The sequence below is a fragment of the Streptomyces sp. NPDC054834 genome (assembly GCF_053611185.1).
Genome location: NZ_JBSGZV010000029.1, coordinates 56,578 through 111,916, shown reverse-complemented (window position 1 = coordinate 111,916; position 55,339 = coordinate 56,578). Strand labels below are relative to the sequence as shown.

57 protein-coding genes and 2 riboswitches (2 of these 59 running past the window's edge) are annotated in these 55,339 nt (G+C 71.3%); of the genes, 20 read left to right on the top strand and 37 right to left on the bottom strand.

The window, feature by feature from the left end; translation table 11 throughout:
* Together ACWGJM_RS31965 and ACWGJM_RS31960 are read right to left on the bottom strand one after the other, a co-directional pair.
* Positions 1–47, bottom strand: the start of a protein-coding gene (locus tag ACWGJM_RS31965) for a methyltransferase (RefSeq protein WP_453415221.1). The gene continues 781 nt to the left of window position 1, outside the view; only the first 47 of its 828 coding nucleotides appear in the window; it begins with the start codon at positions 45–47; its stop codon lies beyond the left edge, outside the window.
* Positions 48–136: 89 nt separating this feature from the next.
* Positions 137–700, bottom strand: a complete 564-nt coding sequence (locus ACWGJM_RS31960) for an SAV_6107 family HEPN domain-containing protein (RefSeq protein WP_453415220.1) — start codon at positions 698–700, stop codon at positions 137–139.
* Between the two features lie 180 nt (positions 701–880).
* Here ACWGJM_RS31960 and ACWGJM_RS31955 point away from each other — a divergent pair, with 180 nt between their 5' ends.
* The 4 genes from ACWGJM_RS31955 (at position 881) to ACWGJM_RS31940 (ending at position 6,408) form a co-directional block, all read left to right on the top strand.
* The gene (locus ACWGJM_RS31955) at positions 881–1,759 is read left to right on the top strand and encodes an ATP-binding cassette domain-containing protein (RefSeq protein ID WP_453415219.1); all 879 of its coding nucleotides are present in this window, start codon (positions 881–883) and stop codon (positions 1,757–1,759) included.
* On the top strand, positions 1,731–3,815 hold the full coding sequence (locus ACWGJM_RS31950) for a YhgE/Pip family protein (protein ID WP_453415218.1): 2,085 nt from the start codon (positions 1,731–1,733) through the stop codon (positions 3,813–3,815). Before ACWGJM_RS31955 ends, ACWGJM_RS31950 begins: the two co-directional genes overlap by 29 nt.
* Before the next feature lie 50 nt (positions 3,816–3,865).
* On the top strand, positions 3,866–4,495 hold the full coding sequence (locus ACWGJM_RS31945; RefSeq protein WP_361437429.1) for a TetR/AcrR family transcriptional regulator: 630 nt from the start codon (positions 3,866–3,868) through the stop codon (positions 4,493–4,495).
* 401 nt (positions 4,496–4,896) lie between these two features.
* Positions 4,897–6,408: a phytoene desaturase family protein gene (locus ACWGJM_RS31940; protein ID WP_453415217.1), complete on the top strand. Its 1,512-nt coding sequence runs from the start codon at positions 4,897–4,899 to the stop codon at positions 6,406–6,408.
* 16 nt (positions 6,409–6,424) lie between these two features.
* Here ACWGJM_RS31940 and ACWGJM_RS31935 read toward each other — a convergent pair whose 3' ends face one another.
* The 6 genes from ACWGJM_RS31935 to ACWGJM_RS31910 all read right to left on the bottom strand — a co-directional run bounded on the left by ACWGJM_RS31935 (position 6,425) and on the right by ACWGJM_RS31910 (position 11,319).
* Positions 6,425–7,345 carry an SCO2102 family sporulation regulator gene (locus ACWGJM_RS31935; protein WP_453415216.1) on the bottom strand — a complete coding sequence of 307 codons (921 nt, stop codon included), beginning with the start codon at positions 7,343–7,345 and terminating at the stop codon, positions 6,425–6,427.
* A 56-nt stretch (positions 7,346–7,401) separates the two neighbouring features.
* Positions 7,402–8,325: a methylenetetrahydrofolate reductase [NAD(P)H] gene (gene metF / locus ACWGJM_RS31930; protein WP_453415215.1), complete on the bottom strand. Its 924-nt coding sequence runs from the start codon at positions 8,323–8,325 to the stop codon at positions 7,402–7,404.
* Between the two features lie 113 nt (positions 8,326–8,438).
* The gene (gene thiE / locus ACWGJM_RS31925) at positions 8,439–9,092 is read right to left on the bottom strand and encodes a thiamine phosphate synthase (protein WP_453415214.1); all 654 of its coding nucleotides are present in this window, start codon (positions 9,090–9,092) and stop codon (positions 8,439–8,441) included.
* 170 nt (positions 9,093–9,262) lie between these two features.
* On the bottom strand, positions 9,263–9,628 hold the full coding sequence (locus ACWGJM_RS31920) for an Rv2175c family DNA-binding protein (RefSeq protein WP_453415213.1): 366 nt from the start codon (positions 9,626–9,628) through the stop codon (positions 9,263–9,265).
* A 78-nt stretch (positions 9,629–9,706) separates the two neighbouring features.
* Positions 9,707–10,936, bottom strand: coding sequence for an NAD(P)/FAD-dependent oxidoreductase (locus ACWGJM_RS31915; protein ID WP_453415212.1), 1,230 nt, complete (start codon positions 10,934–10,936; stop codon positions 9,707–9,709).
* Positions 10,937–10,968: 32 nt separating this feature from the next.
* Positions 10,969–11,319: a hypothetical protein gene (locus ACWGJM_RS31910; protein WP_453415211.1), complete on the bottom strand. Its 351-nt coding sequence runs from the start codon at positions 11,317–11,319 to the stop codon at positions 10,969–10,971.
* A gap of 53 nt (positions 11,320–11,372) precedes the next feature.
* A riboswitch (TPP riboswitch) is annotated at positions 11,373–11,484 on the top strand.
* On the opposite strand from ACWGJM_RS31910, the gene thiO reads away from it, so the two are divergent.
* The 5 genes from thiO (at position 11,482) to ACWGJM_RS31885 (ending at position 16,726) form a co-directional block, all read left to right on the top strand.
* Complete coding sequence (gene thiO / locus ACWGJM_RS31905; RefSeq protein WP_453415210.1) at positions 11,482–12,642, top strand: glycine oxidase ThiO; 1,161 nt, start codon at positions 11,482–11,484, stop codon at positions 12,640–12,642. (Overlaps the previous riboswitch by 3 nt.)
* Positions 12,639–12,839, top strand: coding sequence for a sulfur carrier protein ThiS (gene thiS, locus ACWGJM_RS31900; RefSeq protein WP_453415209.1), 201 nt, complete (start codon positions 12,639–12,641; stop codon positions 12,837–12,839). Before thiO ends, thiS begins: the two co-directional genes overlap by 4 nt.
* 2 nt (positions 12,840–12,841) lie before the next feature.
* Entirely contained in the window at positions 12,842–13,636 is a 795-nt protein-coding gene (locus tag ACWGJM_RS31895; protein ID WP_453415208.1) for a thiazole synthase, read from the top strand.
* A 218-nt stretch (positions 13,637–13,854) separates the two neighbouring features.
* Complete coding sequence (pknB, locus tag ACWGJM_RS31890) at positions 13,855–15,786, top strand: Stk1 family PASTA domain-containing Ser/Thr kinase (protein ID WP_453415207.1); 1,932 nt, start codon at positions 13,855–13,857, stop codon at positions 15,784–15,786.
* A gap of 34 nt (positions 15,787–15,820) precedes the next feature.
* Positions 15,821–16,726 (top strand): deoxyribonuclease IV, encoded by a 906-nt coding sequence (locus ACWGJM_RS31885; protein ID WP_453415206.1) that lies wholly within the window; start codon positions 15,821–15,823, stop codon positions 16,724–16,726.
* 15 nt (positions 16,727–16,741) lie between these two features.
* On the opposite strand, the gene ACWGJM_RS31880 is transcribed toward ACWGJM_RS31885, so the two are convergent.
* Positions 16,742–17,383, bottom strand: a complete 642-nt coding sequence (locus ACWGJM_RS31880; RefSeq protein WP_453415205.1) for a sulfite oxidase-like oxidoreductase — start codon at positions 17,381–17,383, stop codon at positions 16,742–16,744.
* A gap of 175 nt (positions 17,384–17,558) precedes the next feature.
* Between ACWGJM_RS31880 and bfr the strand changes: the two genes are divergently transcribed.
* Positions 17,559–18,038: a bacterioferritin gene (gene bfr, locus ACWGJM_RS31875; protein ID WP_453415204.1), complete on the top strand. Its 480-nt coding sequence runs from the start codon at positions 17,559–17,561 to the stop codon at positions 18,036–18,038.
* Here the strand turns inward: bfr and ACWGJM_RS31870 are convergent.
* Positions 18,035–18,259: a (2Fe-2S)-binding protein gene (locus ACWGJM_RS31870; protein ID WP_453415203.1), complete on the bottom strand. Its 225-nt coding sequence runs from the start codon at positions 18,257–18,259 to the stop codon at positions 18,035–18,037. The genes bfr and ACWGJM_RS31870 overlap by 4 nt on opposite strands.
* Before the next feature lie 140 nt (positions 18,260–18,399).
* Positions 18,400–19,752, bottom strand: a complete 1,353-nt coding sequence (locus tag ACWGJM_RS31865; RefSeq protein WP_453415202.1) for a class II 3-deoxy-7-phosphoheptulonate synthase — start codon at positions 19,750–19,752, stop codon at positions 18,400–18,402.
* Between the two features lie 105 nt (positions 19,753–19,857).
* On the opposite strand from ACWGJM_RS31865, the gene ACWGJM_RS31860 reads away from it, so the two are divergent.
* Entirely contained in the window at positions 19,858–19,914 is a 57-nt protein-coding gene (locus ACWGJM_RS31860) for a trp operon leader peptide (RefSeq protein WP_078912442.1), read from the top strand.
* A gap of 90 nt (positions 19,915–20,004) precedes the next feature.
* Positions 20,005–21,867: an anthranilate synthase family protein gene (locus ACWGJM_RS31855; RefSeq protein ID WP_453415201.1), complete on the top strand. Its 1,863-nt coding sequence runs from the start codon at positions 20,005–20,007 to the stop codon at positions 21,865–21,867.
* A 108-nt stretch (positions 21,868–21,975) separates the two neighbouring features.
* On the opposite strand, the gene ACWGJM_RS31850 is transcribed toward ACWGJM_RS31855, so the two are convergent.
* From ACWGJM_RS31850 to ACWGJM_RS31835, 4 genes are all read right to left on the bottom strand, one after another.
* Entirely contained in the window at positions 21,976–23,004 is a 1,029-nt protein-coding gene (locus tag ACWGJM_RS31850; protein ID WP_453415200.1) for a 6-phosphofructokinase, read from the bottom strand.
* A 110-nt stretch (positions 23,005–23,114) separates the two neighbouring features.
* Entirely contained in the window at positions 23,115–23,792 is a 678-nt protein-coding gene (locus tag ACWGJM_RS31845; protein WP_453415199.1) for a response regulator, read from the bottom strand.
* Positions 23,789–25,024, bottom strand: a complete 1,236-nt coding sequence (macS, locus tag ACWGJM_RS31840; RefSeq protein WP_453415198.1) for a MacS family sensor histidine kinase — start codon at positions 25,022–25,024, stop codon at positions 23,789–23,791. The genes ACWGJM_RS31845 and macS overlap by 4 nt, the downstream gene beginning before the upstream one ends.
* A gap of 32 nt (positions 25,025–25,056) precedes the next feature.
* Positions 25,057–25,797, bottom strand: coding sequence for a lysophospholipid acyltransferase family protein (locus tag ACWGJM_RS31835; protein WP_453415197.1), 741 nt, complete (start codon positions 25,795–25,797; stop codon positions 25,057–25,059).
* A gap of 148 nt (positions 25,798–25,945) precedes the next feature.
* Between ACWGJM_RS31835 and ACWGJM_RS31830 the strand changes: the two genes are divergently transcribed.
* A complete protein-coding gene (locus tag ACWGJM_RS31830) occupies positions 25,946–26,725 on the top strand; it encodes an alpha/beta hydrolase (RefSeq protein ID WP_453415196.1) in 780 nt (259 codons plus the stop codon).
* Positions 26,718–27,308: a hypothetical protein gene (locus tag ACWGJM_RS31825; protein WP_453415195.1), complete on the top strand. Its 591-nt coding sequence runs from the start codon at positions 26,718–26,720 to the stop codon at positions 27,306–27,308. The genes ACWGJM_RS31830 and ACWGJM_RS31825 overlap by 8 nt, the downstream gene beginning before the upstream one ends.
* Before the next feature lie 8 nt (positions 27,309–27,316).
* Here ACWGJM_RS31825 and ACWGJM_RS31820 read toward each other — a convergent pair whose 3' ends face one another.
* The 6 genes from ACWGJM_RS31820 to ACWGJM_RS31795 all read right to left on the bottom strand — a co-directional run bounded on the left by ACWGJM_RS31820 (position 27,317) and on the right by ACWGJM_RS31795 (position 32,419).
* Positions 27,317–28,099, bottom strand: a complete 783-nt coding sequence (locus tag ACWGJM_RS31820; RefSeq protein ID WP_453415194.1) for an endonuclease/exonuclease/phosphatase family protein — start codon at positions 28,097–28,099, stop codon at positions 27,317–27,319.
* Positions 28,100–28,171: 72 nt separating this feature from the next.
* Entirely contained in the window at positions 28,172–29,125 is a 954-nt protein-coding gene (locus ACWGJM_RS31815) for an ROK family glucokinase (protein ID WP_453415193.1), read from the bottom strand.
* 120 nt (positions 29,126–29,245) lie between these two features.
* Positions 29,246–29,755 carry a DUF5304 domain-containing protein gene (locus tag ACWGJM_RS31810; protein ID WP_453415192.1) on the bottom strand — a complete coding sequence of 170 codons (510 nt, stop codon included), beginning with the start codon at positions 29,753–29,755 and terminating at the stop codon, positions 29,246–29,248.
* 67 nt (positions 29,756–29,822) lie between these two features.
* Positions 29,823–30,992, bottom strand: a complete 1,170-nt coding sequence (locus ACWGJM_RS31805; protein ID WP_453415191.1) for an ArsA family ATPase — start codon at positions 30,990–30,992, stop codon at positions 29,823–29,825.
* 43 nt (positions 30,993–31,035) lie between these two features.
* A complete protein-coding gene (locus tag ACWGJM_RS31800; RefSeq protein ID WP_453415190.1) occupies positions 31,036–31,479 on the bottom strand; it encodes an SRPBCC family protein in 444 nt (147 codons plus the stop codon).
* Positions 31,480–31,621: 142 nt separating this feature from the next.
* On the bottom strand, positions 31,622–32,419 hold the full coding sequence (locus ACWGJM_RS31795; protein WP_453415189.1) for a metallophosphoesterase family protein: 798 nt from the start codon (positions 32,417–32,419) through the stop codon (positions 31,622–31,624).
* A gap of 298 nt (positions 32,420–32,717) precedes the next feature.
* On the opposite strand from ACWGJM_RS31795, the gene ACWGJM_RS31790 reads away from it, so the two are divergent.
* Positions 32,718–34,514 (top strand): AMP-dependent synthetase/ligase, encoded by a 1,797-nt coding sequence (locus ACWGJM_RS31790; protein ID WP_453415188.1) that lies wholly within the window; start codon positions 32,718–32,720, stop codon positions 34,512–34,514.
* A gap of 26 nt (positions 34,515–34,540) precedes the next feature.
* On the opposite strand, the gene ACWGJM_RS31785 is transcribed toward ACWGJM_RS31790, so the two are convergent.
* Both ACWGJM_RS31785 and ACWGJM_RS31780 read right to left on the bottom strand, forming a co-directional pair.
* Complete coding sequence (locus ACWGJM_RS31785; RefSeq protein ID WP_453415187.1) at positions 34,541–36,178, bottom strand: GMC oxidoreductase; 1,638 nt, start codon at positions 36,176–36,178, stop codon at positions 34,541–34,543.
* Positions 36,179–36,210: 32 nt separating this feature from the next.
* Positions 36,211–37,353: a glycosyltransferase family 4 protein gene (locus tag ACWGJM_RS31780; protein ID WP_453415186.1), complete on the bottom strand. Its 1,143-nt coding sequence runs from the start codon at positions 37,351–37,353 to the stop codon at positions 36,211–36,213.
* 272 nt (positions 37,354–37,625) lie between these two features.
* Here ACWGJM_RS31780 and ACWGJM_RS31775 point away from each other — a divergent pair, with 272 nt between their 5' ends.
* Positions 37,626–38,861: a glycosyltransferase 87 family protein gene (locus ACWGJM_RS31775; protein ID WP_453415185.1), complete on the top strand. Its 1,236-nt coding sequence runs from the start codon at positions 37,626–37,628 to the stop codon at positions 38,859–38,861.
* Here the strand turns inward: ACWGJM_RS31775 and ACWGJM_RS31770 are convergent.
* Positions 38,791–40,149, bottom strand: a complete 1,359-nt coding sequence (locus tag ACWGJM_RS31770; protein WP_453415184.1) for an MATE family efflux transporter — start codon at positions 40,147–40,149, stop codon at positions 38,791–38,793. The two genes, ACWGJM_RS31775 and ACWGJM_RS31770, sit on opposite strands and share 71 nt — an antisense overlap.
* A 109-nt stretch (positions 40,150–40,258) precedes the next feature.
* Between ACWGJM_RS31770 and ACWGJM_RS31765 the strand changes: the two genes are divergently transcribed.
* Entirely contained in the window at positions 40,259–40,789 is a 531-nt protein-coding gene (locus tag ACWGJM_RS31765) for a PadR family transcriptional regulator (RefSeq protein WP_453415183.1), read from the top strand.
* Here ACWGJM_RS31765 and ACWGJM_RS31760 read toward each other — a convergent pair.
* The 5 genes from ACWGJM_RS31760 to ACWGJM_RS31740 form a co-directional block, all read right to left on the bottom strand.
* On the bottom strand, positions 40,777–42,006 hold the full coding sequence (locus tag ACWGJM_RS31760; protein WP_453415182.1) for a hypothetical protein: 1,230 nt from the start codon (positions 42,004–42,006) through the stop codon (positions 40,777–40,779). The genes ACWGJM_RS31765 and ACWGJM_RS31760 overlap by 13 nt on opposite strands.
* A gap of 30 nt (positions 42,007–42,036) precedes the next feature.
* Positions 42,037–43,050 carry an NlpC/P60 family protein gene (locus ACWGJM_RS31755; RefSeq protein ID WP_453415181.1) on the bottom strand — a complete coding sequence of 338 codons (1,014 nt, stop codon included), beginning with the start codon at positions 43,048–43,050 and terminating at the stop codon, positions 42,037–42,039.
* Between the two features lie 200 nt (positions 43,051–43,250).
* Entirely contained in the window at positions 43,251–44,285 is a 1,035-nt protein-coding gene (locus ACWGJM_RS31750) for an NlpC/P60 family protein (RefSeq protein ID WP_453415180.1), read from the bottom strand.
* 213 nt (positions 44,286–44,498) lie between these two features.
* On the bottom strand, positions 44,499–45,842 hold the full coding sequence (locus ACWGJM_RS31745; protein WP_453415179.1) for an NYN domain-containing protein: 1,344 nt from the start codon (positions 45,840–45,842) through the stop codon (positions 44,499–44,501).
* A 34-nt stretch (positions 45,843–45,876) separates the two neighbouring features.
* Complete coding sequence (locus ACWGJM_RS31740; protein ID WP_453415178.1) at positions 45,877–46,116, bottom strand: hypothetical protein; 240 nt, start codon at positions 46,114–46,116, stop codon at positions 45,877–45,879.
* 155 nt (positions 46,117–46,271) lie between these two features.
* Here ACWGJM_RS31740 and ACWGJM_RS31735 point away from each other — a divergent pair, with 155 nt between their 5' ends.
* Both ACWGJM_RS31735 and ACWGJM_RS31730 read left to right on the top strand, forming a co-directional pair.
* Positions 46,272–47,027 carry a rhomboid family intramembrane serine protease gene (locus ACWGJM_RS31735; protein ID WP_453415177.1) on the top strand — a complete coding sequence of 252 codons (756 nt, stop codon included), beginning with the start codon at positions 46,272–46,274 and terminating at the stop codon, positions 47,025–47,027.
* Positions 47,024–47,305: an Lrp/AsnC family transcriptional regulator gene (locus ACWGJM_RS31730; protein WP_361437510.1), complete on the top strand. Its 282-nt coding sequence runs from the start codon at positions 47,024–47,026 to the stop codon at positions 47,303–47,305. The genes ACWGJM_RS31735 and ACWGJM_RS31730 overlap by 4 nt, the downstream gene beginning before the upstream one ends.
* On the opposite strand, the gene ACWGJM_RS31725 is transcribed toward ACWGJM_RS31730, so the two are convergent.
* The 8 genes from ACWGJM_RS31725 to ctaE form a co-directional block, all read right to left on the bottom strand.
* Positions 47,302–48,678: an aminotransferase class V-fold PLP-dependent enzyme gene (locus ACWGJM_RS31725; protein ID WP_453415176.1), complete on the bottom strand. Its 1,377-nt coding sequence runs from the start codon at positions 48,676–48,678 to the stop codon at positions 47,302–47,304. The two genes, ACWGJM_RS31730 and ACWGJM_RS31725, sit on opposite strands and share 4 nt — an antisense overlap.
* Before the next feature lie 179 nt (positions 48,679–48,857).
* Positions 48,858–48,974, bottom strand: a riboswitch (SAM riboswitch).
* Positions 48,975–49,051: 77 nt separating this feature from the next.
* Positions 49,052–49,225, bottom strand: coding sequence for a hypothetical protein (locus ACWGJM_RS31720; protein WP_453415175.1), 174 nt, complete (start codon positions 49,223–49,225; stop codon positions 49,052–49,054).
* Between the two features lie 28 nt (positions 49,226–49,253).
* Positions 49,254–49,610, bottom strand: coding sequence for a PRC-barrel domain-containing protein (locus ACWGJM_RS31715; RefSeq protein WP_453415174.1), 357 nt, complete (start codon positions 49,608–49,610; stop codon positions 49,254–49,256).
* Positions 49,611–49,711: 101 nt separating this feature from the next.
* Positions 49,712–50,776 (bottom strand): anthranilate phosphoribosyltransferase, encoded by a 1,065-nt coding sequence (gene trpD, locus ACWGJM_RS31710; protein WP_453415173.1) that lies wholly within the window; start codon positions 50,774–50,776, stop codon positions 49,712–49,714.
* A gap of 141 nt (positions 50,777–50,917) precedes the next feature.
* Positions 50,918–52,555, bottom strand: coding sequence for a cytochrome bc1 complex cytochrome b subunit (gene qcrB / locus ACWGJM_RS31705; protein WP_453415172.1), 1,638 nt, complete (start codon positions 52,553–52,555; stop codon positions 50,918–50,920).
* Entirely contained in the window at positions 52,552–53,610 is a 1,059-nt protein-coding gene (gene qcrA, locus ACWGJM_RS31700; RefSeq protein WP_453415171.1) for a cytochrome bc1 complex Rieske iron-sulfur subunit, read from the bottom strand. Before qcrA ends, qcrB begins: the two co-directional genes overlap by 4 nt.
* Positions 53,607–54,419 carry a cytochrome bc1 complex diheme cytochrome c subunit gene (gene qcrC / locus ACWGJM_RS31695; protein ID WP_453415170.1) on the bottom strand — a complete coding sequence of 271 codons (813 nt, stop codon included), beginning with the start codon at positions 54,417–54,419 and terminating at the stop codon, positions 53,607–53,609. Before qcrC ends, qcrA begins: the two co-directional genes overlap by 4 nt.
* A gap of 62 nt (positions 54,420–54,481) precedes the next feature.
* The gene (gene ctaE, locus ACWGJM_RS31690; RefSeq protein WP_132850863.1) at positions 54,482–55,102 is read right to left on the bottom strand and encodes an aa3-type cytochrome oxidase subunit III; all 621 of its coding nucleotides are present in this window, start codon (positions 55,100–55,102) and stop codon (positions 54,482–54,484) included.
* Positions 55,103–55,300: 198 nt separating this feature from the next.
* Between ctaE and ACWGJM_RS31685 the strand changes: the two genes are divergently transcribed.
* Positions 55,301–55,339, top strand: partial view of a hypothetical protein gene (locus ACWGJM_RS31685; protein ID WP_453415169.1) — the beginning only. Its footprint extends 363 nt past the window's final position; 39 of the gene's 402 nt are visible here — the first part of the coding sequence; it begins with the start codon at positions 55,301–55,303; its stop codon lies off the right edge, out of view.

Below are 55,339 nucleotides of genomic sequence, written 5' to 3'. Positions count from 1 at the left end.
GTTTGAGGGTGCTGGTGGGAGACGGGCGGGCGCATCGGGTCCGACACGGCGGTTGACTCCTCGGGGACGCAAGGCTCGGCGAAGGCTTCAGGCGCCTTCCACCCTATTGCCTCCCGTACCGCTCGCGGTCATCGCATCAGCCCGCGTCCGGCATCTCGCGCGGGGCGGCCGGGCTCTCCGGCTCGTCGGTGTCCTGGCGGGGCTGGGGCAGGACCGGCTGGAGCACCAGCATCCGCTCGACGATGCGGACGAACATCGCCACGTCCCGTATCAGGTCGTCGGCGTCGCGGCTGCCCACGGCACCCTGGATACCGGCCTCGGCCCGGGCACGGCGGGCGGCGCCGGAGGCGAACAGGGCGCTCCACTCGGTGAGTTCGGGCGCTATCTCGGGGAGCACTTCCCAGGCGCTGCGGATGCGGGCGCGGCGCCTGGGTGAGGGCTCGGGGCGGCCGCGTGCGGCGAGCACGGCGGCGGCGGTGCGCAGGGCGGCGAGGTGGGCCGTCGCATAGCGCTCGTTGGGGGTTTCGAGGACGGCGGCTTCTTCGAGTCCGGCGCGGGCCTGGGCGAGCAGGTCGAGGGCGGCGGGCGGGGCCGTGGACCGGCGCAGCACGGGGTGCACGTCGCTCGCCGGTCCGTTCAGTGAGGGGGCAGGGCCGGTGGCGCGGCGCCGGCGGGCGGCGGCTGCGGACGGGTTGGCCATGACGAACCTCCTGTCGTCTGGGTGACGGCACGCCCTGCTACGAGGTGCCGTATGTGCCCATCGTGAGGTATGGCACTGACAATCCGTTCTGACCTGGCCTTTTGCTTCGATCGAAGGTTCGGGCTAGTTTTTGCACTGACCAGTCAGTTCAAAAACATTCTCAGGGGGAAGGCGGGAGCCATGGACCCGTCACAGGACAGCCCGGCACCGGACCCGACAGCGGACTCGACGCCGGACCGCGCCCACGGCCTCGGCGTCACCGCCCGCGACTTCGGGCTGCGCGGGCCCCGAGGCTGGGTCTTCCGAGGCGTCTTTCTGGACGCGGAGCCCGGGTCGCTGATCGCGGTCGAGGGGCCCTCCGGTTCCGGCCGTACGTGTCTGCTGCTCGCGCTCACGGGACGCATGAAGCCCACGGAGGGAGTGGCCACCGTCGGCGGGCTCAAACTTCCCCAGCAGATGTCCGCCCTGCGCCGGGTCAGCGCCCTGGCCAACGTCGCCGGGGTCACCGACCTCGACCCGGCCCTCACCGTCGGCGAGCACCTGCGCGAACGGGCGCTGCTGCAAAGGCGTTTCGGGGGTTCCCTGCGCGGGCTGCTGCGGCCCCGGGCGGAACGTGCCGGCGAGGCCCGGCGGCGGACCGAGAGCGCGCTGGCCGCCGCGGGGCTCGACCCGGACACCCTGCCCAAGGGCGCCCGGACGGCCGTACGGGATCTGGAGCGGCTGGAGGCGCTGCGCCTGTCCGTCGCCCTGGCCCTCGTCGGCGACCCGCGGCTGCTCGCCGTGGACGACACCGACCTCAAGCTCTCCGACGCGGAGCGGGCCGAGGCGCACGCGCTCCTGGCCTCCGTCGCGGCGGCCGGGACGACGGTCGTGGCGGTGTACGCCGAGGCCCCCGAGGGCGCCGTGACCGTCTCCACCCGGCCCGAGAAGTCCACCGAGACCCGGGACGGCGAAGCGACCGACGACGAAGCCTCCGAAGAGGAAGCCGCCGCCGACGAAACCACCGACGACGAAGCGAAGGAGGCGGCCGATGCGCTCGCCGAAACTGGCCGCGCTTGAGCTCAGGCGCTTCGGCCGGGGCAAGCTCCCCCGCGCCGCCCTGGTCGCGCTCCTCGTGCTGCCCCTGCTGTACGGCGCCCTGTACCTGTGGTCCTTCTGGGACCCGTACGGCCGCCTCGACCGCATCCCCGTGGCCCTGGTGAACGACGACAAGGGGGCCACCGCGAGCGGGAAGAAGATCGCGGCGGGCGACGACATCGTCGACGGACTGCTCGACAGCCGGACCTTCGCATGGCACGAGGTGAGCGCCGCCGAGGCCCGCAGGGGCGTCGAGGACGGCACCTACTACCTGTCGCTGACCATGCCGGCCGACTTCAGCCGGCGCATCGCCTCCAGCTCGGGCCACTCCCCCGAGACGAGCGCGCTCCAGGTACGGACGAACGACGCGAACAACTACATCGTCGGGCAGATATCCCGGACGGTGTTCAGCGAGGTACGGACGGCCGCGTCCACCAAGGCCTCCCGGCAGTTCCTGGACCGGATCTTCGTCTCCTTCTCCGACATCCACGGCAAGACGGAGACGGCCGCCAAGGGCGCCGACAAGCTCGAAGGGGGCATCGGGAAGGCGGAGAAGGGCTCCAAGGACCTCGCCGACGGGCTGAAGGACGCCAAGAGCGGCAGCGGCAAGCTGGCCAAGGGCCTGAACAAGCTCGACAAGGGCGCGGGCGACCTTCAGGACGGCTCGCAGCAGGTCGCCGACGGCACCCAGACCCTCGCCGACAAGGTCAACGGGGTCTATGAGAAGGCCGGCCCCTTCGTGAAAGCCAACGAGAAGACCATCGGGGACACCGCCCAGCTCGTCGCCGACTCGGCGAAGACGGTCCGCGACAACCTCGACGTCCTGGTGAAGACGGCACCGGCCGCCGCCAAGGCCGCCCACGCGGCCTCCACCACGCTGGACGAGGTCTACAAGACGCACTGCGGGACGGCGCTGCTGCCCGACGACGTCTGCCCCGACCTGAAGAAGGCGAAGACGGCCGCCTCCGACGTGGCCGCGGTCGCCGACGACCTCAACACGCTGGTCGCCGACCAGGACGGCGACCTGAAGACGCTGCGCACGAACCTCGGCACACTCCAGAAGCAGGCCCAGGCGCTCGCCGATCGCGCCCCGCACCTCTCCGAGGACCTCGACGACGCCGTGTCCCGCGTCAACAAGCTGAACGAGGGCGCGGGCAAAGTCGCCGCGGGCGCGAGGAAGCTGCACACCGGGCTCGGCACCGCCAGGACCGGCGCGACCAGGCTCGACACGGGCATCGGTACCGCCGAGTCCGGCGCCGAGACCCTCAGCGGCGGCATGTACAAGCTCGTCGACGGCTCCGGGAAGCTCGCCGGCGGCCTGCACGACGGGGCCAAGAAGATCCCCGACTACGACAAGCGGGACCGCGACCAGCGCACCGGGGTCATGGCCGACCCGGTCCAGCTCGCCTCCGGGGACCTGCACCACGCGCCGAACTACGGCACCGGGTTCGCCCCGTACTTCATCCCGCTGTCCCTGTGGGTCGGCGCGATGGTGGCGTACATGCTGATCCCGCCGCTCAACCGGCGTGCCCTCGGGGCCGGCTCGTCCGCCTGGCGGACCGCGCTGGCGGGCTGGCTGCCGGTGGCCGCGATCGGGGTGCTCCAGACGGCCGCCCTGATGTCCGTCCTGCACTGGGCGATCGGCCTGGAGATGACCCGGGCGGCCGGGACGGTGGGCTTCCTGTTCCTGGTGGCGGCCTGCTTCGCGGCGATCGTGCAGTGGCTGAACGCGCGCTTCGGCGCGGCCGGCCGGATCCTGGTGCTCGCCCTGCTCATGCTCCAGCTGACCTCCGCGGGCGGTACCTACCCGGTGCAGACCAGTCCCCGCTTCTTCAACGCGATCCACCCCTTCCTGCCGATGAGCTACGTCGTGCAGGCTCTGCGCAGGCTCATCACGGGCGGTGGCCTCGGCCCGGTGTGGCTGGCCTGCGGCGTGCTGACGGCGTTCACCGCGGGCGCCCTCGCCCTCACCGCCCTGTCGGCCCGCCGCCACCAGGTGTGGACCCTGGACCGGCTGCATCCCGAGCTGAGCCTGTGACCTCGCCTTTCGTGTCCCCTTCGGACGCCGTTCCTGTGAGAATCGACGTCATGGAAAGCAGCAGCGCCACGTCGGGTGGCAGCACGCGCCGCGAGGCCACCCGGCAGAAGCTCTACGAGGCTGCCGTCACGCTCATCGCCGAACAGGGCTTCTCCGCCACCACGGTGGACGAGATCGCCGAGCGTGCCGGGGTCGCGAAGGGCACGGTCTACTACAACTTCGCGAGCAAGTCGGTTCTCTTCGAGGAACTGCTGCGGCACGGCGTCGGCCTCCTCACCGCGTCCCTGCGCGAGGCGGCCGAGCGGACGGCACGCGAGGGCGGCAGCAGGGTCGACGCCCTGGACGCCATGGTCCGGGCCGGGCTGGTCTTCATCGACCGCTATCCGGCCTTCACCCAGCTGTACGTGGCCGAGCTGTGGCGCACCAACCGGGCCTGGCAGTCCACGCTGATGGTGGTCCGGCAGGAGGCCGTCGCCGTCGTGGAGGGCGTGCTGCGCGAGGGCGTGGCGAACGGCGAGTTCAGCGAGGAGATCGACGTGCAGCTGACGGCGGCAGCGCTGGTCGGCATGGTGCTGGTGGCCGCGCTGGACTGGAAGTCGTTCCAGCCGGAGCGGTCCCTGGACGACGTCCACGCGGCGCTGTCCCGGCTGCTCCAGGGGCGGGTCAGCGGGAAGGGCTGAGCCAGTGCCCCGGCAGTAGCCGCACGCGCGCGTGCACGGAAAAGCGCCGGTCCGTCGTGGCCGCGTCCCCCGCGGGCCACCTCGAACCGGCGCTTCCCTCTTGCTCCCCCGTACGCCCCCGTCGGACCCCCCGTTCGGTCGTCCCCCGGGTAGCCCCCGTGCCTCGCTTCCGCCGACGGATCGGCGGAAGGAGCGGATCCGAGGGCCGCTCCGTTCCGGCGCCCCGTGTCGCCGGTGCCGGAGCCGTGCCCCTTCTCCGTGTCTCCACTCTCTCGTTCGCGCAGGTGGCAGCCCATCCGTGCGCGTACTCATCTCATGCACTAGGTACGGATACTCAGCCCTGCGCGCTCATCCCCAGCCCGTGGCCGGGATCGCCGGTGGGGGTCGATAAAGTCGCAGGCATGGCACGGATTGCGGTGATCGGCGCCGGGATGGGCGCGATGGCGGCCGCCGCCCGGCTGGCCGTCGCGGGCCACCGGGTGGCGGTGTACGAGCGTACGGAGACGTACGGCGGTGCGGTGCGCCGGTTCGAGCGGGACGGGTTCCGCTTCGACACCGGCCCCGGGCTGCTCCACCTGCCCGCGGTCTACCGCGACCTGTTCGTCAAGACCGGCAAGGAGCCGCTGGAGGCCTGCGTCGAGCTGGTGCAGGTCGACCCTTCGTCCCGGCACGTCTTCGCGGACGGCACCGAGGTGTCGTTGCCGAACGCCTCGCGCGCGGGTGTCGTCGCCGCCCTGGACGAAGCACTGGGCGCGGGCGCGGGCGGGCGCTGGGGGGACTTCCTGGTGCGGGCGCGCGAGGCCTGGGACCGCACCCGGCGTCCCTTGCTGGAGGAGCCCCTGTGGCCGAACTGGCGTGTGCTGGCGGAGCGGGACCCCTATCCCTCGGTCCCGCACAAGCGGCTGCTGCGCACCCGGCGGGCGTCCACGCTCACCGAGGTCGGGGAGTGGGAGCTGCGCGACCCGCGTCTCGCGGCGCTCCTGGAGAGCCACGCGCTCGCGTACGGCCTCGAACCCCGCACCGCTCCGGCGAGCGCGGCCGTACTGCCGTACATGGAGCACGCCTTCGGCACCTGGTATGTGCGGGGCGGCATCCGGGAGTTGGCGTGCGCGGTGTACGAGCGGTGCGTGGCGCGCCGGGTGGAGTTCATCTTCGGCGCGGAGGTCACCGGCATCCTGGAGAAGGAAGGCCGGGCGGCGGGGGTGGAGCTGGTGGACGGCACGGTGGTCGAGGCCGACCACGTGGTGGCGGACGTGGACCCGGTGCGGCTGCGGAGTCTGACGGAGCATCCGCTCGACGCGGACGGGGATGTACGAACCGAGACCCTGAGGTCCCGTCCGGGCCGGTTCACCATGCTGCTGGCACTGCGCGGCGAGCGCGAGGCCGGTGCCGCGCACCGTACCGTCGTGCACGCGCCGGACGCCGAGATCGAGCAGGACTTCCTGGCCTCCCCCGGCGGCGACGAGCCGGTGCGCCCCACGGTGACCGTGCTGCGGCCCGACGACCCCGCCATGCGTCCGGCGGGTGCCTACGAGTCGGTGGTCGTCTCGGCGGTGGTGCCGACGGATGCGGGCTGGGAACAGGAGAGCCTGGTCGCGCGCTTCGCCGACCTCGTCCTGGACGCCACCGAGGCCGCAATTCCCGGCCTGCGCGAGCGGCTGATCTGGCACGAGGTGCGGACGCCCGGCGCCGTGGAGGCCGAGACGGGCGCCGTTTTCGGGGCCGTTCCCGCTCCCGCGCTCGCCGCCGCGGACGGCCGCTTCCTGCATCCGGCGAACACCACACGCCTGCCGGGCCTGTACCGGGTGGGCGGCTGGTCACACCCCGGCGGTGGACTCCCCCACGCCGGCATGTCCGGCGCGCTGGTGGCGGGGCTGATCGTGGAGGGGCCGGACTTCCGCGGCTCCCAGTGAGGCCCGCTCCGGGGCCTCAGAAACGGTACTGCTCGTCGAACCCGTTCCCCTGCTGCTGACCGCCCGTCTGGTAGGGGTACGGCTGCTCGGCGGGGAGTTCACCGCCATAGGAACCGTCGGTGCGCTGCTGCGGGACCCAGACGCCGTCCGCGGGAGTCTCGCCGTAGCCGCCGGTGCCGTACTGGCCCTGGCCGTAATCCTGCTGGTCGTAGTGCTGGCCGCCGTACGTCTGGTCGTAGCCGGGTGCGCCGTAGGGGTCGGAGTAGCCGCTGTACTGCTGCTGGCCGCCGGCGTCGTAGCCGTACTGCTGCTGGCCGTAGCCGGAGTAGTCGTACGCGTACGACTGGTCGGTGCCCTGGGCGGCTGTCGCGTAGGTGTCCTGGTACTGGGCTGCGGACGGTTGGGCGGAACCCGAGAAGGAGTCGCCGTATATGCCGTACGTACCGGTGTCGTCGGGCAGGGGCTGCGGCTCGTAGACCGCGGTGGTCTCCGCGGCGGTGGGCCCGGCGGAGCGGGCGGCGGGGGCGAAGACGTCGTCGCGGTCGTAGTCGTCGCCGTAGCCGGCGCTGTCGTCGCCGTAGCCGGCCGCCCGCGTCCCCTGGAGGTCGGAGACCTCGAGGGCCGGGTCCTGGCGCTCGGGTTCGCCGCGGCGGCGCTTGCTCTTGCCGGTGGCGCCGGGCTCCGGACGGCTGACCGCCCAGCCGGCGGCGAAGCCGCGGCGGAACGACAGCGTGACGTAGGTCTGCCCGACCGCGAAGGCGGCCGCGCCCAGGCCGATGACCGGCACGGACGGGATCAGCACACCGACCACGACACCGAGGAAGCCGACGAAGGCGAGCAGCCGCCAGCGCAGCCGCGCCTTGTACTGAAGCAGCACCTCACCGAGCAACCACAGCGCGACGATGCCGAACGCGATGTAGAGGACCGTCCAGCCCATGTACGCCCCTCTCCCAGTGGCCGCTACGCAGTGTGTCGTATCGCGGTGCGGCCGGTCTAGGCCTGCGGGGGATGGTGCAGGCCCAGGTTCTCGTAGATTTCCAGCGTCGCCGTGGAGTTGTTGAGCGTGATGAAGTGCAGTCCGGGCACTCCCTCGGACAGCAGCCGTGCGCAGAACTCCGTGGCGAATTCGATACCGATGGAGCGTACCGCCGCCGGATCGTCTTTCGCTGTGAGGATCCGCTCTTTGAGGGCGGGCGGGAAGACGGCGTTGCTGAGCTTCGGCAACCGTTGCAGCATCTTCACGCTGGTCACCGGCAGTACCTCGGGGATGACCGGGGTCTCGCAGCCCGCGGCGGCCACCCGGTCGCGCAGGCGCAGATAGGACTCCGGCTGGAAGAACATCTGCGTGATCGCGTAGTCGGCGCCGGCCCGGCACTTGTCCACGAAGTGCGCGACGTCGGCGTCCCATTCGGAGGAGCGCGGGTGCATCTCCGGGAACGCGGCGACACCCACGCAGAAGTCGCCGGACTCCTTGATGAGCCGGACCAGCTCGGCCGCGTAGGTCAGGCCCTGGGGATGCGGCACCCAGTCGCCCATCGGGTCGCCGGGCGGGTCGCCGCGCACGGCCAGCATGTTGCGGATCCCGGCGTCCGCGTACTGGCCGATGATGTTGCGCAGTTCGGCGATGGAGTGGTTGACCGCGGTGAGGTGGGCGACCGGCGTCAGCGTGGTGTCGACGACGATCTGCTGGGTCTCCTTGACCGTGGTGGCGCGGGTGGAACCGCCGGCGCCGTACGTCACGGAGACGAAGTCGGGCGCCACCGCCTCGACCCGGCGCAGCGCGTTCCACAGGTTCCGCTCGCCCTGGGGGGTCTTGGGCGCGTAGAACTCGAAGGAGTACGTCGTTTTGCCGGTGCCGAGGATGTCACGCACCGTACGCGCGCGATCGGACCTGGTTGATGCGGTTCCGAGGGCCATACCGGCAGGTTAGCCAGGGGCGGCCGGTCCCCCAACCGAGAGCCGGACATTTGCCCGAATTGTCGGCCTGTTGTCCACCCATTGGACACACGTGGACACCTGCGGGTACGGCGTCACGCCTGCCGGAGCCGCTTGGCGAACTCCGCCGCCGCCGCTCCCGGGTCCGAGGCCTCCGTGATCGCCCGTACGACGACCACCCTGCGGGCCCCCGCGTCCAGGACCTCGTCGAGATTGCCCAGGTCGATGCCGCCGATGGCGAACCAGGGGCGGTCGGTGCCCAGTGCGGCGGTGTGCCGGACCAGGTCGAGGCCGGGTGCGTGCCGGCCGGGCTTGGTGGGGGTGGGCCAGCACGGGCCGGTGCAGAAGTAGTCGACGCCCTCCTGGACGGCGGCGGCCTCCGCCTCGGCCTCGGCGTGCGTGGACCGGCCTATGAGGACGTCCGCGCCGAGGATCGCGCGGGCCGCGGGCACCGGGAGGTCGCCCTGGCCGAGGTGGAGCACGTCCGAGGCGGCGGCGTGGGCGACGTCCGCGCGGTCGTTGACCGCGAGCAGCTTGCCGTGCCGGGCGCAGGCGTCGGCGAGGACCGCGAGGTGCTCCAGCTCCTCGGCGGCCTCCATGCCCTTGTCCCGCAGCTGCACGATGTCCACACCGCCGGCCAGCACCGCGTCCAGGAACTCGGCGAGGTCGCCCTGCCGCTTCCGAGCGTCCGTGCACAGGTAGAGCCGGGCGTCGGCGAGGCGGTCGCGGGCGGTGGCGGTGTCAGACATGCGTGGGTCCCCCGTTGTCGGTGCGCTGTCGGCGGCGTACGGGCCGATGGCCGGGGCCGGTCACCGGCCGCCCGCTCCCTGACGGGTGCGAGAGGCCGTGGCCCACCGTGGCCGGGTTCCCGGGGGCCGCGGCCCGTACGCCGGACGGTGTTCGGTTCGGATGGTCCGGGTCAGACGGCGAGCGCCTGGGCGCGGCGCTTCACCTCCGTGCCGCGATTCTCGCTCAGGGCCTGCGCGGGGGTGCCGGGGAGGCTCGGGTCCGGGGTGAAGAGCCATTCCAGCATTTCTTCGTCCGTGAAGCCGTCGTCCCTGAGGAGCGTCAAGGTCCCGGACAGTCCCTTGACGACCTTGTCCCCGTCGATGAAGGCGGCGGGGACGTGCAGCGCCCGGTTCTCACCACGGCGTACGGCGATGAGCTGGCCCTCCTTGACCAGGTGCCGAACACGTGTCACCTCCACGCCGAGCTTTTCGGCGATGTCGGGCAGGTTGAGCCAGGCGGGGACGAGAGCATCGATCTTCGCGTCAATCTCGGTCACGGGAACAAGCCTGCCATCTGCCACCGACACTCGGAAGTCAGGCCGGTCCACATGGGGCGACATGCCAGGTCCCGGGCCCTATGCCGTGGCGTCCTTCAGGGGTCTCGCCGGGTCGGCCAGCATCTCCGGCCGCATCGGTGTACCCGCCTCGATCAGCCGTCGCCCCTGGGCCAGGTCCCTCGGGCGTCCCACGGCGAGCAGGGCCACCAGCCGGTCCTCCTTCAGCCAGCAGACCGTCCACGCGGGGCCGGCCGGATCGCCGCGCCACAGGGTGCGGTCGGCCGCCCCGTGGTGACCGGCGTACTGGACGAAGCGGCCGAACTGCTCGGACCAGAAGTACGGCACGGGATCGTAGACCGCGGGGGTCTCGCCCATGATGTTGGCGGCGACCGTGCGCGGGCCCTGGAGGGCGTTGTCCCAGTGGTGGACGAGCAGCCGCTCCCCGTACCGCCGGGAGGGGAAGGAGGCGCAGTCGCCGACCGCGTACACGTCCGGGGCGGAGGTCCGCAGGTGCTCGTCGGCCACCACCTCGCCGTGCGTGCCGAGTTCGATGCCGGAGCCGGCCAGCCACGCCGTGGCGGGGCGGGCACCGATGCCGACGACGACGGCGCCAGCGGGCACCCGCGAGCCGTCGTCGAGCACCACCGCGCTCGGCTCGACGCGCTCCACGCGCGCGTGGGTGCGCAACACGGCGCCGCTGTCGGCGTACCAGGACACCATCGGCGCGGCCACCTCGGCCGGGAGCGCGCCGGCGAGGGGGCGGTCCGCCGCTTCCACGACCGTCACCGCACAGCCCGACTCGCGGGCCGCCGTGGCGAACTCGGCGCCGATCCAGCCCGCGCCGACGACCACGATGTCGTGCTGCCGGGCGAGTACCGGCCGCAGCCGTTCGGCGTCGTCGAGGGTGCGCAGCAGGTGCACGCCGGGGACGCCCTCCGCGCCGGGCAGCCGGATCGGTTCGGCGCCGGTGGCCAGGACCAGGACGTCGTACGGCACGGGCCCGGCCTCGGTGTCGGCCTCGTGGTCGCCCGGGCGCACGCCCAGCGCCTCGCGGCCGAGCAGGAGTTCGATGTCGAGCGCCTCGAAGTCGACGTCGAAGGCGGAGCCCTCGGCCTTGCCGAGCAGCACAGCCTTGGACAGCGGGGGCCGGTCGTACGGCTGGTGGGGTTCGGCGCCGATCAGCGTCACGGTGCCCCGGAAGCCCTGTTCGCGCAGCGCGACCGCGGTCTGCACCCCGGCCATGCCCGCGCCGACGACGACCACGCGCCGCGCCTGTGACGTGCCCTGTTCCCGCGTCTGCTCGCTCACTCGATCACCATAGTCAACTGACTCTTCGTCAGTCAGGGGGCGTGCTCAGTGACCTGTTCCACAACGCTCGTACCCGCTCCGGGCTGGGATTCCCACTCCCAGGTCTCCTCCAGCCGCACCCGGCCGTCGGGCAGCTCGACGACCGTGGACGCGCAGTGTCCGCCGGAGGTGGTGCCGTCCCGCTTCAGCTGCACGTACCGGAAGTCCAGCCGGTCCCCCTCCCGAGTGCCCACCAGATACCCGCGTACGACATCGCCGCCCGCGTACTCGGCCCAGATATCGCCGTCCTTCTCGTGGTAGGCGAACCGGGTGCGCGTACCCACCTGTCCCGGTGCCTGGTCCGTGACGGGGGCGAGGATCAGACCGTCGAGCGAGCGGGCCATCGGCGGAGGCCTCCTTACACGTCAGATGCTCTGCGGGCTAGGGTGGCCACCGTACAAGCACTCGCGGGAGCCCGGACGTACCGGGCTGAGAGGGAGGCTGGCGGCCTCCGACCGTACGAACCTGATCCGGGTCATGCCGGCGAAGGGAGGGGCTGGACGCCCATGTCGTCACGTACGTCCGACGTCCTCGTCATCGGGGGCGGGATCATCGGCCTGGTCACCGCCTGGCGGGCCGCGCAGCGCGGCCTGGCCACGGCCGTGGTGGACCCGGAGCCGGGCGGCGGCGCCGCCCAGGTGGCGGCCGGGATGCTGGCCGCCGTCACGGAACTGCACCACGGCGAGCAGACGCTGCTCGGCCTGAACCTGGCGTCGGCCCGCCGCTATCCGGACTTCGCGGCCGAGCTGACCGAGCTCACCGGCCTGGACCTCGGCTACCGCAGATGCGGCACGCTCGCCGTCGCACTGGACGCCGACGACCGCGCCCACCTGCGCGAGCTGCACGCCCTTCAGCACCGGTCGGGCCTGGAGTCGGAGTGGCTGTCCGGGCGGGAGTGCCGGCGGCTCGAACCGATGCTCGCGCCGGGGGTGCGCGGGGGGCTGCGGGTGGACGGCGACCACCAGATCGACCCGCGCCGGCTGGCGGCCGCGCTGCTCGCCGCGTGCGAGCGCGCCGGGGTGGTCTTCCACCGGGTGTGGGCCGAGCGCTTCGACGTCGTACGGGGCCGGGCGGCCGGCGTCACCGCCTCGGACGGCGGTGAGCTGCGCGCGGGCCAGGTGGTGCTGGCCGCCGGAAGCCTGAGCGGGCGGCTCGCGGGCCTGCCCGAGGACCTGCTGCCGCCGGTGCGGCCGGTGAAGGGCCAGGTGGTGCGGTTGACCGTGCCGGAGCGGTACGCGCCGTTCCTCAGCCGGACCGTACGGGCCGTGGTGCGCGGCAGCCACGTCTACCTGGTGCCCCGGGAGAACGGTGAGCTGGTCGTCGGGGCCACCAGCGAGGAGCTGGGCTGGGACACGACGGTGACCGCGGGCGGGGTGTACCAGCTGCTGCGCGACGCGCACGAGCTGGTGCCCGGCATCACCGAGCTGCCGCTCGCCGAGACCCGGGCCGGACTGCGGCCCGGCTCACCCGACAACGCGCCGCTGCTCGGCCCGACCGGTCTGGACGGGCTGCTGCTGGCCACCGGGCACTACCGCAACGGCGTGCTGCTCACGCCCGTCACCGGGGACGCCCTGGCGCACGCCCTGACCACCGGCGAGCTGCCCGAGGAGGCCCGCCCGTTCACCCTCAAGCGCTTCAGTACGGCACTCACGGAGCAGCCCGCATGAACATCTCCGTCAACGGGGAGCGCCGGGAGATCGCCCCCGGCACCGCTCTCGACGCCCTCGTGAACTCCCTCACCGCGGCGCCACGCGGAGTGGCCGCCGCGCTCAACGAAACCGTCGTCCCGCGCGCGCAGTGGCCGTCCACGGCCCTGGCCGAGGGTGACCGCGTAGAAGTCCTCACCGCCGTCCAGGGAGGCTGACCATGGCTGACGACCCCTTCGTCCTCGGCGGTACGTCCTTCACGTCCCGCCTGATCATGGGTACGGGCGGTGCGCCCAGCCTCGAGGTGCTGGAGCGGGCGCTGGTCATCTCCGGCACGGAGCTGACGACCGTGGCGATGCGACGGGTGGACCCCGGTGTGCACGGCTCGGTGCTGTCGGTGCTGGAGCGGCTCGGCATCCGGGTGCTGCCGAACACGGCGGGGTGCTTCACCGCCGGGGAGGCCGTGCTCACCGCCCGGCTGGCGCGCGAGGCGCTGGGGACCGATCTGGTGAAGCTGGAGGTCATCGCGGACGAGCGCACGCTGCTGCCGGATCCGATCGAGCTGCTGGACGCGGCGGAGACGCTGGTCGACGACGGGTTCACGGTGCTGCCGTACACCAATGACGATCCCGTGCTGGCGCGGAAGCTGGAGGACGTCGGCTGTGCGGCGATCATGCCGCTGGGGTCGCCGATCGGGTCCGGGCTGGGGATCCGCAATCCCCACAACTTCCAGCTGATCGTCGAGCACGCGCGCGTGCCGGTGATCCTGGACGCGGGCGCCGGTACGGCGTCGGACGTGGCGCTGGCGATGGAGCTGGGGTGTGCGGGGGTGATGCTGGCCTCGGCCGTCACGCGGGCGCAGGAGCCGGTTCTGATGGCGGAGGCGATGCGGCGCGCGGTCGAGGCGGGGCGCCTGGCGCGGCGGGCGGGGCGGATTCCCCGGCGGCATTTCGCCGAGGCGTCTTCTCCTGCGGAGGGCTTGGCCGCGTTCGATCCTGAGCGACCTGCGTTCTGAGCGGGGTACAGTCCCGTTTTTGTCTCCCACCCACGCACCACCCGTTTCCAGTTGGTCGAGGGGTGGACGTTCCCTTGGGGGGTTTTCGCCGTCGGCGGCTGTCCGTTCGTCGTCGGCTCGCCCCCGGGGCGTGGGAAGCGTCACAGGTCGGCTGCAGTAGCGCTCCTATCCTGGCCGAAACCGTGGGGGTGTCGGTCCTGGCTCGTAGACTCCCCTGCGTGGATACGACCCTTCAGGACCCTCTCGTCGGGCAGGTGCTCGACGGCCGTTACCGCGTCGACGCGCGGATCGCGGCCGGCGGGATGGCCACGGTCTACCGGGCGCTGGACACCCGGCTGGACCGGGTCCTCGCGCTCAAGGTGATGCACCCGACGCTCGCGGCCGACGGATCGTTCGTGGAGCGGTTCATCCGTGAGGCGAAGTCGGTGGCCCGGCTCGCCCACCCCAATGTCGTACAGGTGTTCGACCAGGGGGCCGACGGGTCGTATGTCTATCTGGCCATGGAGTACATCGCCGGGTGCACCCTGCGGGACGTGCTGCGGGAGCGGGGCGCGCTACAGCCGCGGGCCGCGCTGGACATCCTGGAGCCGGTGCTGGCCGCACTGGGTGCCGCGCACCGGGCCGGGTTCGTGCACCGGGACATGAAGCCGGAGAACGTTCTGATAGGGGACGACGGGCGGGTCAAGGTGGCCGACTTCGGGCTCGTGCGGTCCGTGGACACGGTGACCAGTACGACCGGTGCCGTGCTCGGGACGGTCTCGTACCTGGCGCCCGAGCAGATCGAGCACGGGACGGCGGATCCGCGCGTCGACGTGTACGCGTGCGGTGTCGTGCTCTACGAGATGCTGACCGGCGGCAAGCCGCACTCCGGGGACACCCCCGCCCAGGTGCTCTACAAGCACATCCACGAGGACGTGCCGCCGCCCTCGGCCGCCGTGCCGGGGCTGGCGTACGAACTGGACGAGCTGGTCGCCGCCGCCACCGCCCGCTCCCCCGAGCTCAGGCCGCAGGATGCCGTGGCCTTCCTCGCCCAGGTGCGGGAGGTACGCGCGCAGGTCGGTGAGGAGCGGCTGGACGTGGTGCCGCCGCAGGCGCTCTCCGGCCTGCACGACAACGCCGAGGACCGGACGAGCGTGATCCCGCGCGCGTTGACTGTGCCGCGCCCGCTGCCGGTCAACGAGGAGGACGAGCCGGGGGCGGCCCTCAACCGGACCAGTGTGCTCCAGAGCCCGCCCGCCGACCCGCCCACGCGCCGGCCGGGGCGGCCGCGGCGCGGGCTCGTCACGGTCGTCGCGGCCGTGCTGCTGCTCCTCGGGGTCGGTGCGGGGATCTGGTACATCAACTCCGGCCAGTTCACGCGGGTCCCCCCGCTGGTGACGAAGACCGAGGCGCAGGCCGAGGAGCGGCTGGGGAAGGCCGGGCTCAAGGTCAAGCAGGTCAAGCACGCCTACAACGACACCGTGAAGAAGGGCACGGTGATCAGCAGCGACCCGGCGACCGGCGCCCGCATCCGCACCAACGATTCGGTGACGCTGACGATCTCCGACGGCCCGAAGACCGTGAAGGTGCCGGACCTGTCGGGCCGGAAGGCGGCCGAGGCGCGAGCGCGGCTGAAGGCGGTGGGACTGGCGCCGGGCATGGTCACCAGGGAGTTCAGCGAGGACGTCCCGAGCGGTTCCGTGGTCCGCACGGCCCCGGTCGCCGGCACCGTGCGGCACGCGGGCTCGGCGATCGCGCTGACCGTCAGCAAGGGCAGCCCGATCGACGTGCCGGACGTCACCGGCGACGACCTGGACAGCGCGAAGCAGGAGCTCCAGGGCGCCGGACTGAAGGTGAAGGTGTCGACGCAGCAGGTCAACTCCGAGTACGACAAGGGCAAGGTCGCCCGGCAGACCCCGGCGGGCGACGGCCAGGCCGCCGAGGGCGACACGGTGACGCTGACCCTGTCCAAGGGCCCGGTGATGGTCGAGGTGCCGGACGTGGTGGGCGACAGCGTGGACGACGCGACGCAGCAACTCGAGGACCGCGGTTTCAAGGTCGACGAGGACCGCGGACTGCTCGGGCTGTTCGGCGACACCGTGAAGAAGCAGTCCGTGGACGGCGGCGGGACGGCACCCAAGGGGTCGACGATCACGATCACCATCCGGTGACGGGGGCCCGCCCGGGCCATGACACCCTGAAGGGGTGACACCGCAGCACTCCGGCTCCGCCGCCCCCGACCCCGCCCCCGCGCCCGCCCGCAATCCCGTGGGCGGTCACGTGCCCGTGGCCGGCGGCCTGCATTCCGTCGGGCTGTCGTACGCCCGTGATCTGAAGGCCGAGACCGTGCAGGTCTTCGTGGCCAACCCGCGCGGTTGGGCCACGCCCGCCGGGAACCCGCGGCAGGACGACGCGTTCCGCGAGGCCTGCGCAAAGGGTGCGATCCCGGCTTATGTGCACGCGCCGTACCTGATCAACTTCGGCTCGCACACCGAGGCGACCGTGGAGCGGTCGGTGGAATCCCTGCGGCACTCGCTGCGCCGGGGGCGGGAGATCGGCGCGCTCGGCGTGGTGGTGCACACCGGAAGCGCGACCGGCGGCCGGGACCGGTCCGTGGCGCTGAAGCAGGTGCGGGAGCATCTGCTTCCGCTGCTGGACGAGCTCACCCACGACGACGATCCGTGTCTGCTGCTGGAGTCCACGGCCGGACAGGGCGCCTCACTCTGTTCCCGCACCTGGGACTTCGGGCCGTACTTCGAGGCCCTGGACGCCCACCCGAAGCTGGGCGTATGCCTGGACACCTGCCATGTCTTCGCCGCCGGGCACGACCTGACGGGGCCGGGCGGCATGCACCAGACGCTGGACCTGCTGGTGGACACGGTCGGCGAGGGCCGGCTGAAGCTGATCCACGCCAACGACTCCAAGGACGTGGTGGGCGCCCACAAGGACCGCCACGAGAACATCGGCGCCGGCCATATCGGCGAGGACCCCTTCCGCGCCCTGATGACCCACCCGGCGACCGCGGGCGTCCCTCTGATCATCGAGACACCCGGCGGCAAGGAGGGCCACGCGGCGGACGTGGAGCGCCTGAAGAAGCTCAGGGACGGCTGACGGCGGGGGCGCCGGTCAGAGTTCGGGCCCGTCCCCCGGGCCCTCCTGGTAGGAGTACCGCTGTTCTTTCCAGGGGTCGCCGATGTTGTGGTAGCCGCGCTCCTCCCAGAAGCCGCGGCGGTCGGTGGTCATGTACTCGATGCCGCGGACCCACTTGGGGCCCTTCCAGGCGTACAGGTGGGGGACGACGAGGCGGAGCGGGAAGCCGTGCTCGGCGGTGAGGAGTTCGCCGTCCTTGTGGGTGGCGAAGAGCGCGCGCTCGGAGGTGAAGTCCGACAGGCGGAGGTTGGAGCTGAACCCGTACTCCGCCCAGACCATCACATGGGTGACGTCGGGCGCGGGCGGGGCGATCTCCAGGATCGTCCGGGCCGGGATGCCACCCCACTCGGCGCCGAGCATGCTGAACTTGGTGACGCAGTGCAGATCGGCCACGACGGTGGTGTACGGCAGCGCCGTGAACTCCTCGTGGGTCCAGCAGTGCTTCTCGCTGTCGGCGGTGGCGCCGAAGACCCGGAACTCCCAGCGCTCGGGCCGGAACTTGGGCACGGGCCCGTAGTGCGTGACCGGCCAGCCGCGCTGAAGTCGCTGCCCCGGCGGAAGCTCGGGCCGTACGGCCTCTCCCGATTCTCCAGACTCGCGCTCCACCGGCTGACCCATGCCTCCATCCTGACAGACCCCGGGCAGTGCACATGACCAGGGAGACGCCAAAACGGGCAACCAGCACTAAGCATCCATTTACTTACTAAGTGCACACTTACTGGACGATCATCAACACCGATGCAATCATGCCGCCGCAACCTCCCTTGTTCCCCATGTGGAAGGAGCCGCTGCGATGCAGGGCGATCCCGAGGTCATCGAGTTCCTCAACGAGCAGCTCACCGGCGAGCTCACCGCGATCAACCAGTACTTCCTGCACGCGAAGATGCAGGAGAACTTCGGCTGGACGAAGCTCGCGAAGTACACGCGGCACGAGTCGTTCGACGAGATGAAGCACGCCGAGGTGCTCACCGACCGGATCCTGTTCCTGGAGGGGCTGCCGAACTACCAGCGCCTGTTCCATGTGCGCGTGGGCCAGACGGTCAAGGAGATGTTCGAGGCGGACCGGCAGGTCGAGGTGGAGGCGATCGACCGGCTCAGGCGCGGCATCAAGGTGATGCGCGAGAAGGGCGACATCACGTCCGCGAACATCTTCGAGGACATCCTCGCCGACGAGGAGCACCACATCGACTACCTCGACACCCAGTTGGACCTGCTGGAGAAGCTCGGCGAGGCGCTCTACATCGCCCAGCTGATCGAGCAGCCGGAGAGCTAGGCGGCGTCCGGGAGTTCCGTGAGTACCGGCCGGCCCTGGTCGGCCAGCTCCCGGCGCGGGCAGGCGCCACGGCCGAGGATGGCCTGGATTCGGCGGACGCACGAGCCGCAGTCCGTGCCGGCCTTGCAGGCCGACGCTATCTGGCGGGGCGTGCAGGCACCGCCCTCCGCGTGCTGCTTGACCTGTGCCTCTGTGATGCCGAAGCAGCTACAGACGTACACGCGGACTCACCTCCCGACGGGATCACTGTCTTACTGCCATCCCGTTTTCTTCGGTGAGGCAAACCTAACCTTACCTGTCGATGCGGAGCCCGCAACAGTGAGAGGGGCGCGGATCGAGTGTGATCCGCGCCCCAGGTCGCTCACTGGTCCCGGTACATCTCCGCCACGAGGAACGCCAGGTCCAGGGACTGGCTGCGGTTGAGGCGCGGGTCGCAGGCCGTCTCGTAGCGCTGGTGCAGGTCGTCGACGAAGATCTCGTCGCCACCGCCCACGCACTCGGTGACATCGTCACCGGTGAGCTCGACGTGGATGCCGCCCGGATGGGTGCCGAGGCCCTTGTGCACCTCGAAGAAGCCCTTGACCTCGTCGAGCACGTCGTCGAAGCGGCGGGTCTTGTGCCCGGAGGCCGCCTCGAAGGTGTTGCCGTGCATCGGGTCGGTCACCCAGGCCACCGTCGCGCCCGACGCCGTGACCTTCTCGACGAGCTGCGGCAGCCGGTCGCGGATCTTGTCGGCGCCCATGCGGACGATGAAGGTGAGGCGTCCCGGCTCGCGGTCCGGGTCGAGGCGCTCGATGTACTGGAGCGCCTCCTCGGCCGTCGTGTTCGGGCCGAGCTTGATGCCGATCGGGTTGCGGATCTTCGAGGCGAACTCGATGTGCGCGCCGTCCAGCTGCCGGGTGCGCTCACCGATCCACACCATGTGCCCGGAGACGTCGTACAGCTGACCGGTGCGGGAGTCGACCCGGGTGAGGGCCGACTCGTAGTCGAGCAGCAGCGCCTCGTGCGAGGAGTAGAACTCGACGGTCTTGAACTCCTCCGGGTCGGTGCCGCAGGCCCGCATGAAGTTCAGCGCGTTGTCGATCTCGCGGGCCAGCTGCTCGTAGCGCTGGCCGGACGGGGACGACTTCACGAAGTCCTGGTTCCAGGCGTGCACCTGGCGCAGGTCGGCGTAGCCGCCGGTGGTGAAGGCGCGCACCAGGTTCAGGGTGGAGGCGGACGCGTGGTACATCCGCTTCAGCCGCTCCGGGTCGGGGATCCGGGAGGCCTCGGTGAAGTCGAACCCGTTGACGGAGTCGCCCCGGTAGGTCGGGAGGGTGACGCCGTCGCGGGTCTCGGTCGGCTTGGAACGCGGCTTGGAGTACTGGCCGGCGATACGGCCGACCTTCACCACGGGCACGGACGCGGCGTACGTCAGGACGGCGCCCATCTGGAGCAGCGTCTTGAGCTTGTTGCGGATGTGGTCGGCGGACACCGCGTCGAAGGCCTCGGCGCAGTCGCCGCCCTGGAGGAGGAACGCCTCTCCCTTGGCGATGGCCGCCATCCGGGCGCGCAGCTGGTCGCACTCGCCCGCGAAGACGAGCGGCGGATACGACTCGAGGTCCGCGATCACTGCGCGCAGAGCCTCGGCGTCGGGGTACTCGGGCTGCTGCGCCGCGGGCAGGTTTCGCCAGGTGTTGCCAGCGCTCGCGCTGGTCTTAGCGTTCACGGTCACCCCGTAAACACTACGGGGTCGTGTCGACGGATTTTCCCCCAGCCCGACTGGTGAGACGGAGCGATCACGCTACGGACGGGCGGGAGGTGCGGTAGGGTTCCCGGCATGTTCGCGCTTTCGACCCAGAACTGGTGGTGGACCGCTCATCCGGCGGCCCACTGACTGCGCGTACGCAAGACTTCGCGAAGGCCGCCCGAGGGGCGGCCTTCGGCGTTTCCCGGGGTCGTTCCTCTCTGTCGAGAAGGATGACCCATGAATCTCCAGGACCTCTTGTCCGAGGCCCGTCCCTTCGCCCTGCTCCGCCGTCGCACGCCGGGCCACGAGGAGCACATGGTGGAGGTGCTGCTCGGTCCGGTCACCTCGCGGGAGCGCCTCGCCGACCTGCCCGGCGAGGGCCTCGCGCTCGTGCCGTTCCGGCAGATCCGCGAGCGCGGCTTCGACGTCCGCGACGACGGCACACCGCTCATGGTGCTGATTCCCGAGGAGCGGTACGAGATCCCGCTCGCCGACGCACTGGACCAGCTCCCCTCGCATGACGTGCGCGTCGAGGGCGGCGGCTTCGACGTGCCCGACGAGGAGTACGCGGAGATCGTCGGGCGCGTGCTGCGCGAGGAGATCGGGCGGGGCGAGGGCGCCAACTTCGTGATCCGGCGTACGTACGAGGGGGAGATCCCCGGGTTCTCCAGAGGCGACGCCCTCGCGCTGTTCCGGCGGCTGCTGGAGGGCGAGCGGGGCGCGTACTGGACGTTCGTGGTGCACACCGGGGAGCGCACGCTGGTCGGCGCCAGCCCGGAGGTGCACGTCCGCATGTCCGGCGGCACGGTCGTCATGAACCCGATCAGCGGGACGTACCGCTATCCGGCCGAGGGGCCCACGCCCGAGCACCTGCTCGGCTTCCTCGCCGACGGCAAGGAGATCGAGGAGCTGTCGATGGTGGTCGACGAGGAGCTCAAGATGATGTGCACCGTCGGCGACATGGGCGGGGTCGTGGTCGGCCCCCGGCTGAGGGAGATGGCGCACCTCGCGCACACCGAGTACGAGCTGCGCGGGAAGTCCTCCCTGGACGTGCGGGAGGTGCTGAAGGAGACGATGTTCGCGGCGACGGTCACCGGGTCGCCGGTGCAGAACGCGTGCCGGGTCATCGAGCGCCACGAGGTCGGGGGCCGGGGTTACTACGCGGGCGCGCTGGCCCTGCTCGGCCGGGACTCCGGGGGCGCCCAGACCCTGGACTCCCCGATCCTGATCCGCACGGCGGACATCTCCGGCGACGGCCGTCTGCGCGTCCCGGTCGGCGCCACGCTCGTCCGCGGCTCGGACCCGGCGGGCGAGGTCGCCGAGACGCACGCGAAGGCGGCGGGCGTCCTGGCGGCTCTAGGGGTACGGCCCTCCCGGCCGCGCGCGGAGCAGGGGAGGCCCCGGCTGGCCGACGATCCCCGGGTACAGGCCGCGCTGGACGGGCGCCGCTCGTCGCTGGCCCCGTTCTGGCTGCGGATGCAGGAGCCGTCCGCCGCCCTGGACGGTCACGCCCTGGTCGTCGACGGCGAGGACACCTTCACGGCGATGCTGGCGCACGTGCTTCGCTCCGGCGGGCTGGAGGTGACCGTCCGGCGGTACGACGAGCCGGATCTGCGGGAGGCAGTGCTCGCACACGAGGGGCCGTTGGTGCTCGGGCCGGGTCCGGGTGACCCCTCGGACCTGACCGACCCGAAGATGCGCCTCCTGCGCTCGCTTGCCGCCGAGGTGATCCGGGAGCACCGGCACGGTGTGCTCGGGGTCTGCCTCGGCCACGAGCTGATCACGGCCGAGCTGGGACTGGACCTCGTACGCAAGCAGGTGCCGTACCAGGGGGCGCAGACGACGATCGACCTCTTCGGACGGCCGGAGACGGTCGGCTTCTACAACAGCTTCGTCGCCCACTGCGACGAGGAGACCGCCCGGGAGCTGACCGCGCACGGGGTCGAGGTGAGCCGGGCGGAGAACGGCGAGGTGCACGCCGTACGGGGTCCCGGGTTCGCCGGGGTGCAGTTCCACCCGGAGTCGGTGCTGACCCTGAACGGGGCGGCGGTCGTGCGAGAGCTGATCGGTCGGCTCCGCGAGGCGAGCAGCACGAGCTGAGCGGGGCGGGCCCGGGGGCCCAGGCCCTGTCGTCACATTCCCGCCCGGCGGGCGGACGACGGGAATGTGACGACAGGGCCCAGCGATTCCCGGGCCCGGACCGGGCTGTCAGCCGAAGAAGACGCCGACCTCGGCGTACAGTGCGGGGTCCACCGTCTTCAGCTTCGCCGTGGCCTCGGAGATCGGGACACGGACGATGTCGGTGCCGCGCAGGGCGACCATCTTGCCGAAGTCGCCCTCGCGGACGCAGTCGATGGCGTGCAGACCGAAGCGGGTGGCGAGCCAGCGGTCGAAGGCGCTGGGGGTGCCGCCGCGCTGGATGTGCCCCAGCACGGTCGTGCGGGCCTCCTTGCCGGTGCGCTTCTCGATCTCCTTGGCCAGCCACTCGCCGACCCCGGACAGCCGGACGTGGCCGAAGGAGTCGAGCGACCCGTCCTTGAGGACCACGTCGCCGTCCTTCGGCATGGCGCCCTCCGCGATCACGACGATCGGGGCGTAGGAGGCCTTGAAGCGGGAGGTGATCCAGGCGCAGACCTGGTCGAGGTCGAAGCGCTGCTCGGGGATGAGGATGACGTTGGCGCCGCCCGCGAGTCCGGAGTGCAGGGCGATCCAGCCGGCGTGGCGGCCCATCACCTCGCACACCAGGACCCGCATGTGGGACTCGGCGGTGGTGTGCAGCCGGTCGATGGCCTCGGTGGCGATACCGACCGCGGTGTCGAAGCCGAAGGTGTAGTCGGTGGCGGAGAGGTCGTTGTCGATGGTCTTGGGTACGCCCACGCACGGCACGCCGTACTCCTCCGACAGCCGCGCGGCCACCCCGAGGGTGTCCTCGCCGCCGATCGTGATCAGCGCCTCGACCTCCTGCTTGGCGAGGTTGTCCTTGATCCGGCGGACGCCGCCCTCCTGCTTGAGGGGGTTGGTCCGCGAGGAGCCGAGGATCGTGCCGCCGCGGGGCAGGATGCCCCGCACGGTGGGGATGTCGAGGCGGACGGTGTCGCCCTCCAGGGGCCCTCGCCAGCCGTCCCGGAAGCCGACGAAGTCGTAGCCGTACTCCTGTACGCCCTTGCGCACGATGCCCCGGATGACGGCGTTGAGCCCGGGGCAGTCGCCGCCTCCGGTCAGTACTCCGACCCGCATGGAAATGTCCCTTCGCAGCGGTTGCCTGACGCAGAGTCACGGTAGTCGTGATGCACGTCACACAGCGAGAGGCGGGAAGGGCAATTCCGGTGAACTGTCGGGCGTTCGCTTTACTCGTCGTCAAGCCCGCGCTCTATGGCGTACCGCACGAGCTCGACCCGGTTGTGCAACTGGAGCTTGCCCAAGGTGTTCTGGACGTGGTTCTGCACCGTGCGGTGCGAGATGACCAGGCGTTCGGCGATCTGCTTGTAGCTCAGGCCCTTGGCGACCAGCCGCAGCACCTCGGTCTCGCGGTCGGTGAGCCGGGGCGCCTTCGGTTCGTCGGTGTCCGGGGCGGGGGCGGGCTCGGAGGCGAGCCGGCGGTACTCGCCGAGGACGAGACCGGCGAGGCCGGGCGTGAAGACCGGGTCGCCGACCGCCGTACGGCGCACCGCGTCCAGCAGTTCCTCCGTGGACGCCGACTTCAGCAGATAGCCGGTGGCGCCGGACTTCACCGCCTCCAGGACGTCGGCGTGCTCACCGCTCGCCGACAGCACCAGGACGCGCAGCGCCGGGTTGGCGGCCACCAGTTCCTTGCATACCTGGACACCCGGCTTGGCGGGCAGGTTGAGGTCCAGGACGAGGACGTCGGGGGCGACGGCCTTGGCGCGGCGCACCGCCTGTTCGCCGTCCCCGGCGGTGGCGACCACCTCGAAGCCGGACTCGGCCAGGTCCCGGGCGACCGCGTCGCGCCACATCGGGTGGTCGTCGACCACCATGACCTTGATCGGATCCTGCTGCCCTGTCATCGCTTGTCCGCCTTCCCCCGGGAGACCCGCCGGTCCGTGTGGTCCTTCGGTACCTTCAGCTCGACTTCCGTGCCCTGCCCCGGAGTCGACAGCAGCTCGGCGCTGCCGCCGAGGTCGCGCAGCCGCCCCCGGATGGACAGGGCCACCCCGAGCCGCCCCTCGCCCTCGGCCTGGGCGAGCCGCCCCTCCGGAATGCCGGGACCGTCGTCCCGTACGGTCACCACGACCTCGTCCGGCTCGTCCTCGACCAGGATCCAGGCCCGCGCGTCCTCGCCCGCGTGCCGCCGGACGTTGTCCAGGGCGGCGCCGACGGCCGCGGCCAGCTCCCGTGCCGCGCCGGCCGGCAGCGGCACCGGGGCGCCGGGTTCGGCGAGGCTGACCCGGGCGCCGGCGAACGGGGCCAGCAGCGAGCGCAGATCGACCGGGCCGGCGGTGTCGTCCGGCTCGTCCACCGCCCGTACGACCGCCCCCTCGGCCGGGTCCTCGGAGGCGCGCGGGACGGGCACCAGGCCGCCGGAGACCAGCGTGCGCAGCGCCACCTCCTGCTCCCCCGCCATGCGGCCCAGCTCGGCCGCCTCGCCGCCGATGACCGCGCCGCGCCGCTGCACCATGGCCAGCACCTGGAGCACGCTGTCGTGGATGTCCCGGGCCAGCCGCTCCCGCTCCCGGGTGGCGGCCTCGATCTCCAGGGCGCGGGCGAGGGTGCGCTCGGAGGCGCGGGCCACCTCGACGACGTAGCCGATGGCGATGGAGGCGACCCACACGAGGATCACGTTGTGCACGGTGTCGCGGGCCGGCCGGCCGCGCTCGATCAGGTTGGCGACGGCGACCAGCGTGGAGGCCAGGGCCGCCCAACGCCAGCCGCCCTTGATCGCGAAGGCCAGCACCGATCCGGCGGTCCATATCGACGGCAGCGTCGGCCCGCCCTCGACGATCCGATGATGGGCGTCGGCGAGCGGGGTGAGCAGGATGCCGGTGAGCGCGATCGTCAGGTCGGCGGCGAGGAAGCGCTTGGTGCAGCTCGCCGCGTTCGCCACCCGGGGCAGGGTGGCCAGGGTCCACCCGACCAGGACGACGTAGTAGGCGATCGCGATCCAGGGGCGGACGAACTGGTCGTACGCGGTGGCGCAGAGTCCGATCGCGTACAGCATCGTCAGCACCCGGTAGCCGGTGAGCGCACGCCACAGCGGCAGCTCGACCGACATCCGCATGACCTTCTCGCGCCTCGGCACGTCCCCCCACCCCCCTGCCCCGGCTGCCGGGCCTAGGACTCGGCCTTCTTCTCCGCCTTCTCGGCCTTGTCCGCCTCCTTGGACGCCTTCGCGGCCTCCGCGATCTGACGCTTGGCGGCGGTGGCGTACATGTCGACGTACTCCTGGCCGGAGAGCTTCATGATCTCGTACATGACCTCGTCGGTCACCGCCCGCAGCACGAAGCGGTCGTGCTCCATGCCCTGGTAGCGGCTGAAGTCGAGGGGCTTGCCGATGCGGATGCCGGGCCGCATCAGCTTCGGGACGACCTTCCCGGGCGGCTGGATCTTCTCCGTGTCGATCATCGCGACGGGGATGACCGGCGCGCCGGTGGCGAGGGCCACGCGGGCGAGGCCGCCGGGCTTGCCCCGGTACAGGCGGCCGTCGGGCGAGCGGGTGCCCTCGGGGTAGATGCCGAACAGCTCACCCCGCTCCAGGACCTCTATCCCGCTCTTGATCGCCGCTTCGCCCGCGCCCCGCGCGCCGGAGCGGTCCACCGGGAGCTGGCCGACGCCCTTGAAGAAGGCCGCGGTGAGCCGGCCCTTCACACCCGGCGTGGTGAAGTACTCCGCCTTCGCGATGAAGGTGACCTTGCGGTCGAGGACCGCGGGCAGGAAGAACGAGTCCGAGAACGACAGGTGGTTGCTCGCCAGAATGGCGGCACCCTCGGCCGGAACGTTCTCCAGGCCTTCCACCCAGGGTCTGAAGGCGACCTTCAGCGGTCCCCCGATGGCGACCTTCATCGTGCCGTACAACAACCGAGTGCCTCCTGTTTCCGTCGATCAGACCTTAACCCGCTCCGCCGCCAAAGGCGCCGACGGCCCTGGTCGGTGTCAGTGCGGTCGCGTACGGTGAAGCAACACCTCGAGTCGTTCACCCCCTTCTGATGAACAGGAGACCGACGTGCCGGTTCTCCCTGGAGCCGAGCCGTACCGCCACGAGGGCGGTCCGGTGGGTGTCCTGCTCTGCCACGGGTTCACCGGCTCGCCCCAGTCGCTGCGTCCGTGGGCGGAGCAGCACGCGGCGCACGGCCTGACCGTCTCGCTGCCGCTGCTGCCCGGGCACGGCACGAGCTGGGAGGACATGCAGGTCACCGGCTGGCAGGACTGGTACGCGGAGGTCGACCGCGAACTGCGTCTGCTGCGCGAGCGGTGCGAGCGGGTGTTCGTGGCGGGCCTGTCGATGGGCGGGGCGCTCGCGCTGCGGCTCGCCGCCAAGCACGGGGACGCAGTACGGGGCGTCGTAGTCGTCAATCCGGCCAACAAGGTGCACGGCCTGTCCGCGTACGCGCTTCCGGCGGCCCGGCATCTCGTCCGTACGACGAAGGGCATCGCGAGCGACATCGCGAAGGAGGGCGCGGCGGAGCTCGGGTACGACCGGGTGCCGCTGCACGCCGCCCACTCCCTGCGGAACTTCTTCCGGCTGCTGGACGGCGAGCTGCCGCAGGTCACCCAGCCGCTGCTGCTCCTGCGCAGTGCGCAGGACCACGTGGTGCCGGCGGCCGATTCGGCCCGGATCCTGAGCCGGGTGTCGTCGACGGACGTAACGGAGGTCGTGCTGGAACAGAGTTACCACGTGGCGACGTTGGACCACGATGCGGACCGGATCTTCGAGGAGAGCCTCGCCTTCATCGGCCGGCTCGCACCCAGTGTCGGCAAGGAAGGGACGGCCGCAGTTGGCTGAGCACGACTCCGACCGCGAGGACCGCGAGCCGGACGAGAAGGGCGTGCCCTTCGACGAGGAGGCCGCCTGGGCGGCGATCGTCGCCGGATACGGCGACGAACCGCCGGACCCGCCGGGCGCCAGGCCGTTCAGGCCGGTGGAGGATCTCGCGCTGCCCGAGAAGGACCTCGAGAAGGACCTCGAGACGAAACTCAAGAGGAACACGGACGACGGCGAGGAGCAGCAGCGGCCGCCCGCCGGGCCGCTGGGCAGCTCCGTATCCTTCGCGCCCGGCGTGGGCCCGCGCGACTACTCGGCGCCCGAGGCGTCCGAGGACGACTTCGACGAGGACGACGAGGGCCACTTCGTGCCGCCCGAGCCGCCGCCGCTGCCCGCCGCCGACACGACCGCCAAGTTCGCCTGGCTGGGCGTGGTCGGCGGACCGGTCCTGCTCCTGCTGGCCGTGCTGCTCGGCTGGGACATGACCTGGTGGCTGGCGACCGCCGGTATCGGCGGCTTCCTCGGCGGCTTCACCGCGCTGGTGATGCGGATGCGTACGGACGACGAGGACGGCGACGACCCGGGCCGGGGCGCGGTCGTCTGAGCGGCGCTTTATGCCGTCGGGATTCTGAGAGCGGCCAGGACCGGAAGGTGGTCCGTGGCTGCCCTCAGGTCTGTTTCCGTGACCCCGGGGTGGCCATGGGGGTCCCCCCGCTCGAGCGGAGCCGAGAGTGCGGGAGGTACCCCGCAGCCCAGTACCTCGATGCCCTTCGTGGCGAAGATCGCGTCGATGCGGCGGTGGGGTTCGTCGCGGGTCCAGGTGTGCTCGCCGCCCCAGGGGGCGGTGGCCCGGCAGTCGTGGAGCGTGTCGGCGAGCCGCCGGAAGGTCGGGCCGTCGGGGCGCTCGTTGAGGTCGCCGCCCGCGACCGCGTGCTCCACGCCCAGGCCGGCCAGGCGGTCGAGGAGCATGCCGCCCTGCTCGTACCGCTCCTCCTTCTGGAGGCTGAGGTGACAGCTGAGGACGCCGAGGCGGGCGCCGCCGAACCGCACCACTGCCGTGGCGAAGCCGCGCCTGTGGAGTCCGGGGGTGAGTGGGAGGAGTACGTCTTCGGTCCGCTCCACGGTGGCCCGCAGATTGCAGAGGACCGCCGGTCCCGCGGCTGTCGCGCCGCCCGTGAGGACGACCTGGCCGGAGGCGGCCGCCAGGCGGGCCAGCTTCTTGCGCCAGCGGAAGAAGCGGGGGGCTTCCTGGATGAGGACGAGGTCGGGGGCGCAGGCGGTGATGACGCGGGCGAGGGCGTCGGTGTCGTCGCGCATGGAGCGGATGTTGTAGCTGAGGACGCGGACGACGGCTGATCCGTCGGGCTCGGTGAGGGAGTTCGGCAGCGGCTCCATGCCGATCAATGTACGCCCAGGAGCGGGGGGCGCGAGGCCCGTGCCCCCGCGCCCCTGTACAGCAGAGGTCTCTTACATGATCGGGTCGGGCTCGCGGGCCAGGTCCGCCGCGCCGACGAGGCCCGCCTTGTTGCCGAGCTGTGCGGCGATCACGTCGGCGACCGGGCGCCAGTTGCCGCCGACCAGCCAGCGCTTGTAGGACTTGCGGATCGGGTCGAGGACCAGCTCGCCCTCCTCGGAGAGGCCGCCGCCGACGATGAAGGCGGAGGGGTCGAAGAGGGAGGCGAGGTCGGCGAGGCCGGCGCCGGCCCAGCGGGCCAGCTCGCGGTAGGAGTCGACGGCGACCGGGTCGCCCTGGCGGGCGGCCATGGAGATGTGCTTGCCCTCGATGCCGTCGGGGGCGCCGTCGCCAAGGGCGAGCAGGATCTCGGCGAGCTCGGGGGTGGCGTTGGCGCGCTGCTTGGCGTATCTGACGAGGGCGCGTCCGGAGGCGTACTGCTCCCAGCAGCCCTGCGAGCCGCAGCCGCACAGCAGGCCGTCGGGGACCATCCGGATGTGGCCGAACTCGGCGGCCACGCCGAAGTGGCCGCGGCGCAGCTTGTTGCCGATGATGATGCCGCCGCCGAGGCCGGTGCCGAGCGTGATGCAGATGACGTTGCGGTGGCCCTTGCCGGCGCCGAACTTGTACTCGCCCCACGCGGCGGCGTTGGCGTCGTTCTCGACGACGACCGGGAGGCCCACGCGGGCCTCGACCTTCTCCTTCAGCGGTTCCTGGCGCCAGTCGATGTTGGGCGCGAAGTAGACCGTGGAGCGCTGGCGGTTGACGTAGCCGGCGGCGCCGATGCCCACGCCGACGATCTCGTGCCCGGCGCGGGCGCCCTCGACGGCCGAGGCGATGGCGTCCACGATGCCCTCGGGTGTACCGGGGGTCGGCACCTTGAAGGTCGAGAGGATGTTGCCTTCCTCGTCGACCACGCCGGCCGCGATCTTCGTGCCGCCGATGTCGACGCCGATGGTGAGTCCCATGAATCCCTCAGTTTCGGTCGAGCCCCGCTACCGCCAACGGTACCCGAGGCCCTGCCGCGGGTTTCCCGTCGTCCACCCGCCGGGCAGGGCGGCAGAGTGACCGCAGGGACCCATGGGGCGTCAGTCCAAGTCGATGCGCTCCCCGGGACCGGTGCCCTCACCCCGGTCGCCGCGATCGTCCCAGTCGGGCCTAGGGGCGTCCTGGAGGCCGCCCGGACGGGACGTCCAGCGCTGTTCCTGGGCCTGGACGGCCGAGCGGTAGGCGGCCATCAGTTCGGTTCCGGCCGCCGCCAGGTGGTCGAAGACGTCGGGGTTGCGCTCTATGACGGGCTCGACGGCCGCCTTGGCCTGCTGTACGACCTGCCGGACCACCTGCTGTGCGGCGGGTCCGGCGACCGCGCCGAGCAGTGGGGACTGGATGCCGGACAGCTTGTCGGCGACCGCGTCGACGAGCCTGCGCAGTTCCTCCGCGGCCGAGCCCGGGGGCGGGCCGTGTTCGGCGCGGCGACGGGCCTTCTCCGCCGCGAGGTCCTCGGCGCAGGCCGTGGCCCAGGCGTCGGCGTCGGTCGCCCGCACCTGGTCGACCGCCTCCGGTTCGGGGGCGTCGGGCGAGGGGCGCTCTTCGCTCATGACGGTCTCCTGACTACGGTTCGCCCTTACGACGTTACCCGAACGGGGCTCGCCGGTTCATCGTCCGTCAGGTCCCGCGCGGCCACAGGCCCGGGTCCGGCGCGAACCTGATGCGCAGCTCGCCCTCGCGCAGGGCGGCCCCCGCGACGGTGCAGCGGCGCAGGGCGGAGGGCAGTGGGACGATCCGGCGGAACGGGCCGGCCGTGATCACGAGTTCGTCCCCGCGCCGGATGAGGTCGAGTTCGTCCCGTACGGCGCCGGGCAGCGGGATGTGCCAGACCAGCACGCCGTCCTCGGTGATCCGGTCGGTGACCGGCCACTCGACCGGGGCGGCCGCCGGGTTGACACCGGGCACGGCGAGCTCGGCGAGGTCCTCGGCACCGCGCGGGTCATGGCCGAGGTGGGCGACGGCGTGGACGTCGTAGGACTCGCGCCAGTCGGCGAGGGTCTTGCCCTGCTGGGCGGTGAGGCCGGCGATCCAGGGGTCGTGGGCGGGCTCGGGCAGGACGCGGTTGGCGATCAGCGCCTCGGTGCGCAGACCGCGCAGGGCGAGGCCGAGGCGTGCGCCGTGTACGGCGTCGGCGGAGGCCGGGCCCGGTTCGGCGACCAGGTGGACGGCGGTGTCGCGGTCGGCGAGGACGCTTTCCACGGCGGCGAGTTCGACGTCCCAGCGGCCGGCCGTCTCGTACAGCCAGTCCGCGGGCATGGGGACCCCGGCGAGCCGTCCGAGGACGGGGCGCAGGGCGCGGGCCGCCTGCCGCTCGGGCGGGAGGAGGCGGCGCAGGTACCGGCGCAGTTCCTCCGGCAGGGAGAGCAGGGCGAGGGCCCGGGAGGCGGGTGGCAGATCGACGACGAGCAGTTCGTACCGTTCGGAGAGGGCCGCGTCCCGCAGGGCCCGCAGGAAGGACAGTTCCTCGGCGCCGGGGAGCGGGGTGACCTCCTCGGCGTCCAGACGGGCGGCGCCGAGCAGGTCGAGGACGTTCGCGGCACGGCTCTGGAAAGCGGTGAGGTCGTCCCGGAAGCGCTCGGTGGCGTCCGGCCGCCAGGCGGTGAGGCGCTCGGCGGCCCGGACCGGGACCGGTCCCGTCACCGTGCCCAGCGCCGCGCCGAGGGTGTCCGTGCGGTCGGCGCTCAGCACGAGGGTGTCGACGCCGTCGCCCGCCGCTCGCAGCGCGGTGGCCGCGGCGACGGTCGTACGCCCGCAGCCGCCCGGGCCCGTGATCAGGATGGTACGCATGATGCCGAACGCTACCGGTGCCCGGCACACGCTCCGGGCAGCGCTACTGCTCGCCCGACTCCACGCGCTTCTTCAGCCCCGCCAGCGCCCGGTCGATGATGACCTTCTCGGCCTTGCGCTTGATCATGCCGAGCATGGGGATCTTGACGTCCACGGTCAGCCGGTAGGTGACCTCGGTCGTCCCCGCGCCGGCGGGCTTCAGGATGTACGAGCCGTCGAGGGAGCGCAGCATCTGGGACTTCACCAGGGTCCAGGAGACCTCGTTCTCGCCGGCCCAGGTGTAGGCGAGGGTCTGGTCGTCCTTGATGGCGCCCGCGTCCATGACGAGGCGGACCTGCTCGGCGCGGCCCTGGTCGTCGCTCTTGAGCACCTCCGCCTCCTTCACCTCGCCGGTCCAGTCCGGGTAGCGGGCGAAGTCGGCGATCACCCCCATGACGTCGGCCGGTGCCGCCTCGATCGTGATGCTCGAGCTGGTGTGTTCCGCCATCGCCGTGGCTCCTCCAGATGCGGGCCGGTTATCGGGTGATCGTCGTGCGTGGTCGCCGTGCGGGGGCGTCCTGCGCACGGGTGTGCAGCGGAAGGCTACCGCGCCCGCCACCAGGCGACTTCACCCAGTACCCCCCGGTCCCTCACCATTCCAGAACCCAGGGCTTCCCGGTGCCGGCGAAGTGCCCCACGTTCACGCACTCGGTCGCCCCGATCCGCATCCGCCCGACCAGCGGCTGGTGGACGTGGCCGAAGAGGGAGTAGCGCGGCCTGGTGCGGCGGATCGCGTCCAGCAGGGCGCGGCTGCCCCGTTCGAAGCGGCGGGCGACCGTGTCGTAGACCAGCTCCGGGACCTCCGGCGGGATGTGCGTGCACAGCACGTCGACCTCGCCGACGGCCTCGATCTTCGCCGCGTACTCCTCGTCGCTGATCTCGTACGGCGTCCGCATCGGGGTGCGCAGACCGCCGCCGACGAAGCCGAAGACCCGGCCGCCGATCTCCACCCGCTCGCCGTCCAGGACGGTCGTGCCGGGCCCGGCGTACTCCCGCCACAATGACGGCATGTCGACATTGCCGTACGTCGCGTACGTCGGCGCCGGGAACGCGGCGAACATCTCGGCGTACTGCTTGCGCACCGCCTTCTCGATGGCGGTGGCCCGGTCGGCGCCGATGCCCGCCCACAGCCGGGCCCCGAACTCCCGGGCCTCCTCGAAGCGGCGGGCGGTGCGCAGCTCGACGAGGCGGTCGGCGTTCTCCTCGCCGAACAGGTCGGGGAAGATGCCGCGCGAGTGGTCGGCGTAGTCGAGGAAGAGGACAAGGTCGCCGAGGCAGATCAGCGCGTCGGCTCCCTCTCCGGCTTCGGCCAGGTCATGGGCGTTGCCGTGCACATCACTGACCACGTGGACGCGGGTCCTGGGCCTGCCGGCCGATGTGGGTGCCATGGCGATCAAGCGTAGGTCGCGCGGTGCACTTGTGAACAGTGGCGTCCGGGCCTGCGGTTACTGGCTAGTCATTAAATGGGTGGACTACTGTGCGCCAAGGAAACACCAACCCGTGTGACGCAGCGAACATCTCGTCGGGACCCCCTGTCGAAGAAGCCATACCGGCGGGTAACGTCCGGGCAGTCCAGTCGTGCTCAGGATTTCAACAGCTGAATCCCCGAGCACTTGCCCGAGCCTTGGACCACACCGTCGCATCACACAACGTCGTGGCGCCGGCGCCCTATGAGGAGCAGCAGTCTTGCGCGAGTTCAGCCTTCCGGCTTTGTACGAGGTCCCTGCGGACGGAAACCTGACCGACATCGTCCGCAGAAACGCCGCGCAGCATCCCGACGTCGCCGTCATCGCCCGCAAGGTGGGCAGTGCGTGGCAGGACGTGACGGCCACGGCCTTCCTGGCCGAGGTGCAGGCCGCCGCCAAGGGCCTGATCGCCTCCGGCGTCCAGCCGGGCGACCGGGTGGGCCTGATGTCCCGGACCCGCTACGAGTGGACGCTGCTGGACTTCGCGATCTGGAGCGCCGGCGCGATCACCGTGCCGGTGTACGAGACCAGCTCGCCGGAGCAGGTGCAGTGGATTCTCTCCGACTCGGGCGCCACCGCCTGCATCGTGGAGCAGGCGGGCCACGCCGCCGCCGTGGAGTCGGTCCGCGAGTCGCTGCCCGAGCTCAAGCACGTCTGGCAGATCGACGCCGGGGGCGTGGAGGAGCTGGGCCGGCTGGGGCAGGACGTCGCCGACGCGACCGTCGAGGAGCGCAGCTCGCTGGCGAAGGCCGACGACCCGGCGACGATCGTCTACACCTCGGGCACGACGGGCCGCCCCAAGGGCTGTGTCCTCACCCACCGCAGCTTCTTCGCCGAGTGCGGGAACATCGTGGAGCGGCTGCGCCCGCTGTTCCGCACCGGCGAGTGTTCCGTCCTGCTGTTCCTGCCGCTCGCGCACGTCTTCGGACGCCTGGTGCAGATCGCCCCGATGATGGCGCCGATCAAGCTCGGCAACGTCCCGGACATCAAGAACCTCACCGACGAACTGGCCGCGTACCGGCCGACCCTGATCCTGGGCGTCCCGCGCGTCTTCGAGAAGGTGTACAACACCGCGCGGGCCAAGGCGCAGGCGGACGGCAAGGGCGCGATCTTCGACAAGGCGGCCGACACGGCCATCGAGTACAGCAAGGCCCTGGGTACGCCGTCCGGCCCGTCCGTCGGTCTGAAGATCAAGCACAAGGTCTTCGACAAGCTGGTCTACAGCAAGCTGCGCGCGGTGCTCGGCGGGCGCGGCGAGTACGCCATCTCCGGCGGCGCCCCGCTGGGCGAGCGGCTCGGCCACTTCTTCCGCGGCATCGGCTTCACGGTCCTGGAGGGCTACGGCCTGACCGAGTCCTGCGCGGCCACCGCCTTCAACCCCTGGGACCGGCAGAAGATCGGCACGGTCGGGCAGCCGCTGCCGGGCTCCGTGGTCCGCATCGCCGACGACGGCGAGGTGCTGCTGCACGGCGAGCACCTGTTCAAGGGCTACTGGAACAACGAGGCCGCGACCGCCGAGGCGCTGGCCGACGGCTGGTTCCACACCGGTGACATCGGCACCCTCGACGAGGACGGCTACCTGAGGATCACCGGCCGCAAGAAGGAGATCATCGTCACCGCGGGCGGCAAGAACGTCGCCCCGGCGGTGATAGAGGACCGCATCCGGGCGCACGCGCTGGTCGCGGAGTGCATGGTGGTGGGCGACGGGCGGCCGTTCGTGGGCGCGCTGGTCACCATCGACGAGGAGTTCCTGGGCCGTTGGTGCGCCGAGCACGGCAAGCCGGCGGGCTCCACCGCGGCGTCGCTGCGCGAGGACCCGGATCTGCTGGCGGCGATCCAGGACGCGGTCGACGACGGCAACGCCGCGGTGTCGAAGGCGGAATCGGTGCGGAAGTTCCGCATTCTGTCCTCCCAGTTCACGGAGGAGACGGGCCATCTCACGCCGTCCCTGAAGCTCAAGCGGGGCGTGGTGGCGAAGGACTACGCGGCCGAGATCGAGGCGATCTACGCGAAGTAGTCACCCCCTGTCTGCGGCGCGACGGCTCATGGCGCGGTGTCCTCGGCGAGGACCCGCGCCATCGTGCGTTCGGCGAGCGCGGTGATCGTCACGAACGGGTTGACGCCGATCGAGCCGGGCACGAGCGAGCCGTCGGTGATGTACAGCTTCGAACAGCCCTTGACCCGGCCGTAGTCGTCGGTGGCCTTGCCGAGGACGCAGCCGCCCAGCGGGTGGTAGGTGAAGTCGTCGGCGAAGACCTTGCTGCTCGAGCCGAACAGGTCGTACCGGTAGATGGTGGCGTTGGCCGAGTTGATGCGGTCGAACAGCTTCTTGGCCATGGCGACCGACACCGCGCTCTGGGCCGCCGTCCAGCCCAGTTTCACCGCCCCCGACGAGGCGTCGTACGTGAATCTCGCCCGCTGGGGGTTCTTGGTGATCGCGAGATACAGGCTGACCCAGTGCTCGAAGCCCATGGGCAGCGGGGCGATCTCGGCGAAGACCGGGTTGTCGGCGTTGGCCCAGTCGTCGATGCCCATCACGGGCATGGTGGCCTGGTTGGCGCCGACGGTGTCCCAGATGTGGTTGGCGCGGCCGAGCATGGTGTTGCCGTTGGTGCCCCAGCCGGCGCCGACGCTGGCGTCGAGGTCGGGCAGGGTGCCGGTGTCCCGGGCGCGGACGAGGAGTTCGGTGGTGCCGAGGCTGCCGCCGCCGAGGAAGAGGTACGTGCAGCCGTAACTCCTGGTCTCGACGACCGCGCCGGTGTTGTCGATGCGGTCGGCGGTCAGGACGTAACTGCCGTCGCTCGCCCGGCCGATGGTCTTCACCTTCTCCAGGCTGTGGATGGTGACGTTGCCGGTGCCGAGCGCGGCGGCCAGGTACGTCTTGTCGAGGCTGCGCTTGCCGTAGTTGTTGCCGTAGATGACCTCCCCGGCGAGCGCGGACCTGGTGGCGGTGCCGGCCGCCTCGCGCTGCATGTAGCCGAAGTCGTAGACGTTGGGTACGAAGGTGGTCTTCAGGCCGGTGGCGTCGGCGGCCTTCCGGGAGGTACGGGCGAACTTGTACCACTCGGTCGACTCGAACCACGCGGGGTCGATGCTGTTGACGCCGAGCATGGCGCGGGCGCGCGGGAACCAGGTGCCGTACATCTCGCTCGCGTCCACGGTCGGGAACTGCTCGGTGAAGTACGACTGGAGCGGGGTGACCGCCATCCCGCCGTTGACCAGGGAACCGCCGCCGACGCCCCGGCCGACGAAGACGGACATGGCGTCGTAGTGCACCCGGTCGAGGGCCCCGGGGTAGGGGGTGATGTCCCTGTTGACGAGGTCCAGCCACAGGAACGTGGCCAGCGGCGCCTCGGTGCGGGTGCGGAACCACATGGACCGCTCGTCCGGGGCGCTGGTGGAGCAGAACACCTTGCCGTCGGAACCGGTGGTGTTCCACAGCCGGCCCATTTCGAGGACGACGGTACGGATGCCGGCCTGGCCGAGGCGGAGGGCGGCGACGGCGCCGCCGTAGCCGGAGCCGATCACGATGGCGGGGGCGGACTCGACCGCGGCGGGCTCCACCGCGTGGGCCGACTTCAGGCCGACGCGGGTGAAGCCCAGGGTGGCCGCCGTCTGGAGGGCGGCCATACCAAGGATGTGACGTCTCGTCAGCTGACGCTGCATCAGTTTGACTGTCATGCGCGCAGCATCGGCGGATTATCTCCCTCCGGCTAGAGCAGAGTTTTCAACTTCTCGGCCAAAAGGTCCCAGCGCCACTTCTCCTCCACCCACCGCCGTCCCCGCTCGCCCATCCGGCGCCGCAGTTCGGCGTCGCCGAGGAGGGCGACGATGCGTTCGGCGGCCTCGGCCGGGGCCCCACCGCGGACGACCCAGCCGGTCTCGCCGTCGAGCACCGCGTCGGGCGCGCCGCCCGAGTCGCCGGCGACGACGGGCAGCCCGGTGGCGGAGGCCTCCAGGTAGACGATGCCGAGCCCCTCGACGTCCAGGCCGCCCCGCCGGGTCCGGCAGGGCATGGCGAAGACGTCACCGGCGCCGAAGTGCGCGGGCAGCTCGGACCAGGGCACGGGGCCGGTGAAGCGCACGGAGTCCGCCACCCCGGTCTCGTGGGCGAGGCGGCGGAGGTCCTTCTCGTAGGGCCCGCCGCCGACGATCAGCAGCACGGCGTCCGGCTCGGCAGCCAGGATCCGCGGCATGGCCCGGATCAGCGTGTCCTGCCCCTTGCGCGGCACCAGCCGGGACACGCACACCACGACCGGCCGCTCGGTCAGCCCGAGCCGCGCCCGCACCTCGGCGCCGCCCGACTCCGGGTGGAAGGTCTTCTCGTCGACCCCGGGCGGCAGCTGCACCATCCGCCCGGCCGCCTCGGGGGTCAGCGCGGTGGCGATCCGCGAGCGCGTGTACTCGCCGAGGTAGGTGATCGTGTCCGTCGACTCCCCGATCCGGCGCAGCAGCTGCCGCGCGGCGGGCAGCTGGGCCCACCCGGCCTCGTGGCCGTGGGTGGTGGCCACGATCCGCCGGGCGCCCGCCTTCCTGAGGGCCGGCGCCATCAGCCCGAGCGGCGCCGCCGCCCCGAACCACACCGAGTCGCACCCGTGCTCCCTGAGCAGCCCGACCGCCCGGCGGGTGGCCTGCGGGGTCGGCAGCAGCATGGTCGTGCGGTCACGTACGACGGTGAAGGGCTGCTCGGCGTCGAACGCGGCCGTGGCCTCGATGCCCTCCCGGCTCCGCTTCCAGGTGGAGGCGTAGACGACCAGCCGGTCCGGGTCCAGGCGCAGTGCCATGTTGTGCAGGAACGCCTGGATGCCGCCCGGCCGGGGCGGGAAGTCGTTGGTGACGATCAGGGTCTTGTGCATCGCCGCCGACCCTACCGAACCAGGGCCTGTCCGGCGGATCAGGTCGCAGGAAACGGGCGGCGCCTCATCGCCGCTGGTGAGCGGGGCCGTGGGGGTACCCTCGCGCGAGGTCGTCCGAGCGTGCCGGGCCCCGCGTCCGGGGCATGATCCGCCGGACAGGTCCTGACCACGCCCGGCCGGGGGCGGCCGGGGGCGGCCGGGTCTGTGGCAGGCTCACAGGCGGGCAGGACATCATGTTCCCCTCAAACGGAAATCGAACGGCAGGGGATGGTGTGGAGACCAAGGGCGCCGGGTGGTCCCTGGCAGGCCTGTCGGTGACCTGGGCCGCGACCAGGCTGATGGTGCTGCTCTACGCCTTCCGGGTGCTCGTCTTCCCGGGCGCGGACGTCACGACCGACGTGTCCGTGATCTACCGGGGCTGGTACGAGGTGCTGAGCACCGGCGCCTTCCCGCTGGACGACGTGACCTGGCAGTACCCGCCCGCCGCCGCGCTGGCCATCCTCTCCCCCGCCGCCCTGCCCTTCCTCGACTACACCCACGCGTTCTTCGTGCTGGCCTTCCTCGCCGACCTGGCCGTGCTGGGCCTGCTGCTGTACACCGGCCGCCGCCCCGGCAGGTCGCTGCGCGGCGCCTGGGTGTGGGTGGTGGGCGTCCCGCTGCTCGGCCCGACGGTGTACGCCCGCTACGACGTGATGGTGACCGCGGTCGCGGTGGCCGCGCTGCTCGCCGGTGCCCGGCACCCGCGGGTGATGGGCGCGCTGGCGGGCTTCGGGGCGATGCTCAAGGTGTGGCCGGCGCTGCTGCTGGTGGGCGCCGTACGACGCCGGGCGTGGGGCGCGGCGGCGGTGGCCGCGTCGGGCCTGGCCGCGCTGTTCTCGGTCGCCATGCCCGGTGCCTTCGCCTTCGTCACCTTCCAGCGGGACCGGGGCACCGAGGTGGAGTCGCTGGGCGCCCTGGTCTTCCATGTGGCGCGGCACTTCGGCTGGCAGGGCGAGGTGCTGCTGAACTACGGCTCGGTGGAGTTCCTCGGCCCGTACGTCGGCACGGTGAGCACCGTCGCGCTGACGCTCACCGGGGTCTGCTTCGGCTGGCTGCTGCTGTGGCGGATGAACGCGGACCGGTTCCGGACCCACACGCTCGCGGACGCCGCGTTCACCGCGGTGCTGATGTTCACCGTGACGAGCCGGGTGATAAGCCCGCAGTACATGGTGTGGCTGGTCGGTCTGGCCGCGGTCTGCCTGTGCTTCCGGGCCGGCCGGATGGGCCTGCCCGTACTGCTGGTGCTGGCGGCGACCTTCGTCACGGTCCTGGAGTTCCCGGCCGGCTTCGCGCACGTCGTCGCCAGCGACTGGTACGGCACCGGCCTGCTGTTCCTGCGCAACGGTCTGCTGGTCGCCGCCTCGGTCAGCGCGGCCCGCCGCCTGTGGCGCTCCACCGTCACGCCGGTCCCCCTGCCCGCACTGCCGAGCCAGAGCACGCCGTCGGCGGAGACCCCGGTGTCCTCCTGACCCCGGCCCGCGCGAACAGCACCGCGACGACCGCGCACTGCACGGCCATCGCGAGCGCCAGCGCCAGGCACACCCCCGGCAGGCCGAGCCCCGACAGGCCGTACGCGACAGGCAGTTGGACGGCCGTACCCAGCAGGGTCACGCGCAGCAGGGCGGGCGCTCCCCCGCCGCCCTCGAAGACCCCGCCGAGCGCGATGAACCCGGCCATCAACAGCAGGTAGGGGCCGACACAGCGCAGGAACAGCACGCCCTGGTGGGCGACACCGGGTCCGGCGCCGAAGGCGGCCATGATCCAGGGCGCGGTGACGGCCAGCAGGAGGGCCGCCGTGAGCCCCAGCGCCCCGGACAGCAGCACGGCCTGCCGGCCGATGTCCCGGCGCGCGTCCTCCCCGGCGCCCCGGGTGTGCGCGGTGTGGATGGAGGCGGCCTGGCGTACGGAGTAGAAGGCCATGGTGGCGACGTACATCACCTTGTAGGCGATCGCGTAGGCGGCCACGGCCGTCACCCCGAGCCGCGCCACGATGGCCACCAGCAGCAGCGCGCCGCCCTGCCGGACGGTGAAGTCGGCGGACATCGGCAGCCCGGTGGTCAGCGTCCGGCGCACGGCCGCGGCCAGGGGCTCGTCGGGGCGCACCCGCGCCGCCGTCCGCAGCAGGGCGTCTCGGCGCAGGGCGGCCAGCCCCGCCGCGAGGGCCACGCACCGGCACAGCACGGTGGAGGCGGCGGCGCCCCGGACGCCGTACAGAGGGACGAGGACCGGGTCGCACACCAGGATCAGCCCGTTGGCCAGCAGGGCGAGCCGCATCGGGGTCCTGGTGTCGCCGGTGCCCTTGAGGATGCCGTCGACGAGTTGCTGGGCGAAGAAGACGGCCATGCCCGGCAGGGAGATCGCGAAGTAGGCGGTGGCGAGCCGCGGCGCGGCGCCCCCGTCGCCGCCGAGCACCAGCCGGGCGAGGGGTTCGCGCAGCAGGAATCCGCCGACGGCGACCAGGGGCGTGACCATCGCCCACAGCGCCCGGCCGCCGCGTACCGCGGCCCGTACGGCGGCCGGGTCCCGGGCCCCTCGGGCGTGCGCGACCAGCACGGTCGTGCCGGAGGCGAAGACCAGGGCGATGCCCAGCAGCACGTTCTCGGTGTTGGTCGCGACGGCGACGGCGGCCACGGCGGCGCCGCCGAGCCGGGAGACCCAGACGGTGTTGACGATCCCGGCGGTGACGGAGGCGAGGAGCGAGAAGTAGACGGGGCGGGCGAGTGAGACGAGCTGCTTGCGGTGGGCGCGTGCGTCCATGTGTTCCCCCTCGATACGCGCACTACAGGGATACCCCGGATACCTCTAATCGAGGTAGCTCGAAAAGAGGTACCATGGGGCGAACTACGTCCGCAAGGAGGCGAACAGCGTGCTGGAGCTGTCGATCCTGGGCTTCCTGGCCGAGGAACCGCTGCACGGATACGAGCTGAAGGAGCGCATCAAGGCACTGACCGGACACGTCCGCCCGGTCAGCGACGGCGCCCTCTACCCGGCGATCAACCGCCTGGTCGCCGCGGGCAGGCTCGACGAGCGCGCGGCGGAGGGCACGAGCGCCGCCCCGCGCCGGATGCTGTCCCTCACCGAGGCGGGCCGCGCGGACCTGCTGGAACGGCTGCGGCACCCCAAGCAGGCGGACATCACGGACCAGGTCCGCTTCAACACGGTGCTCGCCTTCCTGCGGCACCTCCCGGACCGGGCCGAGCAGGCCGCCGTGCTGGGCCGGCGCCTCGACTTCCTCCAGACCCCGGCGAGCTTCTTCTACCGGGACGGCGAGCCGGTCCGGGCGGAGGAGGCCGGCGACCTGTTCCGGCAGGGCATGCTGCGGGTCGCCCGGGCCACCGGCCGGGCCGAGCGCGAGTGGCTGCGCGAGGCCATCGGCCTGCTGGCTCAGCCGAGTTGAGCGCGCAGGTAGTCCTGCCACTGCGCGGTGAACGTCTGCGGGGTCGTCCCGAGCACCTTCTTCAGCGCGTCCTCGACCGCTCCCGCCCGCTTCCCGTGCGCGCCGACGGCCCGGTAGAACTCGCCGAGCCGGACCTCGCCCCAGCGGTCGGCGATCATCCGGCAGGCCAGCCAGCCGCCCTCGTAGGCCCGGGCGAGGTCGACGGCGTCCGTGCTGAAGCCGAAGTCCTTGTCGGCCGGCAGGTGTGCCGGGACATGGCCGTCCTGGACCGCCCGCGCCAGTTCCGGCGCGGCCTCGGCCGCCGTACGGCCCGTGCCGAGGTAGCCGATCCAGTCGGCGTAGCCCTCGGAGAGCCACAGCGGGGTGGCGGCGTCGGTGTGGGCGCGGGTGGCCACGTGGGTGGTCTCGTGGGTGAGCACGACCTGCTTGCCGACGTCGCCGAGGACGGCGTACGCCTCCGGGTTGACGATGACCCGGTCGGCGGGGGCCCGCTCCGATCCTCCCCCGGCCTCCGGCCGGGGGGACCCCCCATTCGCTTCGCTCACCTCGCCGGTGGTGACCGCGGCGATGCCCCGGTAGGAGGAGGCGGGCGAGCCGAGCAGCCCCGCCATGCCCTTCAGGGAGTCCGGTACGAGCACCACGACCCGCCGGGACCAGTCCGTGCCCCACGCCTGCGACACCGCCGGGACGGCGCGGTCGGCGAGCCGGGCGAAACCGCGCAACTCGTCACCGGACTGCCCCACCCCGAGCACCAGGCCGTGCTCGCCCCGCGCGGCCGCCACGGTGCCCTGGTCCCACAGTTGCTGCCCGCCCTTCTTGGCGGGCCGGTCGGCGGCGACGTACCAGTGCCCGTCGGCGGTGCGCCCGAGCGTGAGGGTGCGGTCGGCGGTGACGGGTGCCTTGTCATAGCCCTGCACCCGGTAGCGCAGTTCGGCGTCGGCGGTGACGGTGGCGCCGCCGCGGTGCAGGCCGGTCAGCCGGTAGGTCCAGGACGCCAGCGGCACCGCGCGCAGCCGCTCGTACTGCGCGGGGCTGCCGGTCTTGTCGTACGCCGCTTCGTCGTGGTGCAGCAGGGCCGCCGCCCGGCGGTCGAGCACCCGCTGCACCTCGGCCTTCGCCGAGTCGGTGCCGGACGGCCCGCCGCACCCGGTCAGGGAGGACAGCAGCAGACAGAGTCCCACCACCGAGGTACGCCACGCCCGTCTGCGACCAGCCATTTTTCGATCGTACGGCCCGGCGCGGAAAAGTCACGGCCGGGTGACCGAGGAGATCGGCATCATCCCGACCGGGTCGTAGCGGACGGGAGCGCCGGGATAGGGCGCGTGGATCACCTGGCCGTTGCCCGCGTACATGGCGACATGGCCGGCGTCGGACCGGTAGACGACGAGGTCACCGGGCTGGGCCTGGGAGAGCGGGATATGCCGGCCGGCGTACCGCTGCTCCTGCGAGGTGCGCGGCAGATGGACGCCCGCCTGCGCGTACGACCACTGCATCAGGCCCGAACAGTCGAAGCCGGAGGGGCCGTTGGCGCCCCAGACGTAGGGACGGCCGAGGGCGGAGCGGGCGGCTGCGAAGGCCGCTGCGGCGCGGGCGTTCGGGGCGGTGGTGCCGTAGAGGTCGGGCATGCGGGTGCGGCCGGAGCGGGAGGCCCGCTCGAAGGCGGTGCGCTGGTCGGCCGGCAGCGAGTTGAGGAGCTGCCGGGCCTTGGCGAGCTTCTTCTCCACGGTCCGTTTGTGGGAGGCGACCGCCTTGCGGCTCTTCTCCAGCTCGGCAAGCTTCTGGGCGGTCTCGGTGCGTTCCTGGGCGAGTTCGCGCATCGCGGACTGGAGTTCCTTCAGCCGGCCGGCCTGGCGGGCGCCGATCCGGTCGAGTGTGGTGGCCTTGTCGAGGTAGTCGTCGGGGTCGTCGGAGAAGAGCAGGGCGACGGCCGGGTCGATGCCGCCGGAGCGGTACTGGGCCCCGGCCAGTGAACCGAGCATCTCCCGCATGGCGTTGACGCGCTGCTGCTGCCAGGCGATCCGGTCCTGGGCCTCGCCGACCTCCTTGCGCAGCGTGTCGGCGCGCTCATCGGCCTTGTCGTAGGCCTCGGTCGCCTTCTCGGCCTCCTGGTAGAGCCGGTCCACCTCGGCTCCGGGGTCGGCGTGCGGCGCGGCGCTCACGGAGACGGCGCCGAGCGCGGCGGTCGCTACGGACAGCACACTGAGGGCGGTGCCGGAACCCCGGTCGAACCCGGACGGTGCAAGGCGGCGATGGGACCCCACGGGATGCCGCACTCCTTACGCTGACGGATGTCTGGCAAAGCTCACCAGACAGTAGCCGCGCGAACACGCACCGTCCAAAGCCCGCTACCGCCCGCCACGGCCCCCCGACGCGAAACCCCGCCGCTGACGCAGGTCACCGGCGGGGCGTGGAGTCAGTTTTCGGTTGTCGCGAATCGCCCGTTCGGACGGCACCCGCAGGGTCAGATGCGGACGCCGAACTCGAACGTCATGTTGCTCATCGCCTCGTAGCGCACCACGGCACCGGTGTGCGGGGCGTGCAGCACCTGGCCGTTGCCCGCGTACAGGCCGACGTGGTGGAAGTCGCCGAAGAAGATGACCAGGTCGCCGACCTTGAGGTCCGCCTGGTTGTAGATCCGGGTGCCGGCATTGGCCTGCGCCTCGGAGGTACGCGGGATGGAGGCACCGGCCTGGGCGTAGGCCCAGGAGGTCAGGCCCGAGCAGTCGAAGGAGGACGGGCCGGTGGCGCCCCAGACGTAGGGCGAGCCGATCCTGCTCTGGGCGGCGGAGAACGCGGCGGCGGCAAGGCCGGAGCCGCTGGGGGTGTCGCCCAGGTCGACGCGCTCGGTGGAGGAGCGGCTGGCGCGCTCCTGCTCGGCGGCGAGCGCCGCCTTCTCCTTGGCGGTCAGGGTGTTGAGCAGCTTCTGCGCCTCGGCGAGCTTGTCCTGGGTTTCCTTCTTCTTCTTGCCCAGCTCGGTGCGGGTGGAGGCGAGGTCCTTGAGCTTCTCGGTGGCCTCGGCGCGCTCCTGGGCGAGTTCGCGCTGTTTGTCCTGGATCTTCTTCAGGGCCTCGACCTGCTGGCTGCTCAACTGGTCGAGCGTGGAGGCCTTGTCGAGGTAGTCGTCCGGATTGGAGGACAGGAGCAGCTGGAGCGAGGGGTCGATGCCGCCGGAGCGGTACTGGGCGGTGGCCATCGAACCCAGGCCGTCGCGCAGCTTGTTCAGGTCCTCCTGGCCGCGGGCGACGTTGTCCTGGATGGTGGAGATCTCCTTCTGGAGCTTCTCCTGCTTCTCCTTGGCCCCGTTGTACTTCTCGGTGGCCTGCTCCGCTTCCTCGTAGAGCTTGTCGACCTTCGCCTTGACCTCGCTCTTGCTCAGCTTCTCGCTGGGCGCGGCGTTGGCGGCGTTCGCGCTGAGCGCGACGGCGGCGGCTGCCGCGGTGGTCAGCACGGTGACACGCGTGCGACTGGGCTGCTTGGGTCGACGGTGGGACGCCACGACAGGCGAACTCCTTCTCGTGAGTGATCACCCGCTCGGAGGTTCGAGGCCAGACCCTAGTGACCCTCTTGTGATCAGATCAAATCCTCACACTAAAAAACCTCGTCACGCAATGCATTCTTTGCACTCAACCCACATGGAGTGAGACCCGGTTGACGCTACGTTGCGTGACGCTTCCGTCAATTCGGGCATTAAACCTCTACGTTGCCGTTTTCAGGACAGGCGCTTGAGAAGCACCGCAGAAGCCACCGGACGCGCGCCCGCCTTGGCGACTCCGTCGGCCACCTCGCGGTCGGTCGAGGCGACGATGACCGGGCGGCCGGGAGGCTCCGCGCGCACCAGCTGGCGGATGAGCTCGTCGGCCGTGACACCGGGCTTGGAGAACAGCACGCGCACCCCGCGCGGCGGCGCGAGCAGCACCGGCGCGGCCAGTTCGGCCCCGTCGAAGACACAGGTGACCTCGGCGCCGGTCTGGGCGGCGAGCTGGGAGAGCTGGCCGAGCAGCCGCAGGCGCTGCTTCTCCAGCGGCATCTGCGGATAGCCGGTCTTGGTGACGTTGTAGCCGTCGACCACCAAGTGCGCCTGGGGCAGGGCGAGAAGCTGGTCGAGGATGGCCGGGTCGTTCTCGGACAACGCACGCGCCGCGATGTCCTTCGGGGTCATTCGTCCCGGTTCGACGGCGTCCACCGTCTCCGCCGGCCGCACCGACACGGGCGGCAGGGCCAGCTCCCGGCGCAGCCCCTGGGTCGCGTCCAGAAGGGTGTCAAGGAGCAAGCGGACGCGCATGTCCTCGACACTGCGCCCCTCGCGCGCTGCTCTGCGCGTGGCCTCCAGCGCGGCCTCGGCCTCGCCCAGACGGGCCTTGAGCCGCCGGGTCTCGCTCTCCGCGGCGGACACCTGGGCGTGCCCCTCGGCGCGCACGGCCTCGATCTCGCGCTGCGTCTTGCGCAGCGCCGCCTCGCCGCGCTTGACGTCGCTGAGGGCGGCGCGGAGCTTACGGTGAAGCGATTCGGCTTCCTTCTTGGCCGCGTCCAGCTCGACGCGCAGCCGCTCGGTCTCGGCCCGGGTCTGCTCACGGGCCCGGTCGAGCTCCTCGCGCAGCCGCTCCAGTTCGGCGCGGCTCTCCTCGTCGGCGCGTTCGGCGTCCGCCCGCAGGGCCTCCTCGCCGGCCGCGGTCACCAGCTTCACCCAGCCGGTGGGGCGAAGTACATAGGCCGCGGCCGCCACATCGAGCGGGTCCGCGGCCGGGGGCGGGGAGCCTGAGTCGAGGGCGCCGGCGAGTTCCGGCTGGGCCTCTCTGAGCTTCTCGCCGATGCGCTGGCGGAACAGCGGCTCGGTCTCCAGGGCCGCCGCCATCGCGTTGCCCGCGAACTTGGCACGCCGATTGGGGGCGAAACGGGCATACTGCCTGAGCTGTGCGGGCAGTTCGGCCACCGTCAGCCCACCGAAACCGTCCGAGACGATCTGCACGACCCGCCGTCGCACGCCGTCGGGCAGCGGACGGTCAAGCACCTCGGCGGTGCCGTCGCCCGGCCCCCCGCCTGTGGTCTCCACCATCCGTCACACCCCACTACATGCGCGACCGCTCCGTTCAGGAGTCGGCGCCCGGCCTGTCCACGAGTTCCACCTGGTCCACCGCGTTGCACCAGCGGCAGCGCACCGACTCGATGGTCTCACTGACCACCTCGCGCTCCTCGACCTTCGGCTCACCGGCGAGGTCGAGGTGGACGTACTCCACGACCTTCGACGAGCGGGTCACGTCGAAGCGGGTGAGGTTGCCGCAGAGCGTGCAGCGCCACCGGGTCTGGTCGGTCGGCAGGGGAACCGGCATCGTGACTGTTCGCTTCCTTCTAGTGTCCGTGACGCGTCCTCTCCGCGACGCGTGTGGCTCGTAACCCTACGGCCTGGCGGGTACTCGCCGCCCGTCCGTCCACGGCGGCGAGGCGGTCTGTTCGCTTGCGTCCGGTTACGTCATGCTCTGTGTCCATGATCAGCAACTGGAGCGCGGCGGCCGGCGGGACCCTCAAGCGGGTCCGGCGCTCGCCGGCGCCGATGACGCACGCCCTGATCGTCCTGTGCTGCCTGCTCTTCCTGCTCGGGCCGGCGGCCGGACTGAATCCGGCGTACGGCTCCGGCGACGGACTGCTCGCCGCCCAGCGGGCCTACTTCCGGCACTGGGGCGTGATCCCCGCCGAGCTCTTCGGGGGCCCGGCCCGGGCGGTCCTCACCCCGGCCACGGCACTGTTCGTGCATGGCAGCTGGGTGCATCTGCTGGGCAACATGCTCTTCCTCTACGTCTTCGGGGCGATGACCGAGGAACGGATGGGCCGCGTGCAGTTCACCCTCTTCTACCTCGGCTGCGGCTACCTGGCGCTGCTCGGCTACGCCGCCGCCAACGCCACCTCCGAGCAGTCCCTGGTCGGGGCCTCGGGGGCGATCTCGGCGGTGCTCGGCGCGTTCCTCTACCTGTTCCCCGGTGCCCGCGTCACCAGTCTCCTCCCCTTTCTGTTCTTTCTCCCGCTGCGCTTCCCCGCCTGGGTCGTCCTGCCCTTCTGGGCGGCACTGCAATGGCTGGCGGCGCGCCGGGCCGCCCAGGGCCCGGGCGTGGCGTACCTGGCCCACCTGGTGGGCTTCGGGCTGGGCTTCGTCTTCGCGTGGGTGCTGTTCGGGCGGGCCACCAGGGCCTGCCCTAAAGTTGAGCCCGCCCCAGCTCCGGCCCCCGAGGGAGAGAACCAGCCGTGATCACCGCGATCGTGCTCATCAAGACCAGCGTGGACAGGATCCCCGAGATCGCGGAGCAGATCGCCGCGCTGGACAGCGTCAGCGAGGTCTTCTCCGTCACCGGCACCTACGACCTGATCGCCATGGTCCGGGTACGGCAGCACGAGAACCTGGCGGATGTCATCCCCGGCAAGATCAGCAAGATCCCCGGCGTGGAGGGCACCGACACGCACGTGGCGTTCCGTACCTACTCCCAGCACGACCTCGAGGCGGCCTTCGCGATCGGGCTGGACAACTAGACGGCAGGGACGCAACGGCCGTTCTCGGTGCGGTAGTTCCACTTCGCGCCGGCCCGCACGAGCTCCTGCACCGCGCCCACGAACCGCTCCACGTGCTCGTCCGGAGTGCCCGCGCCGAAGCTGACGCGGATGGCGTTGAGGGACTTCTCGCCGGGCGCGGCCTCGGGGGCGCCGCACTCGCCCTGGGCCTGCGGGTCGCTGCCGAGCAGGGTGCGCAGGAGCGGGTGGGCGCAGAACAGGCCGTCGCGGACGCCGATGCCGTACTCGGCGGAGAGGGCGGCGGCGAAGTGCGAGCTGTTCCAGCCCTCGACGACGAAGGAGATGACGCCGACGCGCGGGGCGTCGTCGCCGAAGAGGGAGAGGACCCGGACCTCGGGGACCTCGGCGAGGCCCGCGCGGACCTTCCCGATCAGGTACTCCTCCCGGGCGACCAGGGTGTCGAAGCCCGCCTCGGTGAGCGCCTTGCAGGCCGAGGCGATGGAGTAGGCGCCGATGACGTTCGGGGAGCCGGCCTCGTGGCGGGCGGCGCTGTCGTGCCACTCCACGTCCACTCCCCCGTCCGTGCGCCGGCTGACCTTGCGGCTGGCGCCGCCGCCCGCGAGGTACGGCTCGGCCGCGCGCAGCCAGTCCGCGCGGCCGGCCAGCACACCGGAGCCGAACGGGGCGTACAGCTTGTGCCCGGAGAAGGCGACCCAGTCGACGTCGAGGTCCCGGACGGACACCGGGTGGTGCGGGGCCAGCTGGGCGGCGTCCAGGACGATCCGGGCGCCGTGCGCGTGGGCGGCGGCGGCCAGCTCGCGGACCGGCCACAGCTCGCCGGTGACGTTCGAGGCGCCGGTGACGCACACCAGGGCCGGCCCGTACCCCCCTTCAATCGACACAGTGCGGTCGGCGAGGGCCCGCTCCAGCGTCTCGACGGCCTGCCGCGGGGTGCGCGGGGCGTTGAGGTAGGTGACCCGCGCGTCCTGCCAGGGCAGCAGCGAGGCGTGGTGCTCGGTCTCGAAGACGAAGACCTGGCAGTCGGCGGGGAGCGCGCGGGCGAGCAGGTTGAGGGAGTCCGTGGTGGACCGGGTGAAGACCACCTGGTCGTTCTCCCGGCAGTCGAGGAACTCGGCGACGGTCTTCCGGGCGTTCTCGAAGAGGTCGGTGGACAGCTGGGAGAGGTAACCGGCGCCCCGGTGCACGCTGCCGTAGTACGGGGCGTACGCGGCCACGTCGTCCCAGACCCGCTGGAGCGCGGGGGCGCTGGCCGCGTAGTCGAGCGCGGCGTAGGTGACCTCGCCGCCGGTGACGAGCGGCACGGTGACGTCCCGGCCCAGAACGGGCAGCGGGGCGCAGACGGACTGGTCGGCGGCAAGGGTGGAGACGGACATGGGTGTACTCCCGTGAAAGCAGGCGGAAATCGCCGACGCGAGCGAACGGGTGCTCGAGCGCCGACAGGGTGAAGGGGGTGTGCGGAGGCGGGGCTCGACGCCCCTAGGGCCGGCGGCCCTAGCGCATTCGCTTGCTCACGGAAGGCTCCCTCGACGACCAGGACCCCTGGTTTGCGAGGGGTCCGCGCTTGCCGCAGACCTCGCTGCCTGCGGCCTGGTCTTCACCCGGGGCACCCCGCCACGGACGGAGGGTTGCCGGACAGTCGGCCGGGGCCGAATGACTGTCACTCATGACCTGGAATGGAACGTACGCGAGCCGATCACCGGCCCGCAACTCGTGTCCGGATCCCGGGACGCCGCCCACGCGTCGGGGTCACCGGACGAAGTGGTGCCGATGCGAGCGCCGGGACCAGCGCACGCCGAACAGCACCAGGTCGACGGCCAGGACCACCACACCGATGATCAGGAGGTAGAACAACCCGTTCGCCGCCACGCCGATGAGTCCCAGCACGAGCGCCACGATGATCAGGAACAGGAAGAGCGCCATGGGTGACCACATCCTCCGACCGGGCCGGTCAGCCGCGCGCGAGACGGCGCCCGCGTTCGGCACCGGCCTCGTAGGGCCTGTCGTAGTGTTCGAAGATCTCGTGTTCCCGTTCGGCCGGCAGGACGTCGTCCATGCCGATCGACGGCGACTTCTTCACCTGCCCGCGGGGATGGGCCACCCGCACGTAACCGGGTCCGAGGGTCGCCTCGTCGAGAGGGACGAAGACGAGCCGGTGGCGTGTCGGCACCCCGGTGCGGACGGTGACCATGGCGGGCGTGTCGTCGGTGGTGTCCACGTAGACCGCTTCGAGGGCTCCGATCTTGCGGCCCCTGGGATCGATCACGTCGCGGTTGCGCCACTCGCGGATATCGGCTGAGTGGATCATGCCTCGCTCCTCGCGGCCCGCCCTCCCGGACACCGCAGGGGGAAGCGGAGCGGCCGCGGGAGAGCTACCACGTCTTCACTGTACTCCCGCGGCCGCTCGGGTCACGCGTTGCTCGCGGCCACCCAGCGGTCCAGGGTCCGTCTGGCCGAGCCGGTGTCGATCGACTCGGCCGCCTTGCGCATCCCGGCGCGGAGCTGCTCGGCCAGCGGCTCCTCCGTCGGGTCCAGGGCCACCAGGGCCGCCGCCGAGTTCAGCAGGACGGCGTCCCGTACGGGGCCCGTCTCCCCGTCGAGGAGCTTCAGGGCGACCTCGGCGTTGTACGACGGGTCACCGCCGCGCAGGGCCTCCACCGGCACCAGCTCGATGCCGACGTCGCGCGGGTCGAAGCGCTCCTCGGCGACCTTGCCGTCGCGCACGACCCAGACGTGGGACGTGGACGTCGTGGTCAGCTCGTCGAGGCCGTCGTCGCCGCGGAAGACCAGGGAGGAGTTGCCGCGTTCGGCCAGGACACCCGCGATCATCGGCGCCAGACGGGGGTCCGCGACGCCGACCGCCTGGGCCTTCACCTTCGCCGGGTTGGTCAGCGGCCCGAGGGCGTTGAAGACCGTCCGAATGCCCAGCTGGCCGCGGGCGGCGGCCACATGACGCAGCGCCGGGTGGAACTTCACCGCGAAGCAGAAGGTGATGCCCGCCTCCTCCGCCACCTCGGCCACCCGCTGTGGCGTCAGGTCCAGATTGACGCCCAGCTTCTCCAGGACGTCCGACGAGCCCGACGCCGAGGAGGCCGCCCGGTTGCCGTGCTTGACGACCTTCGCGCCCGTGCCGGCCACCACGAGCGCCGACATCGTGGAGATGTTCACCGTCTTCGCGCCGTCGCCGCCCGTGCCCACGATGTCGACCGTGCGGCCCGACACCTCGATCACATTGGCGTGCTCGTACATCGCCCGGACCACACCGGTGATCTCCTCGACGGTCTCGCCCTTGGCGCGCAGCGCCACCACGAAGCCGGCGATCTGCGCGTCGGTGGCCTCGCCGCGCATGATCTGGTCCATCGCCCAGGCCGTCGCGTCGGCGCTCTGGTCACGGCCGTACAGCAGGGCGTTCAGCACCTCGGGCCAGGAACGGCCCGCCGCGGTGTCGCCTCCAGCGGGGGTCACAGCGCTCATCAGCCGCTCCTGGTCGTCGTAGAAGAGTGTGTCGTCGTAGAAGAAGAGTGTGCTGCCACCCTATCCAGCCCGGGGCACGGCGAAGGGCCCCGTCCGAACACCGGACGGGGCCCTTCGCGCGTGGCGTGGCGTGCGCAGCGATCAGTGGTGGCCGTGGCCGCTCGTGATCTCCTTGTACTCCTCGACAGTCGGCTTCGGGATCTGGTTGTCGTCGCCGTAGTAGGCGTCGCTGAGCTTGGCGCGCAGCTTCTCGGAGCCCTTGATCTTCCGCTCGACGCCGTTCTCGTCGACCGTCGGGCCGATCTCGGCCGGCTTGTACTGGTTGTGGGCCGTGAGGGTGTGCAGCTGCTCCTGGCTGAGCGGCTCGTGGACCTCGATGAACTCACCGTGCGGCAGGCGCTTGATGATGCCGGTCTCGCGACCGTGCAGCACCTTGTCGCGGTCGCGGCGCTGGAGGCCGAGGCAGATCCGCTTGGTGATGATGAACGCGAGGACCGGTCCGGCGAAGAAGCCGATCCGGACGAACCAGGTGACCGCGTTGATCGACAGGTGGAAGTGGGTGGCCCACAGGTCGTTGCCACCGCCGACCAGACCGATCATGTACACGGTGACCCAGGCGACACCGAACCCGGTACGGGTCGGGGCGTTGCGCGGGCGGTCCAGGATGTGGTGCTCGCTCTTGTCGCCGGTGACCCAGGACTCGATGAACGGGTAGAGCGCGATCGCCGCCAGCACGAGGCCGAAGAGGACCAGCGGGATGAACACGCCCAGGACGAGCGTGTGACCCCAGAGGTTGATCTCCCAGCCCGGCATGTAACGGACGAGACCCTCGGCGAAGCCCATGTACCAGTCGGGCTGGGCGCCGGTGGACACCTGGTCCGGACGGTAGGGGCCCATGGCCCAGATCGGGTTGATCTGGGCGACCGCCGCGATGGCCGCGATGACACCGAAGACCAGGAAGAAGAAGCCTCCGGCCTTGGCCATGTAGACCGGCAGCAGCGGCATGCCGACGACGTTCTTGTTGCTCTTGCCGGGACCCGCGAACTGCGTGTGCTTGTGGTAGAAGACCAGGATCAGGTGGCCGACGACCAGGCCGAGCATGATGCCCGGCAGCAGCAGGATGTGGATCGAGTAGAACCGGGCCACGAAGTCGTGGCCGGGGAACTCGCCGCCGAAGAGGAAGAACGAGATGTACGTGCCGACGATCGGCATGGACAGGATCGCGCCCTCGGTGAAGCGGACACCGGTGCCGGAGAGCAGGTCGTCCGGGAGCGAGTAACCGGTGAAGCCGGTGAACATGCCCAGGACGAACAGCAGGAAGCCGAACAGCCAGTTGATCTCACGCGGCTTGCGGAACGCGCCGGTGAAGAAGACGCGCATCATGTGCACGAACATGCCGGCCAGGAAGATCAGCGCGGCCCAGTGGTGGATCTGCCGGATGAGCAGACCACCGCGCACGTCGAAGGAGATGTGCAGGGTCGAGCTGAACGCCTCGCTCATCAGCTGTCCCTGGAGCGGGACGTAGCTGCCGTGGTACTCCACCTCGTTCATCGACGGGTGGAAGAACAGCGTCAGGTACACACCCGTGAGGATGATGATGAGGAAGCTGTAGAGGCAGACCTCGCCCAACATGAACGACCAGTGGTCGGGGAAGATCTTGCGCATGTTGGCCTTGGCCAGGGAGTAGATCCCGAGCCGGCCGTCGGCCCAGTCGGCGACGCGCTCGCCGGCCGGTGCCTTCCCGCGGGGGCGGGGCTGTTCGTTGGCTGAAGTACTCATCCGCGCTCCCAGAATGCAGGACCGACGGGCTCCTCGAAGTCGCCGAGCGCCTGGAGGTAACCGTCTCCGTTCACGCCGATGCGGAGCTGGGGCAGGGCGTGACCGGCGGGGCCGAAGATCACTCGGGCACCGTCGGAGAGGTCGAAGGTGGACTGGTGGCACGGGCACAGCACGTGGTGCGTCTGCTGCTCGTACAGCGAGATCGGGCAACCGACGTGGGTGCAGATCTTCGAGTACGCGACGATGCCCTCGTGCGACCACTCGAGCTCGCGCTTGTCCTTGATGTTGTCCGGCTGGAGCCGGATGATCATCAGGGCCGCCTTGGCGATCTCGTTCTGGAAATCCTCCTGTGCCTCCTCCAGGCCCTCGGGCTTGGCGAAGGTCAGCGAGCCGACCTGGACGTCCTCGGGGCGCAGCGGCTGGTTGGTGTTCATGTTGACCAGCAGCTTGCCCTTGGACCACAGCGTGTGGCGGAGCTTGGTCTCGGGCAGCGGGCCGAGGTCGCGCAGCAGGACGACGCCGGAGAGCGGCACCAGGGTGAGCGCGCCGAGCATCGTGTTGCGGATCAGCTTGCGGCGGCCGAGCGCCGACTCCTTGGCGCCCTGCTTGAAGTCCGCGTGGACCTTCGCCCGGACCTCGGGCGGGGCCGCGATCGGGTGACGCTCGTCGGCGACCTCCACGTCGGACATCAGGGTGCGGGCCCAGTGGACCGCGCCCGCGCCGATGCAGAACAGCGCCGTGCCGAGGCACAGGCCCAGCGCGAAGTTGAGCGCGCTGACGTGGCCGATCGGGAAGACGAAGATCGACTTGTCGGCCGGCACCGTCACGTACGAGGCGATGAAGCCGATGGTGGCCAGCATCGACACCGTGAACAGCAGGGCGACCACGCGCTCGGACCGCCTGGCGGCCCGCTCGTCGATGTCCTGGATCCGGTGCTCGTGCGGCGGCAGCCCCGGGTCGGCGAACGGGTTCTTCTCGTCCGCGACGTCTACGGCGCCGTGCGTGGTGTCCTGCTCGGCGGGCAGGTTCTCTTCTGGAATGTCTTGGCTACTCATGACTTCTTGGCCTTTGCGGTCCGAGCGGCGACCCAGACGGCGACCGCGACAAGTGCGCCGAGACCGAAGATCCACGCGAACAGACCCTCGCTGACCGGCCCGAGGCCGCCCAGCTCCAGACCGCCGGGGTTCGTCGTCTCATCGCCGTTGACCGCGTGCAGGTACGCGATGATGTCCTTCTTATTCTTCTCCGACATCGTGGTGTCGGGGAAGGACGGCATGTTCTGCGGGCCGGTCTGCATGGCCTCGTAGATGTGCTTCGGGTCGACGCCGTCCAGGGACGGGGCGAACTTGCCCTTGGTCAGCGCACCACCCTTGCCGGTGAAGTTGTGGCACTGCGCGCAGTTGGTGCGGAACAGCTCGCCGCCCTTGGCGATGTCGCCGTCGCTCGGGTTGTACTGCTCCGAGGTCGGCACGTTCGGGCCGGCGCCCAGGGAGGCGATGAACGCCGCCAGCTGGTCGATCTGGGCCTGGGTGTAGATGTTCTTCTTCTTCGGGACCTGCGCGCCCTGGGAGGTGGCGGCCGGCATACGGCCGGTGCCGACCTGGAAGTCGACGGCCGCGGCGCCAACGCCCACCAGGCTCGGCCCGTCGGAGGAGCCCTGGCCACCGGTGCCGTGGCAGCTGGCGCAACCGACCTCGTAGAGCTTCTTGCCCTCTTCGATGGTCAGGGACTGGGAGGACTCATCGGCCTGCGCCTTGCTCGCGGGCGCGAACGCGGCGTACAGCCCCCCAGTGGCCGCCAGCGCGAGGAGTAGGACGACGACCGCCGCCAGCGGATGGCGTCGTCGTGCGGAGAGCTTTTTCACGGATTACCCCGGTGTCAGGATCTTCTGCGTCGATGCTTCTGGATGTTCGGGAGCGGTCCCGGCTACTTGATCAGGTAGATCGTGGCGAAGAGGCCGATCCAGACGACATCGACGAAGTGCCAGTAGTAGGACACGACGATCGCGGCGGTGGCCTGCTCGTGCGTGAACCTCTTCGCCGCGTAGGTGCGGCCGAGGACCAGCAGGAAGGCGATGAGACCGCCCGTCACGTGCAGGCCGTGGAAGCCGGTGGTCAGGTAGAACACCGAGCCGTACGGGTCGGAGGAGAGCGAGAGCCCGTCCTTCTTCACCAGCTCGGTGTACTCGAAGATCTGGCCGCCGATGAAGATCGCACCCATCACGAACGTGACGATGAACCAGCCCCGGAGCTTCTTCACATCACCGCGCTCGGCCGCGAACACGCCGAGCTGGCAGGTGAGGGAGGAGAGCACCAGGATCGTGGTGTTCGTCGCCGAGAACGGAAGGTTCAGGCTGGACGCCATCTCCTTCCAGTGATCGGGACCCGTCACCGATCGCAGGGTGAAGTACATCGCGAAGAGGGCCGCGAAGAACATCAGCTCGGAACTCAGCCAGATGATGGTTCCGACGCTGGTGAGGTTCGGCCGGTTGACCGACGGGTGCGCGTGCCCGGTTTCTACTGTCGTTGCTGTCGCCACGACCGACATTATGTCGGTCGCTTATCTCGCCCTCACTCCGGGGGGTGCCGTTCGGAGTGTTCGCAGGGTGTGCAGTGCCCGTATGGCCCATCAAGCGGTCTTTCGGAGTCGTGTCCGCACCAGTGTTGACAGGGTGTCCGAGGGGGTAGCATCCGCCGCATCGGTCCTGTTCGTACGACGGCGTACGCCCTGTGTATCGGAGGAACCATGCAGCCGACCGCCACGGTGCTGGTCTACAGCGACAAC

Bases quoted from the DNA above. Each gene is read 5' to 3' on its own strand.
- ACWGJM_RS31785 (WP_453415187.1), bottom strand. From the start codon at position 36,178: ATGACAGTCAAACTGATGCAGCGTCAGCTGACGAGACGTCACATCCTT.
- thiO (WP_453415210.1), top strand. From the start codon at position 11,482: ATGTCGTCACGTACGTCCGACGTCCTCGTCATCGGGGGCGGGATCATC.
- ACWGJM_RS31950 (WP_453415218.1), top strand. From the start codon at position 1,731: ATGCGCTCGCCGAAACTGGCCGCGCTTGAGCTCAGGCGCTTCGGCCGG.
- qcrB (WP_453415172.1), bottom strand. From the start codon at position 52,555: ATGAGTACTTCAGCCAACGAACAGCCCCGCCCCCGCGGGAAGGCACCG.
- ACWGJM_RS31725 (WP_453415176.1), bottom strand. From the start codon at position 48,678: ATGTCCGTCTCCACCCTTGCCGCCGACCAGTCCGTCTGCGCCCCGCTG.
- ACWGJM_RS31720 (WP_453415175.1), bottom strand. From the start codon at position 49,225: ATGGCGCTCTTCCTGTTCCTGATCATCGTGGCGCTCGTGCTGGGACTC.
- ACWGJM_RS31740 (WP_453415178.1), bottom strand. From the start codon at position 46,116: ATGCCGGTTCCCCTGCCGACCGACCAGACCCGGTGGCGCTGCACGCTC.
- thiE (WP_453415214.1), bottom strand. From the start codon at position 9,092: ATGTCTGACACCGCCACCGCCCGCGACCGCCTCGCCGACGCCCGGCTC.
- ACWGJM_RS31715 (WP_453415174.1), bottom strand. From the start codon at position 49,610: ATGATCCACTCAGCCGATATCCGCGAGTGGCGCAACCGCGACGTGATC.
- ACWGJM_RS31800 (WP_453415190.1), bottom strand. From the start codon at position 31,479: ATGGCGGAACACACCAGCTCGAGCATCACGATCGAGGCGGCACCGGCC.
- ACWGJM_RS31935 (WP_453415216.1), bottom strand. From the start codon at position 7,345: ATGGGCTGGACGGTCCTCTACATCGCGTTCGGCATCGTCGCGCTGTGG.
- ACWGJM_RS31795 (WP_453415189.1), bottom strand. From the start codon at position 32,419: ATGGCACCCACATCGGCCGGCAGGCCCAGGACCCGCGTCCACGTGGTC.
- metF (WP_453415215.1), bottom strand. From the start codon at position 8,325: ATGGCCCTCGGAACCGCATCAACCAGGTCCGATCGCGCGCGTACGGTG.
- ACWGJM_RS31780 (WP_453415186.1), bottom strand. From the start codon at position 37,353: ATGCACAAGACCCTGATCGTCACCAACGACTTCCCGCCCCGGCCGGGC.
- ACWGJM_RS31855 (WP_453415201.1), top strand. From the start codon at position 20,005: ATGAATCTCCAGGACCTCTTGTCCGAGGCCCGTCCCTTCGCCCTGCTC.
- qcrA (WP_453415171.1), bottom strand. From the start codon at position 53,610: ATGAGTAGCCAAGACATTCCAGAAGAGAACCTGCCCGCCGAGCAGGAC.
- ACWGJM_RS31760 (WP_453415182.1), bottom strand. From the start codon at position 42,006: ATGGCTGGTCGCAGACGGGCGTGGCGTACCTCGGTGGTGGGACTCTGT.
- bfr (WP_453415204.1), top strand. From the start codon at position 17,559: ATGCAGGGCGATCCCGAGGTCATCGAGTTCCTCAACGAGCAGCTCACC.
- ACWGJM_RS31940 (WP_453415217.1), top strand. From the start codon at position 4,897: ATGGCACGGATTGCGGTGATCGGCGCCGGGATGGGCGCGATGGCGGCC.
- ACWGJM_RS31820 (WP_453415194.1), bottom strand. From the start codon at position 28,099: ATGGAGCCGCTGCCGAACTCCCTCACCGAGCCCGACGGATCAGCCGTC.
- ACWGJM_RS31880 (WP_453415205.1), bottom strand. From the start codon at position 17,383: ATGGGTCAGCCGGTGGAGCGCGAGTCTGGAGAATCGGGAGAGGCCGTA.
- ACWGJM_RS31895 (WP_453415208.1), top strand. From the start codon at position 12,842: ATGGCTGACGACCCCTTCGTCCTCGGCGGTACGTCCTTCACGTCCCGC.
- ACWGJM_RS31960 (WP_453415220.1), bottom strand. From the start codon at position 700: ATGGCCAACCCGTCCGCAGCCGCCGCCCGCCGGCGCCGCGCCACCGGC.
- thiS (WP_453415209.1), top strand. From the start codon at position 12,639: ATGAACATCTCCGTCAACGGGGAGCGCCGGGAGATCGCCCCCGGCACC.
- trpD (WP_453415173.1), bottom strand. From the start codon at position 50,776: ATGAGCGCTGTGACCCCCGCTGGAGGCGACACCGCGGCGGGCCGTTCC.
- ACWGJM_RS31745 (WP_453415179.1), bottom strand. From the start codon at position 45,842: ATGGTGGAGACCACAGGCGGGGGGCCGGGCGACGGCACCGCCGAGGTG.
- ACWGJM_RS31810 (WP_453415192.1), bottom strand. From the start codon at position 29,755: ATGAGCGAAGAGCGCCCCTCGCCCGACGCCCCCGAACCGGAGGCGGTC.
- ACWGJM_RS31805 (WP_453415191.1), bottom strand. From the start codon at position 30,992: ATGCGTACCATCCTGATCACGGGCCCGGGCGGCTGCGGGCGTACGACC.
- ACWGJM_RS31845 (WP_453415199.1), bottom strand. From the start codon at position 23,792: ATGACAGGGCAGCAGGATCCGATCAAGGTCATGGTGGTCGACGACCAC.
- ACWGJM_RS31735 (WP_453415177.1), top strand. From the start codon at position 46,272: ATGATCAGCAACTGGAGCGCGGCGGCCGGCGGGACCCTCAAGCGGGTC.
- ACWGJM_RS31955 (WP_453415219.1), top strand. From the start codon at position 881: ATGGACCCGTCACAGGACAGCCCGGCACCGGACCCGACAGCGGACTCG.
- ctaE (WP_132850863.1), bottom strand. From the start codon at position 55,102: ATGTCGGTCGTGGCGACAGCAACGACAGTAGAAACCGGGCACGCGCAC.
- ACWGJM_RS31815 (WP_453415193.1), bottom strand. From the start codon at position 29,125: ATGGGACTCACCATCGGCGTCGACATCGGCGGCACGAAGATCGCGGCC.
- ACWGJM_RS31910 (WP_453415211.1), bottom strand. From the start codon at position 11,319: ATGGCCCGCTCGCTCGACGGTCTGATCCTCGCCCCCGTCACGGACCAG.
- ACWGJM_RS31850 (WP_453415200.1), bottom strand. From the start codon at position 23,004: ATGCGGGTCGGAGTACTGACCGGAGGCGGCGACTGCCCCGGGCTCAAC.
- ACWGJM_RS31945 (WP_361437429.1), top strand. From the start codon at position 3,866: ATGGAAAGCAGCAGCGCCACGTCGGGTGGCAGCACGCGCCGCGAGGCC.
- ACWGJM_RS31770 (WP_453415184.1), bottom strand. From the start codon at position 40,149: ATGGACGCACGCGCCCACCGCAAGCAGCTCGTCTCACTCGCCCGCCCC.